Source organism: Stenotrophomonas ginsengisoli, from assembly GCF_001431485.1.
GTDB lineage: Bacteria > Pseudomonadota > Gammaproteobacteria > Xanthomonadales > Xanthomonadaceae > Stenotrophomonas > Stenotrophomonas ginsengisoli.
Window position 1 is genome coordinate 56,371 of sequence record NZ_LDJM01000011.1, and the last position, 56,711, is coordinate 113,081.

49 protein-coding genes and 1 CRISPR repeat array (1 of these 50 running past the window's edge) are annotated in these 56,711 nt (G+C 65.3%); of the genes, 30 read left to right on the forward strand and 19 right to left on the reverse strand.

Annotated elements, in window-relative coordinates; translation table 11 throughout:
• The first annotated feature begins 30 nt into the window (after nt 1–30).
• The 12 genes from mreC to ABB30_RS04360 all read left to right on the forward strand — a co-directional run bounded on the left by mreC (nt 31) and on the right by ABB30_RS04360 (nt 12,476).
• A complete protein-coding gene (gene mreC / locus ABB30_RS04305) occupies nt 31–1,146 on the forward strand; it encodes a rod shape-determining protein MreC (protein WP_425477374.1) in 1,116 nt (371 codons plus the stop codon).
• Complete coding sequence (mreD, locus tag ABB30_RS04310; RefSeq protein WP_057637083.1) at nt 1,143–1,628, forward strand: rod shape-determining protein MreD; 486 nt, start codon at nt 1,143–1,145, stop codon at nt 1,626–1,628. Before mreC ends, mreD begins: the two co-directional genes overlap by 4 nt.
• Complete coding sequence (mrdA, locus tag ABB30_RS04315; protein ID WP_057637084.1) at nt 1,625–3,787, forward strand: penicillin-binding protein 2; 2,163 nt, start codon at nt 1,625–1,627, stop codon at nt 3,785–3,787. Before mreD ends, mrdA begins: the two co-directional genes overlap by 4 nt.
• On the forward strand, nt 3,784–4,890 hold the full coding sequence (gene rodA, locus ABB30_RS04320) for a rod shape-determining protein RodA (RefSeq protein ID WP_057637085.1): 1,107 nt from the start codon (nt 3,784–3,786) through the stop codon (nt 4,888–4,890). Before mrdA ends, rodA begins: the two co-directional genes overlap by 4 nt.
• A 312-nt stretch (nt 4,891–5,202) precedes the next feature.
• The gene (gene mltB, locus ABB30_RS04325; RefSeq protein WP_057637086.1) at nt 5,203–6,339 is read left to right on the forward strand and encodes a lytic murein transglycosylase B; all 1,137 of its coding nucleotides are present in this window, start codon (nt 5,203–5,205) and stop codon (nt 6,337–6,339) included.
• Nucleotides 6,336–7,436 carry a septal ring lytic transglycosylase RlpA family protein gene (locus tag ABB30_RS04330; protein ID WP_057637087.1) on the forward strand — a complete coding sequence of 367 codons (1,101 nt, stop codon included), beginning with the start codon at nt 6,336–6,338 and terminating at the stop codon, nt 7,434–7,436. Before mltB ends, ABB30_RS04330 begins: the two co-directional genes overlap by 4 nt.
• A gap of 97 nt (nt 7,437–7,533) precedes the next feature.
• On the forward strand, nt 7,534–8,736 hold the full coding sequence (locus ABB30_RS04335; RefSeq protein ID WP_057637088.1) for a D-alanyl-D-alanine carboxypeptidase family protein: 1,203 nt from the start codon (nt 7,534–7,536) through the stop codon (nt 8,734–8,736).
• Nucleotides 8,737–8,884: 148 nt separating this feature from the next.
• Nucleotides 8,885–9,910: a methionine ABC transporter ATP-binding protein gene (locus ABB30_RS04340; RefSeq protein WP_425477376.1), complete on the forward strand. Its 1,026-nt coding sequence runs from the start codon at nt 8,885–8,887 to the stop codon at nt 9,908–9,910.
• A gap of 2 nt (nt 9,911–9,912) precedes the next feature.
• Nucleotides 9,913–10,608: a methionine ABC transporter permease gene (locus ABB30_RS04345; RefSeq protein WP_057637089.1), complete on the forward strand. Its 696-nt coding sequence runs from the start codon at nt 9,913–9,915 to the stop codon at nt 10,606–10,608.
• 48 nt (nt 10,609–10,656) lie between these two features.
• Complete coding sequence (locus ABB30_RS04350; RefSeq protein WP_057637090.1) at nt 10,657–11,451, forward strand: MetQ/NlpA family ABC transporter substrate-binding protein; 795 nt, start codon at nt 10,657–10,659, stop codon at nt 11,449–11,451.
• 10 nt (nt 11,452–11,461) lie between these two features.
• Nucleotides 11,462–12,013 (forward strand): hypothetical protein, encoded by a 552-nt coding sequence (locus ABB30_RS04355; protein ID WP_057637091.1) that lies wholly within the window; start codon nt 11,462–11,464, stop codon nt 12,011–12,013.
• A 145-nt stretch (nt 12,014–12,158) separates the two neighbouring features.
• Nucleotides 12,159–12,476: a DMT family transporter gene (locus ABB30_RS04360; RefSeq protein ID WP_057637181.1), complete on the forward strand. Its 318-nt coding sequence runs from the start codon at nt 12,159–12,161 to the stop codon at nt 12,474–12,476.
• Between the two features lie 59 nt (nt 12,477–12,535).
• Here the strand turns inward: ABB30_RS04360 and ABB30_RS04365 are convergent, their stop codons facing one another.
• Nucleotides 12,536–13,162 carry an OmpW/AlkL family protein gene (locus ABB30_RS04365; RefSeq protein WP_057637092.1) on the reverse strand — a complete coding sequence of 209 codons (627 nt, stop codon included), beginning with the start codon at nt 13,160–13,162 and terminating at the stop codon, nt 12,536–12,538.
• Between the two features lie 223 nt (nt 13,163–13,385).
• Here ABB30_RS04365 and ABB30_RS04370 point away from each other — a divergent pair, with 223 nt between their 5' ends.
• From ABB30_RS04370 to lpdA, 4 genes are all read left to right on the forward strand, one after another.
• Entirely contained in the window at nt 13,386–13,925 is a 540-nt protein-coding gene (locus ABB30_RS04370) for a DNA-deoxyinosine glycosylase (RefSeq protein ID WP_057637093.1), read from the forward strand.
• A gap of 116 nt (nt 13,926–14,041) precedes the next feature.
• Nucleotides 14,042–15,418: a dihydrolipoyllysine-residue acetyltransferase gene (locus ABB30_RS04375; RefSeq protein WP_057637094.1), complete on the forward strand. Its 1,377-nt coding sequence runs from the start codon at nt 14,042–14,044 to the stop codon at nt 15,416–15,418.
• Complete coding sequence (locus tag ABB30_RS04380) at nt 15,415–16,059, forward strand: hypothetical protein (RefSeq protein ID WP_057637095.1); 645 nt, start codon at nt 15,415–15,417, stop codon at nt 16,057–16,059. Before ABB30_RS04375 ends, ABB30_RS04380 begins: the two co-directional genes overlap by 4 nt.
• Before the next feature lie 15 nt (nt 16,060–16,074).
• Nucleotides 16,075–17,901 carry a dihydrolipoyl dehydrogenase gene (gene lpdA, locus ABB30_RS04385; RefSeq protein WP_057637096.1) on the forward strand — a complete coding sequence of 609 codons (1,827 nt, stop codon included), beginning with the start codon at nt 16,075–16,077 and terminating at the stop codon, nt 17,899–17,901.
• Between the two features lie 72 nt (nt 17,902–17,973).
• Here the strand turns inward: lpdA and ABB30_RS04390 are convergent, their stop codons facing one another.
• Both ABB30_RS04390 and ABB30_RS04395 read right to left on the reverse strand, forming a co-directional pair.
• Nucleotides 17,974–18,186 carry a DUF2061 domain-containing protein gene (locus tag ABB30_RS04390; RefSeq protein ID WP_057637097.1) on the reverse strand — a complete coding sequence of 71 codons (213 nt, stop codon included), beginning with the start codon at nt 18,184–18,186 and terminating at the stop codon, nt 17,974–17,976.
• 120 nt (nt 18,187–18,306) lie between these two features.
• Nucleotides 18,307–19,116 (reverse strand): hypothetical protein, encoded by an 810-nt coding sequence (locus ABB30_RS04395; RefSeq protein WP_152980568.1) that lies wholly within the window; start codon nt 19,114–19,116, stop codon nt 18,307–18,309.
• A gap of 291 nt (nt 19,117–19,407) precedes the next feature.
• Between ABB30_RS04395 and ABB30_RS04400 the strand changes: the two genes are divergently transcribed.
• The 10 genes from ABB30_RS04400 (at nt 19,408) to ABB30_RS04445 (ending at nt 28,041) form a co-directional block, all read left to right on the forward strand.
• Nucleotides 19,408–19,773 (forward strand): hypothetical protein, encoded by a 366-nt coding sequence (locus ABB30_RS04400; RefSeq protein ID WP_083489683.1) that lies wholly within the window; start codon nt 19,408–19,410, stop codon nt 19,771–19,773.
• A gap of 26 nt (nt 19,774–19,799) precedes the next feature.
• The gene (atpB, locus tag ABB30_RS04405; RefSeq protein ID WP_057637098.1) at nt 19,800–20,597 is read left to right on the forward strand and encodes a F0F1 ATP synthase subunit A; all 798 of its coding nucleotides are present in this window, start codon (nt 19,800–19,802) and stop codon (nt 20,595–20,597) included.
• A 75-nt stretch (nt 20,598–20,672) separates the two neighbouring features.
• A complete protein-coding gene (atpE, locus tag ABB30_RS04410; RefSeq protein WP_057637099.1) occupies nt 20,673–20,975 on the forward strand; it encodes a F0F1 ATP synthase subunit C in 303 nt (100 codons plus the stop codon).
• Between the two features lie 117 nt (nt 20,976–21,092).
• Nucleotides 21,093–21,563 (forward strand): F0F1 ATP synthase subunit B, encoded by a 471-nt coding sequence (locus ABB30_RS04415; RefSeq protein WP_057637100.1) that lies wholly within the window; start codon nt 21,093–21,095, stop codon nt 21,561–21,563.
• Nucleotides 21,564–21,566: 3 nt separating this feature from the next.
• A complete protein-coding gene (locus ABB30_RS04420) occupies nt 21,567–22,094 on the forward strand; it encodes a F0F1 ATP synthase subunit delta (RefSeq protein WP_057637101.1) in 528 nt (175 codons plus the stop codon).
• 45 nt (nt 22,095–22,139) lie between these two features.
• Nucleotides 22,140–23,687 (forward strand): F0F1 ATP synthase subunit alpha, encoded by a 1,548-nt coding sequence (gene atpA / locus ABB30_RS04425; protein WP_057637102.1) that lies wholly within the window; start codon nt 22,140–22,142, stop codon nt 23,685–23,687.
• Nucleotides 23,688–23,760: 73 nt separating this feature from the next.
• The gene (gene atpG / locus ABB30_RS04430; RefSeq protein WP_057637103.1) at nt 23,761–24,624 is read left to right on the forward strand and encodes a F0F1 ATP synthase subunit gamma; all 864 of its coding nucleotides are present in this window, start codon (nt 23,761–23,763) and stop codon (nt 24,622–24,624) included.
• A gap of 43 nt (nt 24,625–24,667) precedes the next feature.
• Nucleotides 24,668–26,074: a F0F1 ATP synthase subunit beta gene (gene atpD / locus ABB30_RS04435; protein WP_057637104.1), complete on the forward strand. Its 1,407-nt coding sequence runs from the start codon at nt 24,668–24,670 to the stop codon at nt 26,072–26,074.
• Between the two features lie 83 nt (nt 26,075–26,157).
• Nucleotides 26,158–26,580: a F0F1 ATP synthase subunit epsilon gene (locus tag ABB30_RS04440; protein ID WP_057637105.1), complete on the forward strand. Its 423-nt coding sequence runs from the start codon at nt 26,158–26,160 to the stop codon at nt 26,578–26,580.
• Nucleotides 26,581–26,856: 276 nt separating this feature from the next.
• Complete coding sequence (locus ABB30_RS04445) at nt 26,857–28,041, forward strand: MFS transporter (protein WP_057637106.1); 1,185 nt, start codon at nt 26,857–26,859, stop codon at nt 28,039–28,041.
• A 9-nt stretch (nt 28,042–28,050) separates the two neighbouring features.
• Here ABB30_RS04445 and ABB30_RS04450 read toward each other — a convergent pair whose 3' ends face one another.
• Nucleotides 28,051–28,452: a GtrA family protein gene (locus ABB30_RS04450; RefSeq protein WP_057637107.1), complete on the reverse strand. Its 402-nt coding sequence runs from the start codon at nt 28,450–28,452 to the stop codon at nt 28,051–28,053.
• A 78-nt stretch (nt 28,453–28,530) separates the two neighbouring features.
• Between ABB30_RS04450 and glmU the strand changes: the two genes are divergently transcribed.
• Entirely contained in the window at nt 28,531–29,898 is a 1,368-nt protein-coding gene (glmU, locus tag ABB30_RS04455) for a bifunctional UDP-N-acetylglucosamine diphosphorylase/glucosamine-1-phosphate N-acetyltransferase GlmU (protein ID WP_057637108.1), read from the forward strand.
• Between the two features lie 201 nt (nt 29,899–30,099).
• Nucleotides 30,100–31,932 carry a glutamine--fructose-6-phosphate transaminase (isomerizing) gene (gene glmS, locus ABB30_RS04460; protein ID WP_057637109.1) on the forward strand — a complete coding sequence of 611 codons (1,833 nt, stop codon included), beginning with the start codon at nt 30,100–30,102 and terminating at the stop codon, nt 31,930–31,932.
• A 129-nt stretch (nt 31,933–32,061) separates the two neighbouring features.
• Nucleotides 32,062–37,603: direct repeats of the CRISPR family, unit length 32 nt; unit sequence GTTTCAATCCACGCGCCCGCGTGGGGCGCGAC.
• Between the two features lie 175 nt (nt 37,604–37,778).
• Here glmS and cas2 read toward each other — a convergent pair.
• The 15 genes from cas2 to ABB30_RS04535 form a co-directional block, all read right to left on the reverse strand.
• Nucleotides 37,779–38,069 (reverse strand): CRISPR-associated endonuclease Cas2, encoded by a 291-nt coding sequence (gene cas2 / locus ABB30_RS04465; protein ID WP_057637110.1) that lies wholly within the window; start codon nt 38,067–38,069, stop codon nt 37,779–37,781.
• A gap of 15 nt (nt 38,070–38,084) precedes the next feature.
• The gene (gene cas1c / locus ABB30_RS15645; RefSeq protein ID WP_083489684.1) at nt 38,085–39,119 is read right to left on the reverse strand and encodes a type I-C CRISPR-associated endonuclease Cas1c; all 1,035 of its coding nucleotides are present in this window, start codon (nt 39,117–39,119) and stop codon (nt 38,085–38,087) included.
• Between the two features lies 1 nt (nt 39,120).
• Entirely contained in the window at nt 39,121–39,753 is a 633-nt protein-coding gene (gene cas4, locus ABB30_RS04475) for a CRISPR-associated protein Cas4 (protein WP_057637112.1), read from the reverse strand.
• A gap of 19 nt (nt 39,754–39,772) precedes the next feature.
• Entirely contained in the window at nt 39,773–40,639 is an 867-nt protein-coding gene (gene cas7c / locus ABB30_RS04480; protein ID WP_057637113.1) for a type I-C CRISPR-associated protein Cas7/Csd2, read from the reverse strand.
• A complete protein-coding gene (gene cas8c / locus ABB30_RS04485; RefSeq protein ID WP_057637114.1) occupies nt 40,636–42,465 on the reverse strand; it encodes a type I-C CRISPR-associated protein Cas8c/Csd1 in 1,830 nt (609 codons plus the stop codon). Before cas8c ends, cas7c begins: the two co-directional genes overlap by 4 nt.
• Nucleotides 42,462–43,139, reverse strand: a complete 678-nt coding sequence (gene cas5c / locus ABB30_RS04490; protein WP_057637115.1) for a type I-C CRISPR-associated protein Cas5c — start codon at nt 43,137–43,139, stop codon at nt 42,462–42,464. Before cas5c ends, cas8c begins: the two co-directional genes overlap by 4 nt.
• 86 nt (nt 43,140–43,225) lie before the next feature.
• Nucleotides 43,226–45,475, reverse strand: coding sequence for a CRISPR-associated endonuclease Cas3'' (locus ABB30_RS04495; RefSeq protein ID WP_057637116.1), 2,250 nt, complete (start codon nt 45,473–45,475; stop codon nt 43,226–43,228).
• 151 nt (nt 45,476–45,626) lie between these two features.
• A complete protein-coding gene (locus ABB30_RS04500) occupies nt 45,627–46,952 on the reverse strand; it encodes a sensor histidine kinase (RefSeq protein ID WP_057637117.1) in 1,326 nt (441 codons plus the stop codon).
• A complete protein-coding gene (locus ABB30_RS04505) occupies nt 46,949–48,289 on the reverse strand; it encodes a sigma-54-dependent transcriptional regulator (protein ID WP_057637118.1) in 1,341 nt (446 codons plus the stop codon). Before ABB30_RS04505 ends, ABB30_RS04500 begins: the two co-directional genes overlap by 4 nt.
• Complete coding sequence (locus ABB30_RS04510) at nt 48,289–48,840, reverse strand: nuclear transport factor 2 family protein (protein WP_083489685.1); 552 nt, start codon at nt 48,838–48,840, stop codon at nt 48,289–48,291. The genes ABB30_RS04505 and ABB30_RS04510 overlap by 1 nt, the downstream gene beginning before the upstream one ends.
• A gap of 8 nt (nt 48,841–48,848) precedes the next feature.
• Nucleotides 48,849–50,072, reverse strand: a complete 1,224-nt coding sequence (locus ABB30_RS04515; RefSeq protein ID WP_057637119.1) for an ABC transporter permease — start codon at nt 50,070–50,072, stop codon at nt 48,849–48,851.
• A gap of 366 nt (nt 50,073–50,438) precedes the next feature.
• Nucleotides 50,439–51,743 carry an ABC transporter permease gene (locus ABB30_RS04520; RefSeq protein WP_057637120.1) on the reverse strand — a complete coding sequence of 435 codons (1,305 nt, stop codon included), beginning with the start codon at nt 51,741–51,743 and terminating at the stop codon, nt 50,439–50,441.
• 13 nt (nt 51,744–51,756) lie between these two features.
• Nucleotides 51,757–52,464 carry an ABC transporter ATP-binding protein gene (locus tag ABB30_RS04525; RefSeq protein ID WP_057637121.1) on the reverse strand — a complete coding sequence of 236 codons (708 nt, stop codon included), beginning with the start codon at nt 52,462–52,464 and terminating at the stop codon, nt 51,757–51,759.
• 35 nt (nt 52,465–52,499) lie between these two features.
• The gene (locus ABB30_RS04530) at nt 52,500–53,768 is read right to left on the reverse strand and encodes an efflux RND transporter periplasmic adaptor subunit (RefSeq protein ID WP_057637122.1); all 1,269 of its coding nucleotides are present in this window, start codon (nt 53,766–53,768) and stop codon (nt 52,500–52,502) included.
• Between the two features lie 162 nt (nt 53,769–53,930).
• Complete coding sequence (locus ABB30_RS04535; RefSeq protein ID WP_057637123.1) at nt 53,931–54,323, reverse strand: OsmC family protein; 393 nt, start codon at nt 54,321–54,323, stop codon at nt 53,931–53,933.
• Between the two features lie 101 nt (nt 54,324–54,424).
• Here ABB30_RS04535 and ABB30_RS04540 point away from each other — a divergent pair, with 101 nt between their 5' ends.
• A complete protein-coding gene (locus ABB30_RS04540; protein ID WP_057637184.1) occupies nt 54,425–55,420 on the forward strand; it encodes a ligase-associated DNA damage response exonuclease in 996 nt (331 codons plus the stop codon).
• Nucleotides 55,417–56,711: the 5' portion of an ATP-dependent DNA ligase gene (locus tag ABB30_RS04545; protein WP_057637124.1), read on the forward strand. Its footprint extends 313 nt past the window's final position; 1,295 of the gene's 1,608 nt are visible here — the first part of the coding sequence; it begins with the start codon at nt 55,417–55,419; its stop codon lies off the right edge, out of view. Before ABB30_RS04540 ends, ABB30_RS04545 begins: the two co-directional genes overlap by 4 nt.

The window sequence follows — 56,711 nt, forward strand, 5'->3', positions numbered from 1 at the left end:
GACACTGTGCCGACTTACGCCGGAGCCCAAGTGACCTCACGCCCGACCGACGTCGGCGCGATCGTGCGCCTGTTGGTGTTGGTCGTCGTGGCCGTGTGCCTGGTGGTGCTGGACAGCCAGGGCGGCTGGCTGAGCCAGCTGCGCGCGCGGGCCAATGTGCTGGTGCAGCCGGTGTGGGCCCTGGTCGGCCTGCCCAGCCAGGTCATGGGCAGTGTCGGTGAGCGGATGAGCAGCCAGGCCAGCCTGGTCGAACAGAACCAGCGTCTGCGTGCCGAATTGTTGGTGGCCAATGCCCGCCTGGCCCGCCTGCGTGCTGCCGCCGTGGACAACACCCGTCTGCGCGAGCGCCTGGGCGTGGCCGAGCGCAATGGTCTGGATGTGCAGCTGGTGCCGATCCTGGATGTGGATCTGGATCCGGTGCGCCAGCGCCTGGTGCTGGCAGCCGGCAGCCGCCACGGTGTGCATGTGGGGCAGGCGGTGATTGATGCCGGTGGTCTGGTCGGCCAGGTGATCGAGGTCACCGCGGTGCAGTCGGTGGTGTTGCTGCTGACCGACCCGGATCACGCCATCCCGGTGACCGTGGCACGCAACGGGGTACGGCTGATCGCCTATGGCCGTGGTGCGCGGCTGGAGCTGCGCGACATCCCCTTGAGTGCGGAAGTGGAGGTGGGCGATGAAATCGTCACCTCCGCGCTGGGTGGGCGCTTCCCGCCCGGTTTCCCGGTCGGCAAGGTCACCACCCTGCGCCCGGATGACAGCCATGCCTTCCTGATCGGTGAACTGACCCCGGCAGCCAAGCTGGACCGTGGCCAGGACGTGCTGCTGCTGCGCAGCCTGCCGATGTTGCCCGAAGGGCAGACCGCCCTGGACCTGTCGGTGCAGTCGGAATCTGATGCCCCTACCACCGCTGGCCAGGAGCCGGTCGTGCCGCATCTGCGCCCGCGTGATCCGGCCGTGCCGGCAGCCACGCCGTCGGCTTCGACCGCAGCCCCGGCCCCGACTGACCCGGTCAGTGACGCACCCGCTACCACCCCGGCCGTGCCGGCACCGGCTGAATCGATGCAAGCACAACCACAACCATCACCGGCAGCGGTTGATCCGGCCGCGGCGGCAACCGGTGAACGCCCTGCGGGAGAGCAGCCATGAGCCGCTGGCGTGGCCGTGCCTGGGTGGTGCCACTGTGCGTGGTGGTCGCGCTGCTGCTGGGCATAGTCCCCTTGCCGCCGGCTGTGCAGTTGCTGCGGCCGTTCTGGCTGGCCCTGATCGTGGCTTACATGGTGATCGAGCTGCCTGCCCGCATCGGTATCGGCAGGGCTTTCGCGCTCGGTCTGGTGGCCGACATGCTGTATGGCTCGCTGCTGGGCGAGCATGCCCTGCGTCTGGTCCTGCTGACCTTCGTGCTGCAGCACTTCCGTGCCCGCATGCGTTTTTTCCCGTTGTTGCAGCAGGCCATGATCATCGGCCTGCTGTTGCTGGCCGACCGCGCCCTGACCGCCCTGCTGCACCTGGTGTTGGGGCAGTCGCTGCAGCCTGCGCTGTGGTGGTGTGCGCCGCTGGTGGGGGTGGCGCTGTGGCCGCTGCTGTTCGTGCTGCTTGACCGTATCGGCCAGGGGCGGCGCGGGCGATGAGTCTGGGACGGCGCCGGCAACAGAAAAACCCCCATGCCGAGGCCGAGCAGTTCCGTCGCCGGGCCGCGATCGGCTTTGCCGGCGTGTTGCTGGCCCTGGGTGGGCTGGGGGGCTGGTATTTCAAGCTGCAGGTGATCGATCACGACACCTATGCCACCCGCTCCGAATCCAACCGGATCAAGCCGCGTCCGGTGGTGCCGGGCCGGGGCATGGTGTATGACCGCAACGGCCGCCTGCTGGCCGAGAACGTGCCGGCCTTCCGCGTGGACATCACCCCGGACAAGGTCGCCGACATGGCGGCCACCCTGGACGGGCTGCGCGGCATCTTTGCCCTGACCGACGAGGATGTGGAGCGCTTCGAGCAATCGCGCAAGGCGCGCCGGCGCTTTTTGCCGGTGACCCTGAAGCTGCGCGTCAGCGAAGAGGAAATGGCGCGCTTTGCCGTGGATCGCTGGAAGTATCCGGGGGTGGAGCTGGAGCCCTACCTGACCCGGCGCTATCCCTATGGCGAACTGTTTGCCCATGTCATCGGCTATGTCGGCCGCGTCGATGACCGCGACCTGGAAGTGCTGGGGGAGGGCAATGCGGCGCTGACCCACATCGGCAAGTCCGGGCTGGAGCGTTACTACGAGCAGCAGCTGCGTGGCCGGGTCGGTTACGAGCAGGTCGAGACCAATGTGCAGGGTCGGGCCATCCGTACCGTGGGCCGGGTGCCGGCGCGCTCGGGCAGCGACCTGCGCCTGTCCATCGATGCCCAGCTGCAGCAGGCCATGGTCACCGCCTTTGGTGAGTTCGAGGGTTCGGCCGTGGCCATGGACCCGCGCACCGGCGAGATCCTGGCCATGGTCAGCCTGCCGGCCTATGACCCGAACCTGTTCGTCAACGGCATCTCGCACAGCGACTTCCGCGCCCTCAACGACAACCCGTCGCGGCCGCAGTTCAACCGCCTGGTCCTGGGTGGGGTGGCGCCGGGCTCGACCCTGAAGCCGCTGATCGCCCTGGCCGGGCTGGATGCCGGCGTGCGCCGGCCCGAGGACAAAGTGCTGTCCACCGGCATGTTCTACCTGCCCGGGGTCAGCCGTGGCTGGGGTGATGCCAGCCGTGGCGGCCACGGCTGGACCGACCTGCGCAAGTCAATCGCGCAGTCGGTCAATACCTATTACTACCGCCTGGCCCTGGACCTGGGCATCGAGCGCTTTGACCAGTACATGACCCATTACGGCTTCGGCCAGCCCACCGGCATCGACCTGACCGGCGAGATCGCCGGCATCCTGCCGTCGCCGGCCAACAAGGCGTCCAGCCGCAAGGAACGCTGGTACCCGGGCGATACGGTCAATGCCGCGATCGGCCAGGGCGACTGGAAGGTGACCCCCTTGCAGTTGGTGCATGCGGTTGGCGGCCTGGCCGATGGCCAGCTGCGCCGGCCCCATCTGGCCGTGGCCAGCCGCGAGGGCTTTGATGCGCCGTGGCTGCCGTTGGCACAGCCGGCAGCGGCCCCGATCAGCCCGAGTGCAGACAACCTGCAGGCGGTGCGCGAGGGCATGATGGCCACCATGCAGCCCGGCGGCAGTGGTTGGCGCGTGGCCGCCGGTGCTCCCTACACCATGGCCGGCAAGACCGGCACCGCACAGGTGGTCAGCCGCCGCGGCACCGCCGCGGTGGATCCGCGCAGCCTGCCCATGCATCTGCGCCATCGCGCCCTGTTTGTCGGCTTTGCCCCGGCCGAGAACCCGCAGATTGCGGTGGCCATCGCGGTGGAAGGTGGCGGTTACGGTGGCTCCTCGGCCGCCCCGATCGCACGCAAGCTGTTTGATGCCTGGTTGCTGGGCAAGCTGCCCGAAGGCATGCAGCCGCTGGACAGCGGGCGCGGCCTGACCGCGCTGGCCCAGCGCACCCTGGAGGCGAGCAAGGACAGCCTGCCGCACGCCCTGGTGCAGGCGGCCAACCGTGCCGCGCTGGCCGCGGCCGATGCGCCGGTGCAGGTCGGCCTGCCGCCGTTTGAAGGCGCCGCGCTGCCCGCCACGCTACCGGCTCCGGCTCCGGCTCCGGCTCCAGCTCCAGCTCCAGCTCCAGCTTCAGCTTCAGCTTCAGCTTCGGCCATGACCCCGGCTGCCGCGCCGAAACCGGCGTCGGCCACTGGCCAGCAGGTGCGTCGATGAAGGCCATGCTGCGTTGGCTGGGCGACCTGGCCTACCGTTTCAACCGGACCCTGGACCTGCCCCTGCTCGGTGCCCTGATCGCTCTGATGCTGATCGGCCTGCTGGTGCTGGACAGTGCCGGCGGCATGGGCCTGGTGGCGGCCCAGGGCGCACGCTGCGTGGTCGGCCTGGCGGCACTGTGGGCGATCTCGCGCATCCCGATCCTGCGCATCCGCGAGCTGACCCCGCTGATCTATGCGTTGTCGATGCTGCCGTTGCTGGCGGTGTTCGTGATCGGCACCGGCAAATACGGGCGGCAGTGGCTCAACCTGGGGGTGGTCTACCTGCAGCCTGCCGAACTGCTCAAGGTGTGCCTGCCGATGATGGTGGCCTGGTATCTGAACCGGATGCCGTTGCCGCCGCGGGTGCCGGTGGTGCTGGTGGCCGGGGCCATCATCGGCCTGCCGGTGGGCCTGGTGATGCTGCAGCCGGACTTCGGTACCGCGGTACTGATTGCCGCTTCCGGCGTCTTCGTGCTGCTCTTGGCCGGCCTGCCGTGGTGGTGGGTCGGGGTGGGCGTGGGCGGCGTGCTGGCGGCTGCGCCGGTAGCCTGGTTCTGGTTCCTGCGGCCCTACCAGAAGGACCGGATCATGATGTTCCTGGACCCGGAGAGCGATGCCCTGGGGGCGGGTTGGAACATCATCCAGTCCAAGATCGCGATCGGTTCCGGTGGCTGGACCGGGCAGGGCTGGGGCCAGGGCAGCCAGGCCCACCTGAATTTCATCCCCGAGCAGACCACCGACTTTGCCTTCTCCGTGCTCAGCGAGGAGTTCGGCTGGCTCGGTGTGGCCACCGTGCTGGCCCTGTACCTGTTCGTGGTCGGGCGCTGCCTGTGGATCGCCCTGCAGTGCAAGGACGGCTACTCGCGGCTGCTGTGCGGGGCCACCGGGCTGGCCTTGTTCGTGTACGTGCTGGTCAATGGCGGGATGATCTCCGGCCTGCTGCCGGTGGTGGGGGTACCGATGCCGTTGATCAGTTATGGCGGCACCTCGGCGGTGTCCTTGCTGGTGAGTTTTGGCCTGGTGATGGCGGCCCAGGCACACCGGCCGGTCAACTACTCCTGATTTTGTGGTGGACAAACGCCTTTCCTTGATCAAAATCAAATCAAAAGCCGTTGTGCGCGTGCACAATGGCGCCCGCACAGCAGCAGCGTGATCACGTTGGTTTGCGATGCGATCCGGGTGCAGCGCGACAACGCGCGCTCCGGAGGTCGACGTGGAAAGCGTGGGGAGACGCGATCCGGTGGGTGTCGGCCCGGGTTGCCGGTTGCGTCCGCTGGGGATGGGGGGCGCAGCCGGTGATCCTTTGTTGTCCGGATGCAGCGGCAGCTGACTGGGGAGTAGGCGGCCGTGCCTGTGGCTGCTAACCTGCCGGACATGAAATTTCGAGCCTTGGCCTGTCTGGCGTCCCTGTCCCTGGTTGCTTGCGCAACCGGCGAGCAACACGCCCCCGCACCGATGACCAGCGCTGCGGCGCCGGCACCGGCCACGAATACCGCACCGGCCGAAGCCGCGCCGGAAAATGCGTCGCAGGCACCTGCCGAAGACTGGGCACACCTGAGTCAGGAGCAGCAGGTCGCGCGCTTTGTCAGCCAAGCCGCTGCCGCGCACGGGCTGGATCCGGCGGCATTGCGTGCCAGCCTGGCCCAGGCACAGACCAAGCCGGCCATCATCACCGCGATGTCGCGTCCGGCCGAACGGGTCAAGCCGTGGCATGAGTACCGGCCGATGTTCATCAGCCAGGCCCGTATCGATGGTGGCCGCCAGTTCCTGGCCGACAACCGTCAGGCCCTGGCCCAGGTCGAGCAGCAGACCGGGGTGCCGGCGCAGATCATCGTGGCCATCATCGGGGTGGAAACCAGCTACGGCCGCAACACCGGCAGCCACCGCGTGCTCGATGCGCTGTACACCCTGGCTTTCAACTACCCGCGCAGTGGCGACCCGGCCAAGCTGGACCGCGAAATCCGCCGCGCCGCCTTCTTCCGTGACGAGCTGGCCAAGCTGTTCGTGCTGGCCCGTGACGAGCAGCTGGACGTGACTGCCCTGCAGGGCAGCTATGCCGGCGCCATGGGCATGGGCCAGTTCATGCCCTCCAGTTACCTGGACTACGCCGTGGACGGCGATGGTGATGGCCGCCGCAACCTGTTCACCAGCCGCGCCGACGTGTTTGCCTCGGTGGCCAACTACTTCGTCAAGAAGGGCGGCTGGCAGCGCGGCGGCCTGGTCGCCGTGCCGGCCACCCTGGCCAGCGGCCACGAGGAATTCAACCCGGAAGACTGGACCCCGCGCTGGAGCCAGGGCGAACTGGCGCAGCGCGGCTACACCGCGGCGGTGCCGGTGCCGGCCGCTGCCACGGCCACCCCGGTCAGCCTGGAAGGGGCCGCCGGCAAGCAGTACTGGCTGGGTTACCAGAACTACTACGCCATCACCCGCTACAACATCTCCAAGATGTATGCGATGGCGGTGTTCCAGCTGTCCGAGGCCATCGCCGGCCGTGAGTTGCCGCCGGCATGAAGGTCTCGCGCTGGCTTCTCGGCCTGACCGTGCTGGCCCTGGCGGCCTGCAGCAGCAGCCCGTCGCGACAGGCGGGCGGCAGCACGTCTGGCAGCACCCAGGCCGGCAGTGGTGGCACCCTGGTCGGTTCGCGCGATGGCTGCCCGGAGGGCTCGCCCTACGCGGCCGCGGCCGAGGATCCGAACACGCGCGGCAACTACACCGCCGGTGGCCTGTACCGCCCGGGCGTGCGTGACACCACGCCGGACTACATCCCCAATGTGGCCTGCATTCCCGAGCCGGTGGTCACCCGTGAGCCGCGTTCGGCAGTGGGCAACCGTACCCCGTACACCGTGCTGGGCCGGCAGTACCACGTGCTGGAGGACAACAAGGCCGGCAAGTACGAGGAAACCGGCATCGCCTCCTACTACGGGGCCAAGTTCCACGGCCGCCTGACCTCCAACCGCGAGGTGTATGACATGTACACCTTCAGCGCGGCGCACAAGTCCCTGCCGCTGCCCAGTTTTGCCGAGGTCACCAACCTGGAGAACGGGCAGAGCGTGGTGGTGCGCGTCAATGACCGTGGCCCGTTCCACGAAGGCCGGGTGATCGACCTCAGCTACGCCGCCGCGGTCAAGCTGGGCATCACCCAGCGCGGCACCGGCCAGGTGCGGGTCCGCGCCCTGACCCCGGGCCAGGAACGCAGTCGCAGCAGCCGTCGCCAGCTGGCGGCGGCGACGCCGGCGCCGGTTGCTACCACCAGTGCCAGCACTGCGCTGGCTGCTGCGGCCACCACCACCGCGCTGGCCGCTGCGGCGCCTGCGGTGCTCAGCGCGCCCTTGCCGCCCAGCAGTGGCGGGCAGGGCATGACCGTGGCGGGCAATGCCGGTGCGGCCTTGCTCCAGGTGGCCAGTTTCGCCAGTCGTGACAATGCCGAGCGTGCCCTGCAGCAACTGCTGCTGGCCGGTATTTCCGGTGGCCGCCTGCAGGACGTGGTCGCCGATGGCCGCACCCTGTGGCGCCTGCGCGTGGCCGCCGATGACCCGGCCGTGGTGCCCCAGCTGGTGCAGCGCATTGCCGCACTCGGGCTGGGCCAGCCGCGCGTGGTGACCGACTGAATCGTCGCTGTCATGGTGCTGGCCGGGCGCGCATGTCCGCCTCGCCGGCCTACAATGGTTTGATCTCCCTTTCACGCTCCCGCAGGGTCGCTGTCCGATGAAATTCCGCTTTGCTGTTGCTGCCACCGTTGCGCTGACCACCGGCCTGGTGTTCGCCCAGACTCCGTCGCCCAGGCCTGCCGCAGCAGCACCGGCTGCCCCGGCGGCCGTACAGATCCCCGCCGCACCGGCACCGACCACGGCCACCGCCTGGTTGGTCATGGACCATGCCACCGGCCAGGTCCTGGCCGGCGAGAACATCCACACCCCACTGCCGCCGGCTTCGATCACCAAGGTCATGACCTCCTACGTGATCGCCGCCGAAGTGGCCGCCGGCAAGATCAGCCTGGATGACCAGGTGATGATGAGCGAGCGGGCTTGGCGCGAAGGCGGTGCCGGTACCGACGGCAGCTACTCCGGCTTCCCGGTCAACCAGACCGCCCAGCTGGAGGAAATGGAAAAGGGCATGGCGATCCAGTCCGGCAACGATGCCGCCATCGCCCTGGCCGAACACGTGGCCGGCAGCCAGGAAGCCTTTGCCGAGCTGATGAACAGCTACGCGGCCAAGATCGGCATGAAGGACAGCCACTTCGTCAACGCCCATGGCCTGACCGCCGACGGCCACCAGGCCAGCGCCTACGACCTGGCCCTGCTCGGCCGTGCGCTGGTCAATGACCACCCGGAAACCTACGCCTACAACAAGATCAAGGAATTCACCGTCGGCAGCATCCGCCAGCACAACCGCAACCTGCTGCTGTGGCGTGATCCGAGCGTGGACGGGATCAAGACCGGTCACACCTCGGCCGCCGGCTACTGCCTGCTGTCCTCGGCCCAGCGCGGTGACCAGCGCCTGATCGTGGTGCTGCTGGGCGGCGCTTCGGAAAAGCAGCGTGCCGATGACTCGCTGGCCCTGCTCAACTGGGGTTTCCGTTTCCATGAAACCCACAAGCTGTACGAGCCGGGCACCGCCATCAGCACCCAGAAGGTGTGGAAGGGCAAGGCCGCCGAGCTGCAGCTGGGCGTGGCTGCGCCGTTGCTGGTCAGCGTGCCGCGCGGCCGCTATGACGAACTGAAGGCGGTGATGGACGTGCCGCGTGAGCTGGTGGCCCCGTTCGCTGCCGGCCAGGCCGTCGGCTCGGTGAAGGTCAGCCTGGATGGCAAGGTCGTGGCCGAAGCACCGCTGGTGGCGGTGGCTGCGGTGGAAGAGGCCGGCTTCTTCAAGCGCCTGTGGCACAGCCTGCTGATGTGGTGGAACGCCTGATCGCGGCGTTGTCCCCGGCATGAACGACATGGGCCAGCATTCGCTGGCCCATGCTTTATGCGCCGATATAAGCAAAAAGCATGAGCATGGCCTGCCACAGGTGAGCGTTGGCGGCCCGGCGCTGGTAGGCTGCATGCCCCCGCGTTGTATGGCACCGCTTCCTGCCGTGATCGAATTTCGTCAGATTCACAAGTCTTACCCGGTTGCCGGCCGCGCCGTGCAGGCTCTGGCCCCGCTGGACCTGTCCGTGGCTGCCGGCGAGGTGTTCGGCATCATCGGCCATTCCGGTGCCGGCAAATCGACCCTGATCCGGCTGATCAACGGCCTGGAAATGCCCACCGGTGGCGAGCTGATCGTCGATGGCCAGTCGCTGACCGGCCTGTATGCCGATGGCCTGCGCACGCTGCGCCAGCGCATCGGCATGATCTTCCAGCATTTCAACCTGCTCTCCAGCCGCACCGTGGCCGGCAATGTCGCCTTCCCGCTGGAGCTGGCCGGGCAGCCGCGTGCGCAGATCGATGCGCGGGTGGCCGAACTGCTGGCCACCGTCGGCCTGGCCGAACATGCCGACAAGTACCCGGCGCAGCTGTCCGGTGGGCAGAAGCAGCGTGTGGGTATTGCCCGCGCCCTGGCCACGCGGCCGTCGATCCTGCTGTGTGACGAGGCCACCAGTGCGCTGGACCCACAGACCACGGCCGCGGTGCTGGCGCTGCTGGCCCGGATCAACCGCGAGCTGGGCCTGACCATCGTGCTGATCACCCACGAGATGGATGTGATCCGCCGCGTGTGTGACCGCGTGGCGGTGCTTGATGCCGGCAAGGTGGTGGAAACCGGTGCGGTGGCCGATGTGTTCCTGCACCCGCAGCATCCCACCACCAAGCGCTTTGTCAGCGAATACGAACACAGCGACGAGGACAGCCTGCTGGCCGATCTGGCCGCAGCCGGTGGCCGGGTGGTGCGCCTGACCTTTGTCGGCAGCGATACCTACCAGCCGCTGCTGGGCCGCATCGCCCGCGAGACCGGGGTGGACTACAGCATCCTGTCCGGGCGCATCGACCGCATCCGCGATACCCCCTATGGGCAGTTGATGGTCGCCCTGACCGGCGGCGATACCGAGGCGGCACTGGCGGCCTTTGCCGCCGCCGGCGTGGATGTACAGCAGGTGCAGGCATGAACATGAGTACACAGATTGCCGCGGCGGACGGCTTTTTCCGCCACCTTGATGCCGGCAAGTGGGCCGACATCGGCCAGGCCTGCATCGACACCCTGCTGATGCTGGCCGGCTCGCTGCCGCTGACCATCGCCATCGGCCTGCCGCTGGGCGTGGCCCTGTTTTTGTTCGGCAGCCCGCAGCTGGGCCGTCGGCCGTGGCTTTACGGCGTGCTGGCGCTGGTGGTCAACCTGCTGCGCTCGGTGCCTTTCATCATCCTGATGATCGTGCTGATCCCGGTCACCCTGATGCTGATGGGCACCTCGCTGGGCGTGCGCGGGGCGATCCTGCCGCTGGTGATCGGGGCGGCGCCGTTTTATGCGCGGCTGGTGGAGACCGCTTTGCGCGAGGTCGACCGCGGCGTGGTCGAGGCTGCCCTGGCCATGGGCGCCAACCGCTGGCAACTGGTGACCCGGGTACTGTTGCCCGAAGCCCGCCCGGGCCTGATTGCCGGGGCCACGGTGACCGTGGTTGCCCTGGTCGGCTTCACTGCGATGGGCGGTGCGATCGGCTCCGGTGGCCTGGGCGACCTGGCCTTCCGCGATGGCTACCAGCGCTCGCACACCGATGTGGCCCTGGTCACCGTGGTGGCCCTGCTGGTGCTGGTGCAGTTGCTGCAGATGTTCGGCGACTGGCTGGTGGCGCGCTACACACGCAAGTAAGCCGTCTACACTGGACGGCGACTCCCCCTATTTGAACAGGATGCATCGATGATCAAGTTGTTGGCCCTTCCGTTGCTGGCCGCAAGCCTGGCCCTGACTGCCTGCGGCAAGCCTGCCGCCCAGGGCGACAAGCTGGTGGTGGCGGCTACCGCCGTGCCGCATGCCGAGATCCTGGAAGTGGTCAAGCCGATCCTGGCCGGGCAGGGCGTGGACCTGGACGTGCGCGTGTTCAACGACTACGTCCAGCCCAACGACCAGCTGGTGCAGGGCCAGGTCGATGTGAACTATTTCCAGACCGAGCCCTATCTGAACGCCTACAACAAGGACCGCGGCACCGCCCTGGTCACCGTGACCGGCGTGCACATCGAGCCGTTCGGCGCCTATTCGCGCAAGTACGCCTCGCTGGATGCGCTGCCCACCGGTGCCGATGTGGTCATCCCCAATGACCCGTCCAACAACTCGCGCGCGCTGATCCTGCTGCACAGCGCCGGGGTGATCACCCTGGCCGATCCGTCCAATGCGCTGTCCACCCAGCGCGACATCACCGCCAACCCGAAGCAGCTGAAGTTCCGCGAGCTGGATTCGGCGATGCTGCCGCGCGTGCTGGACCAGGTCGACCTGGCCCTGATCAATACCAACTACGCCCTGGATGCCGGCCTGAAGCCGACCGAGGATGCGCTGGCGATCGAGTCTGCCGAGTCCCCGTACGTGAACTTCCTGGTCTCGCGCATGGACAACCGTGACGATGCGCGGGTGCAGAAGCTGGCCGCCGCGCTGACCAGCGAGCCGGTCAAGGCCTTCATCCAGGACAAGTACGCCGGCGCGGTGCTGCCGGCCTTCTGAGCCCTGACCCATGCCCTTGCTGCTGGCCCTGCCGCTGTCCATGGCCCTGATGCTGGTGCTGATGGTGGCGCTGTGGCCGCTGGCTTTCTACCTGCGCCTGCGCCGCGGGGTGGCGCCGCGGCGGCTGCAGCGCTGGCCATTGCGCCTGCAGCTGGCCGGCTGTCTGGCATCGGCGGCGTTGTTGCTGCTGATGGCCTGGGTTGCCGGGCACTGGTGGCCCGGTGCCCTGGTCCATGCCAGTGGCGGGCTGGCCATCGGTATCGTGCTGGGCCTGCTGGCGCGTCTGCCGGCCACGGTGCGCTCCGGCCCGGCCGGGGTGTTCGTCACTCCCAGCCGCGGGTTTGTCTGGGGCCTGCTGGCGGTGGTGCTGCTGCGTCTGGGGGCGGGCCTGTGGCAAAGCCTGCAGGTGATGCTGGGCGGCGCCGTCTGGCCGGCAACGGGATGGATGAGCCATGCCGGCCTGCTCGGCCTGGCCGCGCTGCTGGTTGGCAGCGCGCTGGGCAATGTGTGCTGGATGGGCTACGAGCTGGCCCGCCACCAGCGGCTGCAGGGGCATCGCTGAGGTCTGGGTGACAGGGCATTCATCCTGCGTCTGCGAGGATGTGCCGCACTTGCCTGCCATGGCGCAGGCATCACGGGGACGACCCCGCCCAGCTTGGGAATTCACTGCCGGGACGGCCCGGGCCTATCGCAAGGAGGGCCCGTTGATGGCCTGGATCTATCTGTTGCTCGCTGGCCTGCTGGAAGTGGTGTGGGCCTATTCGATGAAGCTGTCCGAAGGTTTCAGCAAGCCGGTACCGGCTGCGATCACCGTGGTCACCATGATCGGCAGCTTCGTGTTGCTGGCCATGGCCATGCGCTCGCTGCCGCTGGGCACGGCCTACACGATCTGGACCGGTATTGGTGCGGTGGGTGCCTTCATCCTGGGCATTGTCGCCTTGGGCGAGCCGGTGACCCCGATGCGCATCGCCGCGGCGGTACTGATTGTCAGCGGGCTGGTGCTGATGAAGCTCTCCGCGGCCTGATACAGCAAAAACCGGCCCCTGACGGGGCCGGTTTTTTATGCGTGCAGCGGCGGCAGGGATCAGAAGCGTGCGCCGATGCCCAGGCCCACCACCCACGGGTCGAGCTTGAGCTCGTCACCGGTGCGCTGGCCGGCCACGGTCAGCTCCGGGCGGGCGTGCAGGTAACGCGCATCGGCCCGCACGAACCAGGTCGGGTTGATGTTCATGTCCACACCGACGGTGCCGATCGCGCCCTTGGCCGTATCCACGCCCACGTGCAGGCCATCCACAGCGGCCACGTCCTCGTTGCTGAAGTTGGACTCGTAATAGCCCACGCCGACGAACGGACGGAAGGTGTTGTCGGCCTGGCCGAAGTGGTACTGGGCGCTCAGGGCCAGCGGCTGCTGTTCGATCGTGCCCAGCTTGGCACCGGCCGGGCTGTTGACACGGTGGCTGAACTTGTCCGCAGCACCCCACAGCTCCACGGCCACGTTGTCATTGACGTACCAGCTGGCACTCAGGGTCGGGGCCGGGCTGCCGTCGATGTCACCCACGCCGGCGCCAGCATCGCCCTTGGGCTGCAGCTGGGCCACGCCGCCGACCACGGCAAAGCGCTTGCCCGAGGCGGTATCGGTGCTGTCCTGGGCAAAGGCCGGGGCGGCAATCAGGGTGGCAGTGGTCAATGCCAGAGCAGAAATGATGCGCATGGTGGATCTCCTTCTTCGTACCGGATGCATTGGCTGTCATCCTTGCGGGGCCGGCGATGTGCCGGGCTTGTCGCAAGACCGGGCCATGCTTGGCGCTGCACGATGAACGGTTGCCGACATTTCACGTTCAACCACGGCTCATTCAGTTCAATCGGCGTGAAGGCCCCTGTTTCGGCAATTTTTCGCGCAGTGAGGTTCATTGGTGTCACAGGAGTGTGATGACATGCCGGTTCTCAACGGCTTTGATGCGCAGGTTTGTGCACGCACCCGGGTGCTGGTGCTGGGCTCGATGCCCGGCGATGCCTCGCTGCTGGCCGGGCAGTACTACGCCCATCCGCGCAACCGTTTCTGGCCCTTGATGCAGGCGCTGTGCGGGGTGGATGCCGGGCTGGTTTACCCGCAACGTGTGCAGGCCTTGCTGGCCGCTGGGGTGGGCTTGTGGGATGTGCTGGCCGCCTGCCAGCGCCCCGGCAGCCTGGATGCATCGATCCGCCGTGGCAGTGAGATCGTGGTGGATTTGCCGGGGTTGCTGCCCCATTGCCCGCAGTTGCAGCTGATTGCCTGCAACGGCAAGGCCGCCGCCACCCTGTATGCGCGGCACCTGTCCGGGCCGGTGCAGCAGCTGCGCCCGGACCTGCCATGGCTGGCGCTGCCGTCCACCAGCCCGGCCAATGCGGCCTTTTCCCTGTCCCGCCTGCAGCAGCAATGGCAGCCGCTGCGTGCCGCCCTGGAGGGGCAGGGTGGCGGTGGCACGGGCGGCTGAATGCTGCAGGTGCACATAAATAGTGTGCACACCTGCCCGTTTGAACGGTTGGCACCGCTGCGCGTGGGCACCACAATAAGGGGTTCATTAATACATCTATGTACTTGGAGTAGCCCATGGCGCAAATCAAGCAAGCACTTGTCCCGGACATCGGTGACTACAGCGATGTTCCTGTGATCGAAGTGCTGGTGGCCGTGGGCGATACCGTGGCCAAGGACCAGGGTCTGGTGACCCTGGAATCGGACAAGGCCACCCTGGAAGTGCCCTCGGCCTTTGCCGGCATCGTGCGCGAGATCAATGTCAAGCTCGGCGACAACCTGTCTGAAGGTGCGCTGGTGGCGATGATCGAAGTGGCCGAGGACGCGGCTGCACCGGCAGCGCCGGCTCCCGCTCCTGCACCGGCTGCAGCTGCGCCGGCCCCGGCGGTGGTGCGCAATGATCCGGTGGTCGAGCCGGTGGCCGTGGCCGCCGAGCCGGACCGTCTGGCCGCCCGCGAGATCGCCGCCGCTGCGTTGCCGGCCGGTGAGCCGAGCAGCCCGCCGGTGGCCTTCAATGCCGATGCCGTGCTGCCGGCCAAGGTGCCGTATGCGACCCCGGCAGTGCGCGTGTTTGCCCGCGAGCTGGGCGTGGACCTGATGCAGGTCAGCGGCAGCGAGAAGGGCGGGCGCATCACCAAGGCTGACGTGCAGAAGTTCGTCAAGGGCGCCCTGGCCGGTGGCGTGGGCAGCAGCCCGGCCGCTGCCGGTGGCAATGGCCTGAACCTGCTGCCGTGGCCGAAGGTCGACTTCGCCAAGTTCGGTGAGGTGCAGACCCAGCCGCTGAGCCGCATCCAGAAGATTTCCGGTGCCAACCTGGCCCGCAACTGGGCCATGATTCCGCATGTCACCCAGTTCGACCAGGCCGACATCACCGAGCTGGAAGCCCTGCGGGTGAAGTTGAACAAGGAAAACGAGAAGGCCGGCATCAAGCTGACCATGCTTGCCTTCCTGATCAAGGCCAGTGCCGCGGCGCTGAAGCAGTTCCCGCAGTTCAATGCCTCCCTCGATGGCAGTGGCGAGAACCTGGTGCTGAAGAACTATTTCCACATCGGTTTTGCCGCTGACACCCCCAATGGGCTGGTGGTGCCGGTGATCCGCGACGTGGACAAGAAGGGCGTGCTGCAGATTGCCCAGGAAACCTCCGAGCTGGCCAAGAAGGCCCGCGACGGCAAGCTCGGCCCGGCCGACATGCAGGGCGGTTGCTTCTCGATCTCCTCGCTGGGCGGCATCGGTGGCACGGCCTTCACCCCGATCATCAACGCGCCGGAAGTGGCGATCCTGGGTGTGTCCAAGTCCTCGATGCAGCCGGTCTGGAATGGCAGCAGCTTCGAGCCTGCGCTGACCCTGCCGCTGTCGCTGAGCTATGACCACCGGGTGATCGACGGTGCCGCGGCCGCGCGCTTCACCACCTACCTGTCCACTGTGTTGGCCGACATGCGCCGGGTGCTGCTGTGAGTTCCATTGCCAAGATTGCTAGCGGCCTGCTGTTGACCGTCCTGCCGGCACTGCCGGCGCTGGCCTGCAGCGTGAACATGGGCGCCGGCTGGCCGGCGGCCACCGGCAACTACGGCGAAGGTGCGGCCAACCTGCTCGGTGGCGTGCACGAACAGGGCATTGCCTGGTTGTCGCTGCCGCGCCGTGGCGAGGAAAGCCAGCTGGTGCTGGCCCCCGATGCCGATGGCCAGTGGTGGGTGAGTCGTGCCCGCGCTGACCGCCGCATCTACCACACCAGCAACAACTACAACCATTTCGGCGTCGAGCTGCGTCTGGACCAGGAGCCGAAGATCGAACGTGCGCCGATCCCCAGCGAGCTGGCCCTGCGTCTGGTGGACCGTTGGCAGCGGGCATTGGATGGTGCCGGCCTGGCCGCGCAGGCCCCGCTGATGGAAGACGAGGATGTGCTGTCCATCCAGATTGCCGGCCAGCGCGTCAGCGGTCGTGCCCCCAGTTGTGGCGCCCTGCCGCGTCTGCTGGGCCAGCGCGCCCTGCTCGAAGAGCTGGCCGGCAGCAAGGAAAAGAAGCACGAAAAGCGCTACGAAGCGATCAGCGAAGCGCTGGACAAGTACGACGAACGCGTTGCCAAGGGCAAGGTCTGAGGCAGGGAGAAAGGCATGGCAACTGTTGAAATCAAGGTCCCGGACATCGGTGACTACAACGACGTTCCGGTGATCGAGATCCTGGTCGCGGTGGGTGACACCGTGGCCAAGGACCAGGGCCTGGTGACCCTGGAATCGGACAAGGCCACCCTGGAGGTGCCGTCTTCGGCGGCCGGCGTGGTCAAGGCCCTGCGGGTCAAGCTCGGCGACAGCCTGAGCCAGGGCGACGTGGTGCTGGAACTGGAAGCCGCTGAGAGCGCCGATGCTGCTCCGGCTCCGGCTCCGGCTCCGGCTCCGGCTCCGGCTCCGGCTCCGGCTCCGGCTCCGGCCAGCAAGCCGCCGGTGACGCCGTCACACCGCGCCCCGGACCCGGCCGTGGCGGCCAAGGCCTTGCCGCCCAGCGGGCGCCAGGCCGACATCAGCTGCCGCATGGTGGTGCTGGGCGCCGGCCCGGGTGGTTACACCGCCGCCTTTCGTTCGGCCGACTTGGGGATGGATACGGTGCTGGTGGAGCGCTATGACAGCCTGGGCGGCGTCTGCCTCAATGTCGGCTGCATTCCGTCCAAGGCCCTGCTGCATGCGGCCGAGATCATCGACCACGCCGCCCATGCCAGCGAGCTGGGCATCGATTACGGCGCACCGACGATCAACATCGACACCCTGCGTGGCTACAAGCAGAAGGTCGTCGGCCAGTTGACCAAGGGTCTGGCCGGCATGGCCAAGCAGCGCAAGGTGCGCACCGTGCATGGCGTGGCCCGCTTTGCTTCGGCCAACGAGCTGGAAATCACCGCTGCCGATGGCAGCAGCCAGCTGCTGCGTTTCGAGCAGTGCATCATCGCCGCCGGTTCGCAGGCGGTGAAGCTGCCCAACTTCCCGTGGGACGACAAGCGGGTGATGGATTCCACCGATGCGTTGGAGCTGGCCGAGGTGCCGGGTTCGCTGCTGGTGGTGGGCGGCGGCATCATCGGCCTGGAGATGGCCACCGTGTACAGCGCCCTGGGCGCCAAGGTGACCGTGGTCGAGTTCATGGACCAGCTGATGCCGGGCGCCGACAAGGACCTGGTCAAGCCGCTGGCCGACCGTCTGGCCAAGCAGGGCATCACCGTGCACCTGAAGACCAAGGCGGCCGGCGTCAGTGCCGATGCCAAGGGCATCACGGTGAGCTTCGAGGCCGCCAATGAAGGTGAGCAGCCGGCCATGGCCAGCGGCACCTTCGACCGCGTGCTGGTCGCCGTGGGCCGCTCGGCCAACGGCAGCAAGATTGCCGCCGACAAGGCCGGGGTCAACGTCACCGAGCGTGGCTTCATCCCGGTGGACCGGCAGATGCGCACCAATGTGCCGCACATCTTTGCCATCGGTGACATCGTCGGCAACCCGATGCTGGCCCACAAGGCCACCCACGAGGGCAAGCTGGCCGCCGAAGTGGCCTTTGGCGAGAAGAAGGAATGGGTGGCACGGGTGATCCCGTCGGTGGCCTACACCAACCCGGAAATCGCCTGGGTCGGCGTCACCGAGACCGAGGCCAAGGCCAAGGGCTTGAAGGTGGGCGTGGCCAAGTTCCCGTGGGCGGCCAGTGGTCGTGCCATTGGCATCGGCCGCACCGAAGGCTTCACCAAGCTGATCTTCGATGAGCAGACCGAGCGGGTGATCGGTGGCGCCATCGTCGGCCCGCATGCCGGCGAGCTGCTGGCCGAGATTGGCCTGGCCATCGAGATGGGCGCCGAAGCCGGCGACATCGGCCACACCATCCACGCCCACCCGACCCTGAGTGAGTCGGTGGCGATGGCCGCGGAAATCTTCGAAGGCACGATCACCGATCTGTACCTGCCCAAGAAGAAGTAAGCAAAAAAGCCCGGCAATGCCGGGCTTTTTTTTGCTCTCGACCCCGATCGGGGCTGCCTGATCGAAGGGGCATCAGCAGATGATGGAGCTGCGACGCGCCGCAGTTTCATCCGGGCCGGCCTGGCGGCGCTGCCAGAATTTTTCGTGGAAGTAGAACACCACGGTGTTGCACAGGGGCTCGACCAGGGCCAGGGCGCCGCCGATGCGCCAGTCACCACTCAGGGCCCACCCGACCACGAAGGCGACGGTGAAGTGCAGGCAGGCAAAGCTGAGGGTCTTGCGCATGGGATCAAGGCAGTGAAAGCGGAAAGGGCTACTCTGCGCCGATCGGTGTTTTCAATCCAATCGAAAATGAACCGGTCAATCAATAGTTTTTGACTATCAATTGGCCGGGTAGGGCGGTTGTCAGAAGGCCAGGGTGATACCGGCCACCGGGCCCTTGAACTCCTGCTTCAGGCCGATCACGCCATCGCTGCCGGACTGGTCCACATCCAGGCGGAACCAGTCATAGCCGGCGAACAGGCCGAAATTGTCGGTGAAGCGGTACTCCACGATCGCGTTGGCGCGCGACAGGTCACCGTCGTAATCGTCGAAGTTGCCCCAGCGCGTGTTGAGGTACTGGCCCTGCAGGTTGACCAGCCAGCGTTCGCCGGGCTGGAAGGTCAGGCGGGCGCCAACCACCGGGGCGATGCCGTCGGCCTGCTCGTCGAGGAAGCGGCCGCTGTACAGCTCGCCGATGTCGGCATAGCCATCGGCGCTGACCTTGGCATATTCGGCGCCAAGCTGCAGGCCCAGCTCGAAACGCTCGCTGTCGATCACGGCATAGTCGTAGACCAGGCTGGCGACCTGGTATTTGAGCTCGGCCTTGACGAAGCTGCCGGCCGGCACCACCACATCGTCAAAGCTCACCGTCTCATCCAGGGTCTCACGGCGGTCCTTGCCATAACGGAAGTAATCAAAGATCAGGCGTTGCCGGTCACTGATGCGGAACACGCCGTCCACGCGCGGCTCCCATTGTTTGCCGCCGAGGCTGAAATCCTCGTTGAAGGACAGCGGCCGGCCATCGACCACGGTACTGCCACGCAGGGTATTGTCGGCATCCAGGTTGATTGCGCCCAGGCGCAGGGTGAAGCGGTCATCCTCGTCGGCGGCCTGGACGGTACCGGTGGCGGCCAGCAGGGCCAGGGCAATCAGGTTCAGCGGGGTAGTGCGCATCGATGCTTCCTGTCTATCGAACAGGTGGTCTACCTTGTGGCAGCAAAGGCGCAGGCAATGTGAAGGCAGGGCGCGCAAACAGGCCCCGGACAGGCTTAATTTGCCTGATTTTTGCCCTATCTTGTCTAGCTTTATTGGCAAAAACTCTTTTTATTCAAGTGCTTGCCTGTATTTGGTGGTGCATACGTGGCGGTTGTCTGACAAAATGCCGACTTGCTATACTCTCGCGGCTCGACGGGTAGGGCGTTGCTTCCTACCTGGCCCCCTCCCTTGATACCTGGCTGGATTGACATGCTGAACTCCGTTGATGCGGGTCGGCGGCTGATGTTGCGTGCGGCGGTTTACCCGCTGGCTGCAATTGTTGCTCTGGCCTTGATATTCCTGCTGATCAGCAAGCTCCACGCCGTTGCGGTGTTGGCTTCCGGTCTGGCAGTGGTGGCCGGGGGCTGGCTTGCCGCACGTATCGCCCTGAACGGCGGTGCGCAGGCTGCAGCCTCGGCTGTAGGCCGGCTGGTGGCGGCCATGGCGTTGAAATGGGTTCTGGTGATCGGCGTTCTGGCCATTGGCATCATCCAGTTCCGTTTTCCCCCGATGGCGCTGCTGGCTGGCATTGCTGTCGGGATGATGTTCCAGGTTCTGGCTCTGGCCAGACGTTGATCGCACACTAATAAGGTTCCGGACACATGGCGGGCGAGGCTCTAACTCCAACCACGTACATCCAGCATCACTTGCAGAATCTGACCGCTCCGGTCGGTGAGGGCGGTGGTTTCTGGACGCTGCACGTTGATACCTTCCTGACCGCCGTGGTCATGGGCTTGATCATGGTGTTTGCCTTCTGGATGGCAACCCGCAAGGCGACTGCCGGCGTGCCGGGCAAGTGGCAGGCATTTGTTGAAATCTGCCTGGAGTTTGTCGACAAGCAGGCCAAGGACACCTATCACGGCAAGAGCAAGCTGGTGACGCCGATCGCGATCACCATCTTCTTCTGGATCCTGCTGATGAACCTGCTGAAGATGATTCCGGCAGACTTCTTCGCCATTCCGCTGGGCTGGGTCGGCGTCCATTACTGGAAGCCGGTGCCGACCGCCGACGTCAATGCCACCCTGGGCATGTCGATCAGCGTGTTCTTCCTGATGATTTTCTTCGCCCTCAAGTCCAAGGGCATCGGCGGTCTGGTCCATGAGTTCCTGACTGCCCCGTTCGGCAAGTGGATGCTGCCGTTCAACCTGATTTTGAACATCGTCGAATGGCTGTCCAAGCCGGTTTCGTTGGCGATGCGACTGTTCGGCAACATGTTCGGCGGCGAAATCGTCTTCCTGCTGATCTGGGTGCTGGGCGGTGCTGGTCTGTTCGGCGCCATCGCCGGCGGTGCATTCGGCCTTGGCTGGATGCTGTTCCACCTGCTGGTGATCCCGTTGCAGGCTTTCATTTTCATGATGCTGACCATCGTGTATCTGAGCCTGTCCGAAGACAGCCACTAACGTTTCACCGCTGCAATCAGTTTCACCTTCATCCGTTTCATCATCCTTTAGTTAATTAAGTTCCTGGAGAAAACCATGTACTTCGCCGTCCTGACCAATCTCGCCCAGATTCAGAGCTCCACCGCCCTTGCCGTTGGCATCATGATCGGCCTGGCCGCGCTGGGCGCCGGTCTGGGTCTGGCCATCATGGCTGGTAAGTTCCTGGAGTCGGCCGCTCGCCAGCCGGAACTGATCCCGGTCCTGCAGGTCCGCATGTTCATCACCGCCGGCCTGATCGACGCCGCGTTCATTATCTCGGTCGCTGTCGGCCTGCTGCTGGCCTTCGCCAACCCGCTGTCCGCTGCCCTGCTGGCCGAAGCCGCCAAGCTGGCTGGCTGATAGCCGGTTGAAGTGAGACGGCCGGACGCCTGTTTACAGGTGTCCGGTCGCGGATGAAGGCCCGGACGCGCCGCTTTGCGCGGCGCGCCCACCTTGAACCAGCGATTGAGCGAACCCATGAATATCAATTTCACCCTGTTTGCACAGGCTCTGGCCTTCGCGGGCCTGATCTGGATCATCGCCACGATGATTTGGCCGCCGTTGTTGAATGCGATCGAAGAGCGTCAGCAGAAGATCGCTGAAGGCCTGGCCGCCGCCGACAACAGCCGCAAGGCGTTGGCTGATGCCGAAGACAAGGTCAATGAAGCACTGAAGGAAGCCCGCACCAAGGCCAACGAGATCATCGATCAGGCCAACGTGCGTGCCAACCAGATCATCGAGTCGGCCAAGAACGACGCCATTGCCGAAGCTACCCGTCAAAAGGAGCTGGCCCTGGCTGAAATCGACGCGTCCGCCAACCGTGCACGTGAAGCGCTGCGTACCCAGGTTTCGACCCTGGCCGTGGCCGGTGCCGAGAAGTTGCTGCGTAAGGAAATCGATGCCAACGCCCACAAGGCGCTGCTCGACGAACTGGCTTCGGAGATTTAAACGATGAGCCAGGCCCTCACGCTTGCCCGTCCGTACGCCCGCGCCGCGTTTGCGATCGCCCGTGAGGCAGGCTCCTTCGCGTCGTGGTCCGACGCGTTGGCCTTCTCCGCCCGAGTCGCCAATGACCCGGGCGTGGCCGCCCTGCTGGGCAACCCCAACCTGGGGCGTGCTGAAGCAGTTTCCCTGTTGATGCCCGATTCGGCTGCCGCCGAGTTCGGCCGCTTCCTGGAACTGCTGGCTGACGCCCGTCGCCTGTCGACCCTGCCGGAAATCTCCGGGCTGTTCGAAGCGCTGCGCGCTGAAGAAGAGAAGGTAGTCAAGGCGCGTGTGACCTCGGCTGCCGAACTGTCGGCCGACGAGATCGAAAAGCTTGCTGCCTCCCTGCGCAAGCGCTTCGGCCGCGAGGTCGAGATCACCACCGCAGTTGATGCGTCGTTGATCGGCGGTGCCGTCATCGATGCTGGCGAAGTGGTGATTGATGGCTCCCTGAAGGGCAAGCTGTCGCGCCTGCAGACTGCGCTCGCCCACTGAATTCATTTGAACGTCCGGCCTGATCGCCGGCACTAGGACTTGACGATGGCTACCACGCTCAACCCCTCCGAAATCAGCGAACTGATCAAGAACCGCATCGAGAAGGTCGCCCTGTCCGCAGAATCGCGCAACGAAGGCACCGTTACCTCGGTGTCCGACGGCATCGTGCGCATCTACGGCCTGGCTGACGTGATGCAGGGCGAAATGATCGAACTGCCGAACAACACCTTCGCACTGGCTCTGAACCTGGAGCGCGACTCGGTCGGCGCCGTGGTTTTGGGTGAGTACCAGCACCTGCGCGAAGGCGACGTGGCCAAGACCACCGGTCGCATCCTGGAAGTTCCGGTGGGTCCGGAAATGCTGGGTCGCGTCGTCAACGCCCTGGGCGAGCCGATCGACGGCAAGGGCCCGCTGGGCACCTCGCTGACCGCTCCTGTCGAGCGCGTTGCTCCGGGCGTGATCTGGCGCAAGTCGGTCGACCAGCCGGTGCAGACCGGTTACAAGTCGGTCGACTCCATGATTCCGATCGGCCGCGGCCAGCGCGAGCTGATCATCGGTGACCGTCAGACCGGCAAGACCGCGATGGCCATCGATGCGGTGATCAACCAGAAGAGCACCGGCATCAAGTGCGTGTACGTGGCGATCGGTCAGAAGGCTTCGACCATCTCCAACATCGTGCGCAAGCTGGAAGAAAACGGCGCCCTGGCCCACACCGTGGTGGTGGCTGCGACCGCTTCTGAATCGGCTGCCATGCAGTACATCAGCGCCTACGCCGGCTGCACCATGGGTGAGTACTTCATGGACCGCGGTCAGGACGCCCTGATCGTGTACGACGATCTGTCCAAGCAGGCTGTTGCCTACCGCCAGATCTCGCTGCTGCTCAAGCGCCCGCCGGGCCGTGAAGCCTACCCGGGTGACGTGTTCTACCTGCACTCCCGTCTGCTGGAACGTGCAGCCCGCGTCTCGGAAGAGTACGTGGAGAAGTTCACCAACGGTGAAGTGAAGGGCCAGACCGGCTCGCTGACCGCTTTGCCGATCATCGAAACCCAGGCCGGCGACGTCTCCGCCTTCGTTCCGACCAACGTGATCTCGATCACCGACGGCCAGATCTTCCTGGAAACCGACCTGTTCAACGCCGGCATCCGCCCGGCCGTGAACGCCGGTATCTCGGTGTCGCGCGTTGGTGGCTCGGCCCAGACCAAGATCATCAAGAAGCTGTCCGGCGGCATCCGTATCTCGCTGGCCCAGTACCGTGAGCTGGCTGCGTTCGCGCAGTTCGCCTCGGACCTGGACGAAGCGACCCGCAAGCAGCTGGAGCGCGGCCAGCGCGTCACCGAGCTGATGAAGCAGAAGCAGTACGCACCGATGTCCATCGCCGACCAGGCGCTGTCCATCTATGCTGTCAACGAAGGCTTCCTGGACGACGTGCCGGTGAGCAAGGTGCTGGCTTTCGAAGCCGGCCTGCACGCCCACTTCGCCAACACCCAGGGCGAGCTGGTCAGCAAGGTCAACGCCACCGGTGGCTGGAACGACGAGATCGAGGCTGCCTTCAAGAAGGGCATTGCCGAGTTCAAGACCACCGGCAGCTGGTAATCGCACCAGCACTTCCCGGAAGGGCTGGCCAGAGCTGGCCAGCCCCACACCCAGTTAGCAAAGCGAGCGACAAATGGCAGGCGGACGCGAAATCAAAACCAAGATCAAGAGTGTGCAGAACACCCGCAAGGTGACGCGCGCACTCGAAATGGTCTCGGCCTCCAAGATCCGCAAGGCGCAGGATCGGATGAAGACCTCGCGTCCGTACGCGCAGGCGATGAAGCAGGTTGTCGGTCACCTGGCCCAGGCCAGTACCGATTACCAGCATCCGTTCCTGGTGGAGCGTGAGCAGGTCAAGCGCGTGGGTTACATCGTGATCTCTTCCGATCGCGGTCTGGCCGGCGGCTTGAACAACAACCTGTTCCGCAAGACCGTTGCGGAAATGAAGGAATGGCAGGACAAGGGTGCCGAGATTGACGTGGTGACCATCGGTACGAAGGCGAGCGTCTTCTTCCGTCGTGTCAACGTCAACATGGCAGCCAGCGTGACCAACATCGGTGATCAGCCGAAGCTGGAAACGCTGATCGGCGTGATCAAGGTCATGCTCGACGCCTTCACCGAAGGCAAGGTCGACCGCGTGTACCTGGTCTACAACAACTTCGTCAACACGATGGTCCAGAAGGCCACCTTCGATCAGCTGCTGCCGTTGGCCGCTGCTGACACCAAGGTTGCCGAGCACGATTGGGACTACCTGTACGAACCCGATGCTGCGACCGTGCTGGAGCACGTGATCACGCGTTACATCGAGTCGTTGGTTTACCAGGCAGTGCTGGAAAACGTGGCCTCCGAGCATGCAGCACGCATGGTGGCGATGAAGTCAGCGAGCGACAACGCCAACAAGCTGATTGGCAGCCTGCAGCTGGTCTACAACAAGGCCCGTCAGGCAGCGATCACCCAGGAAATTTCCGAAATCGTCGGCGGCGCGGCTGCGGTTTAACCCGCCGCGCGCAGTCACACGCACACATTTAGAGGATGCAGCAATGAGTCAGGGCAAGATCGTTCAGATCATCGGCGCCGTCGTCGACGTCGAATTCCCGCGCAGCGACGTGCCGAAGGTGTACGACGCACTGAAGGTGGAAAACACCGCCATCACCCTGGAAGTTCAGCAGCAGCTGGGCGACGGCATCGTCCGCGCCATTGCGCTGGGCTCCACCGACGGCCTGAAGCGTGGCCTGGTTGCCGTGAACACCAACCGCGCCATCTCGGTGCCGGTCGGTCCGGGCACCCTGGGTCGCATCATGGACGTGCTGGGCAACCCGATCGACGAAGCCGGCCCGGTTGACCAGGCTGCTTCGTGGGAAATCCACCGCGCTGCCCCGTCGTACGAAGACCAGTCTTCGGCCAACGAACTGCTGGAAACCGGCATCAAGGTCATCGACCTGATGTGCCCGTTCGCCAAGGGCGGCAAGGTCGGCCTGTTCGGCGGCGCCGGCGTGGGCAAGACCGTCAACATGATGGAACTGATCAACAACATCGCCAAGGCACACTCGGGTCTGTCCGTGTTCGCCGGCGTGGGTGAGCGTACCCGTGAGGGCAACGACTTCTACCACGAAATGAAGGACTCCAACGTCCTTGACAAGGTGGCGATGGTGTACGGCCAGATGAACGAGCCGCCGGGCAACCGTCTGCGCGTTGCACTGACCGGCCTGACCATGGCCGAGTACTTCCGTGACGAGAAGGACGCCAACGGCAAGGGCAAGGACGTTCTGCTGTTCGTTGACAACATCTACCGCTACACCCTGGCCGGTACCGAAGTGTCCGCGCTGTTGGGCCGTATGCCGTCGGCCGTGGGTTACCAGCCGACCCTGGCCGAGGAAATGGGCGTTCTGCAGGAACGCATCACCTCGACCAAGACCGGTTCGATCACCTCGATCCAGGCCGTTTACGTGCCGGCCGATGACTTGACCGACCCGTCGCCGGCGACCACCTTCGCCCACCTGGACGCCACCGTCGTGCTGTCGCGCAACATCGCCTCGCTGGGTATCTACCCGGCCGTCGATCCGCTCGACTCGACCTCGCGCCAGCTGGATCCGCTGGTGATCGGCAACGAACACTACGACACCGCCCGCGGCGTCCAGGCCACCTTGCAGAAGTACAAGGAGCTGAAGGACATCATCGCCATCCTGGGCATGGACGAACTGTCCGAAGAAGACAAGCAGGCCGTGTCGCGCGCCCGCAAGATCGAGCGCTTCTTCTCCCAGCCGTTCCACGTGGCAGAAGTGTTCACCGGCTCGCCGGGCAAGTACGTCTCGCTGAAGGACACCATCCGTGGCTTCAAGGGCATCCTGGCCGGTGAGTACGATCACCTGCCGGAACAGGCCTTCTACATGGTCGGTGGCATCGAAGAAGCGGTCGAAAAGGCCAAGAAGATGGCTGAAAAGGCCTAAGAGCACCGTAGGGTGGGCGCAAGCCCACCCCCACGGGATCCTGCGGTGGGCGCAGGCCCACCCAATCAGGCGAAGAGAGTTTCATGAGCACGATCCGTTGCGACATCGTCAGTGCCGAGCAGGAAATCTTCAGTGGTCAGGCGACCCTGGTGGTGGCCACCGGCGAACTGGGCGAACTGGGCATCGCGCCCAAGCATGCCCCGCTGATCACCCGTCTGAAGCCGGGCAAGGTGGTGGTGACCACCGAATCCGGTGAACAGCTGGATTTCGCCATCTCCGGCGGCATTCTGGAAGTGCAGCCGCAGGTCGTGACCGTGCTGGCTGACACCGCCATCCGTGCCGGCGACATCGATGAAGCCGCTGTGCGCAAGGCCAAGGAAGAAGCCGAGCGCGTGCTGGCTGGCCGTGGCGAAGCCATGGACCTGGCCGAAGCACAGCAGAAGCTGGCCGAAGTCACTGCACAGCTGCAGGCGCTGGAGCGTCTGCGCCGCAACCTCAAGCACTGATCGTGCTGGCAGGTGGCTGACGAAAACGCCGGCGCAAGCCGGCGTTTTTTGTTGTTCCTTGTGCGGACTGCAGATTGTGCTGCGATTGCCCGCTGTCATGGTTGCCAGGGCCTGGGCCACTGTTGCCGCCATCGCTGGCGCGCTCGACACAAGGGCGGTACAGCCGCCATCGGCCACACTGTGACGCTGTCACGGCCTGCTGTCGGTTGGGCCTGCGCGTTGCCATGCAACCTGCTGCCCGCAGCCATGCGGCCGTTGTTTCCAAGGGATTGTTGAATGTCTTCCGAGCGTACTTCCTCCCAGCCACTGCCGTGGCTGGGCCTGCTGGCCATTGTGGTGATCGCGCTGAACCTGCGCCCGATCCTGGCGGCAACCGGTCCCTTGCTGGAGACCATCCAGGCCAGTACCGGGCTGAGCGACCAGCAAGCCGGCCTGATGACGACCCTGCCGATCTTCGTGATGGGCCTGTGCGCCCTGCTGGCCGGCCCGTTGCAGCGCTGGCTGGGTGGACGCTGGGGCATCAGCCTGGGTGCACTGGTGATCGCCGCGGCATGTGTGGGGCGCTGGCTGTGGCCCAGCGCCGGCAGCCTGATTGCCACCGCGGTACTGAGCGGGCTGGGCATCGCCCTGGTCCAGGCCTTGATGCCCAGCGTGATCAAGGACCAGTTCGGCAACCGCGCCGGCATGCTGATGGGCCTGTACTCGACCGGCATCATGGGCGGTGCCGCGTTTGCGGCGGCCTTGACTCCCAGTGTGGCCGAACACCTGGGTTGGTCGGCGGCACAGGCCCTGTGGGCGCTGCCGGCAATGGCTGCCGCACTGTTGTGGTGGTGGCAGTGCCAACCCCGCCAGGCAAGCGTCTCGGCTGTGGTGCACGCGGCTGACCCAGTGTCGGTCTGGCGCAGTGCCCGCGCCTGGTTGCTGATGTTGTTCTTCGGTATCGGTACCGGTGCCTACACCCTGGTGCTGGCCTGGTTGGCACCGTATTACATGCAGCTGGGCTGGAGCGCGACCCAGAGCGGGCTGCTGCTGGCCGGGATCAGTGTCGGCGAGGTCTGCGCCGGCCTGCTGGTATCGCTGTTCATTGGCCGTTTCCCGGACCGTCGCCCGCTGTTGTTGCTCGTCCTGGCCTTGATTGCGCTGGCCTTGCTGGGCCTGTTGCTGATGCCGCTGAGCGGGGTGGTGCCGATCACCGCGCTGCTCTCGTTGGGCATCGGTGCATTGTTCCCGCTGTCGCTGATCATCACCCTGGATCACGCCCGCTCGCCGCAGCATGCCGGCGCCCTGCTCGGTTTTGTCCAGGGCGGCGGCTACATGCTGTCCAGCGTGATGCCGTTGATTGCCGGCTTGCTGCGCAGCGGTGATGCCGGTCTGGAGCTGGCCTGGGCGATCATGATCGCCGGCTGCGTGGTGCTGGCGCTGATGGCCTGGCGCTTTCGCCCGCAGGCCGGGCAGGGCTGAGTGCCGGCTTCAGCGCGGATGATGGTCGCGGTAGATCCAGTGCCGCGCGGCAATGAAGCCGGCAGCGGCAAAGCCGATGTCCACCAGTGGCTTGCACAGCCAGCTGGCATGCAGGCCCAGGTAGTGGTCTATGCCCTCCAGCAGCAGCGCACTGAGGACCGTGGCCAGCAGCCAGAAGGTAATGAAGCGGCGCAGGCTGGTGCGGTGCAGGCGGTGTCCGCCCGCGCCGTGGGCAAAGGTGTAACGGCCATTGAGCGCGTAGCCGATGGCGGCGCCGCTGAGCCGCCCGGCCACCGTGGCCAGGCCGACCTGCAGCCCCAGGTGGCTGCTGCCGATCATCACCGCGGTATCGATCAGCCACTGCAGGGCACCGATGCCGGTATAGGCCAGCAGTTGGCGGGGAAGGTTCACTGTGTGCTCCGTACGTGCCCGCATGCGCTTGCGGGCAGGGGGTAGAATGGCTGCTTGCCAACCTGTCCGTAAAGTCCCATGAGCCCATCGTTGCACGTGATCATCCTCGCCGCCGGCGAGGGCAAGCGCATGAAGTCCTCGCTGCCCAAGGTGCTGCAGCCGGTGGCCGGGGTGCCGATGCTTGGCCATGCCATCACCGCAGCCCGCGGTCTGGCTCCGGCGGCGATCCATGTGGTGTATGGCCACGGTGGCGAGCAGGTGCGGGCGGCATTTGCCGGGCAGACTGATTTGCGCTGGAGCGAACAGAGAGAGCGTCTGGGGACTGGCCATGCGGTGGCCCAGGCCATGCCGCAGGTGCCTGATGATGCCCGTGTGCTGGTGCTGTATGGCGATGTGCCGCTGATCCGTACCCAGACCCTGCAGGCATTGTTGGCGGCCGATGGCACGCTGGCGGTGCTGGCCGCCGAGCTCAATGATCCGTCCGGTTACGGCCGCATCGTGCGCAGCGCCGAGGGCAAGGTGGCCGCCATCGTCGAGCAGAAGGATGCCGACGATGCACAGCGTCAGATCCGCACCGTCAACACCGGCATCATTGCGGCCGATGCCGCCGACCTGCGCCGCTGGCTGGGGGGCTTGTCCAACCGCAATGCCCAGGGCGAGTACTACCTGACCGACGTGTTCGCCGCCGCTGCCGCCGAATATGCGCCGGCCGAGCTGGTGCTGGTGGACGATGCCCAGGAAACCGAAGGCGCCAATGACCCGTGGCAGCTGAGCCAGCTCGAGCGCGCGTTCCAGCTGCGTGCGGTGCGCCAGCTGTGTGTGGATGGCGCGCGGGTGCTGGATCCGGCCCGTGTCGACATCCGTGGCACGGTGCGCGTGGGTCGTGACGTCCAGGTGGATGTCAACGTGGTGTTTGAAGGTGAGGTCGAGCTGGGTGATGGTGTCCAGGTCGGCCCGTTCTGCCGCCTCAAGGATGTACGCCTGGCCGCCGGCACCATCGTGCGTGCGCACTGCGACCTGGAAGGTGCGGTGACCGAAGGGGCGGTGCAGATCGGCCCGTTCGCCCGCCTGCGCCAGGGCACGGTGCTGGCCGATGGCGTGCATATCGGCAATTTCGTGGAAACCAAGAACACGGTGATGGGGCAGGGCAGCAAGGCCAACCACCTGACCTACCTGGGCGATGCCCGTATCGGCAGCAAGAGCAATATCGGCGCCGGCACCATCACCTGCAACTATGACGGGGTCAACAAGTCGATCACCCAGATCGGCGACAACGCCTTTGTCGGCTCCAATTCCTCGCTGGTGGCACCGGTGTGCATTGGCGACGGCGCCACCATCGGTGCCGGCTCGGTGATCTCCAGGCCGGCCGCCGAAGGCAAGCTGACGGTTGCGCGTGCGCGCCAGACCACCATTGACGGTTGGCAGCGCCCGCTCAAGAAATCCTGAGTTGTCTCCGGCGCACGGCGTGCTGCCGCCTGGGCGGCGGTGCGCCTGCGCGTATTGCGGGCTGACTGGCGGCTGTCTGCATGAGCCACGAGCCGTGGCCGGCTGGCCAGTACTGACCTGCACGGTTCGCTGGGCGCCGTACATCCAATTATCGCTGCGGCTGGCTAGAATGGTCGCTTCAGTAACTGGATGAACTTCCCTATGTGCGGAATTGTCGGTGCGATTGCCGGTCGCGATGTGGTCCCGGTCCTGGTCGAGGGCCTGAAGCGTCTGGAATACCGCGGCTATGACTCCTCGGGCATCGCAGTGCTCAATGGCGTGGAAGTGCGCCGTGTCCGTCGTATCGGCCGTGTGGCGGAAATGGAGGCCGCGGCCCTGGAGAAGGGTGTGGCCGGCCAGCTCGGCATCGGCCATACCCGTTGGGCCACCCACGGTGGAGTCACCGAGGCCAATGCCCACCCGCACATCAGCCAGGGCGTCAGCCTGGTCCACAACGGCATCATCGAAAACCACGAAGAGCAGCGCGAGCGCCTGCGTGGTCTGGGCTATGTGTTCGAGTCGCAGACCGACACCGAGGTCATCGCCCACCTGATCCACCACCACCTGTCCCATGGCAGTGCCGATGTGCTGGCCGCGCTGCAGGCGGCGGTCAAGGAGCTGACCGGTGCCTATGCGCTGGCAGTGATCAGTGCCGCCGAGCCGGAGCGTCTGGTCGTGGCCCGCATGGGCTGCCCGCTGCTGGTGGGTCTGGGCGAGGGCGAGAATTTCGTGGCCTCGGACGTGTCGGCCATCATCCAGGCCACCCGTCGGGTGATCTTCCTGGAAGAGGGCGATACCGCCGAACTGACCCGTGATGGGGTGCAGGTGTTTGGTGAGGACAATGCGCCGGTGCAACGCGAGCAGCACCTGTCCGATGTGTCGCTGGCCTCGCTGGAGCTGGGTCCTTACCGCCACTTCATGCAGAAGGAAATCCACGAGCAGCCGCGTGCCCTGGCCGACACCATCGATGCGGTGATCAATGCCGGCAGTTTCGATGCCAGCCTGTTTGGCGCCAACGCCGAGGCTGTGCTGAGCGGCATCACCGGGATCAAGATCCTGGCCTGCGGCACCAGCTACTACGCCGGCTCCACCGCCAAGTACTGGATCGAGTCCATTGCCGGCCTGCCGTGCGATGTGGAAATTGCCAGCGAGTACCGTTACCGCCAGGCCTTCGCTGACCCGCGTCATCTGGTGGTGACCATCTCCCAGTCCGGTGAAACCCTGGACACGATGGAGGCGCTCAAGTACGCCAAGTCGCTGGGCCACACCCACACCCTGTCCATCTGCAATGTGCAGGAAAGTGCTATCCCGCGCGCCAGCGAGTTGGTCTGCTACACCCGTGCCGGTGCCGAGATCGGCGTGGCCTCGACCAAGGCCTTCACCACCCAGCTGGCGGCCCTGTTCCAGCTCACCGTGGTGCTGGGCAAGCTGCATGGCAAGGTCAACGCCGAACAGGAAGTCGACTACCTGGAGCAGCTGCGCCAGCTGCCGGGCAGCGTGCAGCACGCGCTGAACCTGGAGCCGCAGATCGCCGCCTGGGCCGAGCGCTTTGCGACCAAGGCCAATGCCCTGTTCCTGGGCCGTGGCCTGCATTACCCGATCGCCCTGGAAGGTGCGCTCAAGCTCAAGGAAATCACCTACATCCACGCCGAGGCCTACCCGGCCGGCGAGCTCAAGCACGGCCCCCTGGCCCTGGTGGACGAGGCGATGCCGGTGGTGGTGATCGCTCCCAACGACAGCCTGCTGGAGAAGGTCAAATCCAACATGCAGGAAGTGCGTGCGCGTGGTGGCGAGCTGTTCGTGTTCGCCGACCAGGACAGCAATTTCAGCGCCTCCGAAGGCGTGCATGTGATCCGCACCCCGCGCAATGTCGGCGTGCTCAGCCCGATCGTGCACACCATTCCGGTGCAGATGCTGGCTTACCACGCGGCCCTGGCCCGTGGCACCGACGTGGACAAGCCGCGCAACCTGGCCAAGAGCGTGACGGTGGAATAAGCCCTCCCCCGTTTATGCGGTGCAACGCTGTAATCAACGACGCCGGCAAAGGCCGGCGTTGTTGTTTCTTGCGGCTGGCCGCGAGGCTCATGCCCAACGATTGGTGAGTTCCCTTACCCAGTGATAACGGTGTCAAGTTGCGCGCCCGCGTGGGGCGCGACTTAGCGCGTGAGCAGGCCGACCGCATCGCCATGCAGTTTCAATCCACGCGCCCGCGTGGGGCGCGACCGGTCGAGCAGTACAGCACCAGCACCCGGCAGAAGTTTCAATCCACGCGCCCGCGTGGGGCGCGACTGCGTGGGATTGAGGGTAACCATGTTGCGCTGGTCGTTTCAATCCACGCGCCCGCGTGGGGCGCGACACTCAGACACCTATGAGCTGACTGCCTGGCTGCAGTTTCAATCCACGCGCCCGCGTGGGGCGCGACCCGCCGCGCGCCTGGGTGGTCAAAATGCTGAATCGTGTTTCAATCCACGCGCCCGCGTGGGGCGCGACTTCCGCAGAAGTCCATCAGCGGCAAGGCCGGCAAGTGTTTCAATCCACGCGCCCGCGTGGGGCGCGACACCACGCGCTGGCGCGTCACGTCGCAGGTAATGAAGTTTCAATCCACGCGCCCGCGTGGGGCGCGCCCCTTCATGTCAGGCTGGCCGGCCGATGAGGTAGCGGTTTCAATCCACGCGCCCGCGTGGGGCGCGACTCTCCTCAGCCGAGCGGTCACCGCTCCACCACGGGTTTCAATCCACGCGCCCGCGTGGGGCGCGACCAAACCGGGAGAAGTCCCTTCTGTCGCACATCTGGTTTCAATCCACGCGCCCGCGTGGGGCGCGACAGCGACTCAGGACGTCGTTCCACACCAGGAAATCGTTTCAATCCACGCGCCCGCGTGGGGCGCGACAAGGCGGCAAACGTCGTCCTGCAATCGGATACCGGTTTCAATCCACGCGCCCGCGTGGGGCGCGACCGCGCCATGCTCGGTGATGATCGTGGTGGTGCTCAGTTTCAATCCACGCGCCCGCGTGGGGCGCGACCGGGCGCCAGCGTCCAGTAGGAACTCCTCGCCCTGTTTCAATCCACGCGCCCGCGTGGGGCGCGACATGCGCGGCAGCTTCCCGCAGCAGGGCGTGGTCAAGTTTCAATCCACGCGCCCGCGTGGGGCGCGACGCGCAGCTGTCCGATAGGCAACTTGGCGTCGAAGTTTCAATCCACGCGCCCGCGTGGGGCGCGACCACTGCAGCGCCTGCATCACCGCCGGCGGGTAGCAGTTTCAATCCACGCGCCCGCGTGGGGCGCGACACCGAGGCGCAGGCGCTTGATGCGCGCAAGTTCATGTTTCAATCCACGCGCCCGCGTGGGGCGCGACCATGGCCGTGCGCATCGGCGCCCGTCGCACCTATGTTTCAATCCACGCGCCCGCGTGGGGCGCGACCTCAGGCGCGCCTGAACATCGCCACCACGGTGGAGTTTCAATCCACGCGCCCGCGTGGGGCGCGACAAGCCGCGAAGAAGGCCGCCGAGGACGCCGAACTGGTTTCAATCCACGCGCCCGCGTGGGGCGCGACCAAAACCATCGACAACATGCCGTGCGGATACCAGGTTTCAATCCACGCGCCCGCGTGGGGCACGACGGCCTACGCGGCGCAATGCTTGGGGCTTAAATAATGTTTCAATCCACGCGCCCGCGTGGGGCGCGACTTGCTGCAGCCATCAGGGTGTCCTCATATATAAGTTTCAATCCACGCGCCCGCGTGGGGCGCGACTCAAGGGCCTGCTGCGCGATGGCATCGGCTACAAGTTTCAATCCACGCGCCCGCGTGGGGCGCGACTCCCCGAGCTTCCGGTGCTGTCGTTTGGCGATGAGCTGTTTCAATCCACGCGCCCGCGTGGGGCGCGACAGCCAAAGCCAAAGCGGATGCGGCCGCATATATTGTTTCAATCCACGCGCCCGCGTGGGGCGCGACAGGTCAGGTAGATTGGCTTGGGCAGCAGTGCAGTTTCAATCCACGCGCCCGCGTGGGGCGCGACGTTCGCAGCTGCGGCCTGTTCCCAAGCCGCAACGATGTTTCAATCCACGCGCCCGCGTGGGGCGCGACTCAGCCGATCGGCCTTGTCGGCCGGCGCGTGGCGGTTTCAATCCACGCGCCCGCGTGGGGCGCGACACATGAGCATCGTCAACAGCGAAGGCCAGTTCGAGTTTCAATCCACGCGCCCGCGTGGGGCGCGACCCGGCACCTTGGCTGCCGCACTGGGCCTGTCGGTCGTTTCAATCCACGCGCCCGCGTGGGGCGCGACGCCGGGGCGCTGCGCAGATTGTGGCGGGATTGCCAGTTTCAATCCACGCGCCCGCGTGGGGCGCGACCTGACGGTGTGACCGTGGGTCGCTTCGCAGTCCTGTTTCAATCCACGCGCCCGCGTGGGGCGCGACTCGACGGGAGCTGCGTGCTCGCACAGTACCGGCATGTTTCAATCCACGCGCCCGCGTGGGGCGCGACCTGGCTATCAATCCAAGTCTGCCCGCCATCCAGAGTTTCAATCCACGCGCCCGCGTGGGGCGCGACGATGACCGCAGCAGACGTTGCTATCATCCTGCGAGTTTCAATCCACGCGCCCGCGTGGGGCGCGACGGGCCTAGCCCGCCAGATCGGGCCAGAAACGATGTTTCAATCCACGCGCCCGCGTGGGGCGCGACGCCAGATCTGGCCGAGGTAGGTGTCCGCCCACTCGTTTCAATCCACGCGCCCGCGTGGGGCGCGACCGGTGGTGCCGTGGTAAACCAGCTCGAGGGTCAGGTTTCAATCCACGCGCCCGCGTGGGGCGCGACGGCTGGACGAAGTTCGGCTCGAGTATCGGAATAAGCGTTTCAATCCACGCGCCCGCGTGGGGCGCGACCCACCGCCTCACCGCTTCGGTGCGCGCTGGTGTTGGTTTCAATCCACGCGCCCGCGTGGGGCGCGACCATCAGACCCAGGTTGCGGTTGTCGCGATACAGGTTGTTTCAATCCACGCGCCCGCGTGGGGCGCGACGCTGTGGTGGCTAACTGGCAGGCGGAGTCCTCCCTGTTTCAATCCACGCGCCCGCGTGGGGCGCGACATGGCGGCGCGGTCGCGCGTAGATGGGCCATACATGTTTCAATCCACGCGCCCGCGTGGGGCGCGACGCCAAGCCGGCAGAATTACAGGCAAGCTCTTTTAAGTTTCAATCCACGCGCCCGCGTGGGGCGCGACCGGCACAGCCGGGCGCGTGGTTGATGTTTCACGGGTTTCAATCCACGCGCCCGCGTGGGGCGCGACTTCAGCACGGAACGCCAGGGCGGCGCGGTATGGATGTTTCAATCCACGCGCCCGCGTGGGGCGCGACCTTATCGCGCCCTCCTCGCTGATCGGGTGGTCATAGTTTCAATCCACGCGCCCGCGTGGGGCGCGACTGCCAGGCTTGAGCTGCCGCATCACCATGCCAGCGTTTCAATCCACGCGCCCGCGTGGGGCGCGACCTGGGGTGCCGGTGATGGCGTCGGCCACTGCGAAGTTTCAATCCACGCGCCCGCGTGGGGCGCGACCTTGGTCATGCGTCTATGTCTCGGCTTACTGCAGTTTCAATCCACGCGCCCGCGTGGGGCGCGACGCGCACCGGGCTGCCGTATTTCCGCGTGCGCAAGGTTTCAATCCACGCGCCCGCGTGGGGCGCGACGGCCGGCAGACAACAGCGAGGACTGGGCAGCCGTGTTTCAATCCACGCGCCCGCGTGGGGCGCGACGCGTGATCGGCAGGGTCTTCAGCTCTTCGGTGCAGTTTCAATCCACGCGCCCGCGTGGGGCGCGACCACCGGCACGATCATCAGCGGCACGGTCACGCTGTTTCAATCCACGCGCCCGCGTGGGGCGCGACCATATTCCCCGTAGAGCTTCATGTACTCATCGAAGTTTCAATCCACGCGCCCGCGTGGGGCGCGACCGTCGGCATCCATGTAGGCCTTGGCCACGTCGTGGTTTCAATCCACGCGCCCGCGTGGGGCGCGACTAGAGCAGGCCCTTACCCTGGAGCGACACTATGAGTTTCAATCCACGCGCCCGCGTGGGGCGCGACCATGTCAGGCCGTCATCAGTCGAAGGGTGATAGAGTTTCAATCCACGCGCCCGCGTGGGGCGCGACGCGCTGGCCAAGCGCATGGGGATCACGGCAGCAGTTTCAATCCACGCGCCCGCGTGGGGCGCGACCTTGCAATCCACCTTGGCCTGACGTGCGTTGGCCATGTTTCAATCCACGCGCCCGCGTGGGGCGCGACACACCACAAACGACCTACGGGCAAACAGGAAAAGCGTTTCAATCCACGCGCCCGCGTGGGGCGCGACCCAGCGGCTGGGACAAGGACGGCGGGTATGCGCTGTTTCAATCCACGCGCCCGCGTGGGGCGCGACGGCTATATGACGGCGTACGTGGGGGGCCTGGCATGTTTCAATCCACGCGCCCGCGTGGGGCGCGACCTGGCGCAACGTTTGTGGCGTGTGCACTTGGAAACGGTTTCAATCCACGCGCCCGCGTGGGGCGCGACGGCCCAGGAACAGGTTGCGGGCCTGATCGTCAAAGTTTCAATCCACGCGCCCGCGTGGGGCGCGACCTGCAGCAGCGCTTGGCCATTTACAACCATGGTCTTGTTTCAATCCACGCGCCCGCGTGGGGCGCGACGACCGAGGCCGGCATTTCGGTGGACGGCTTCCAGTTTCAATCCACGCGCCCGCGTGGGGCGCGACTCTGGAACGAACCCACCGTCAGCGTCATGGACTGGTTTCAATCCACGCGCCCGCGTGGGGCGCGACCTACATGCTCCAGCAGCTCAACGGCCAGTTGCTGGTTTCAATCCACGCGCCCGCGTGGGGCGCGACCATGGCTTGCCTTATCTGTGTCGCAGCATTGGGCCGTTTCAATCCACGCGCCCGCGTGGGGCGCGACTGAAAGAGCAAGGCAATTGCGGCCTGTATGTCGATGTTTCAATCCACGCGCCCGCGTGGGGCGCGACTTGGCGGCCAGGGCGGCACCACCGTCAGCATCCAGTTTCAATCCACGCGCCCGCGTGGGGCGCGACGACACATGACCGCATACGCGGGGGGCCTGGCATGTTTCAATCCACGCGCCCGCGTGGGGCGCGACTCCACCACCGCATCGCGGCCCACGGCCTCGAACAGGTTTCAATCCACGCGCCCGCGTGGGGCGCGACATAGATTTCCGTGGCGCACTGCTGCACCAGGGACGTTTCAATCCACGCGCCCGCGTGGGGCGCGACTCCATCGGCGGTAACCTGGGCTGGCCCCTGGTGGTTTCAATCCACGCGCCCGCGTGGGGCGCGACTGCATGTGCGGGCCTCAGGTAGCGGTGGAACTGTAGTTTCAATCCACGCGCCCGCGTGGGGCGCGACTCGCCGCATCGGTGGCAAACGCCGCATCGAACGGGTTTCAATCCACGCGCCCGCGTGGGGCGCGACTGTGATCTTCCTGCGCGCCTTGCGACGAGCATGGTTTCAATCCACGCGCCCGCGTGGGGCGCGACCGGTTGTAGATGGCCGAGTCGGTCATCTCCAGCGAGTTTCAATCCACGCGCCCGCGTGGGGCGCGACGCAGAGCACAATCGCAACGGTCGGCAATGCCCAAGTTTCAATCCACGCGCCCGCGTGGGGCGCGACTCCATGAAGATAACTGCTTGGTACTGTTGAGCCAATCAGCTGAATTTCGCGAATGCGACCGTGCCGCGTGGAAGCCACAGGCCTACATGGCGGGAAGGGACAACTTTCGATTTGAAATCAATCTGTTGGAAAAGTGCGAACCTCCCGCAAAGACGGCGGTCGCTTGGGGTTCGCGTCAGAAGATGAGGGGGCCTTTCATGTCGAGGACAGGCTTGGCGCCGATGTGTTCGACATGGCCTTCCCAACGGGACCCAAGCTGATAGAACCGCAGGCTGTCTACCGTAGGATCAATCAAGTCGCACAAACGTTGGCGCAATTCGACCCACTGGGCGGGATCGACCTCGATCTCGAACACGGAGTATTGCACGCGCTGGCCCAGATCCCGGCATGCCTTTGCCACCTGGCGAAGACGCTTGCTGCCGCCGGCAGATGACGTGCTGACGTCGTAGGTGACCAGAACCATCATGGTGCAGTCTCCAGGTCATTTCCACAGGAATGGTGGATATCCATCAAGATCGCCGCGCAAATGGCGGGCCAACAGCTGTGCCTGGACAAATGGAAGCAGGCCGATGTCGACCTTCTCACCAAGGAAAGGATGCTGCATTTGCTCACGCTTCCTCTCCTGGTAGGCAACCAGAACGGTCTTGCGTGCATCGTCCTTCAGTTGGACTGCGCCGTTTTCGAAGTGTGTGAAGTCTTTTTCGTTCAACTGGCGACGGTTGATCAGTGACAACGCCAGGCGCTCTCCCAGTAGTGGGCGAAACTCTTCAACCAGATCCAGAGCCAGACTTGGTCGGCCAGGACGGTCGCGGTGCAGGAAGCCGACTGCTGGGTCGAGGCCAACACTCTCCAGTGCTGATCGGCAATCGTGTGTCAGCAGGGTGTAGAGGAAGGAAAGCAGCGCATTGAAGGCGTCAAGCGGTGGTCTGCGGCTTCTTCCAGAAAAGCGCAATGTCGGTGAATCCACCAGGATCAGTTGATCGAAAACGCCAAAATAGGCTTGCGCAGCTTCTCCCTCCAGACCTCGTAGCGTATCGAGATCCGTTTCGGTCATGATGCGGTGGGGAATGCGCTTGAGTCTTTTCAGGCTATGTTGAAAAGCGTCAGTGTTTCCTATTTTTCCACTGTGGTCACGCCAGCCGCGAGCAAGCACGGCATGCTGGTTGTGGATCTTGCCGATCAGCACGTTGCGGACGATGGCACCGCAACGGCTCATGTCATCAGTGGCACGATACTGAGCACGCCGCAACAGCACGTTGCCTGAAACCGGCCCTTCTACTCGTGCAAGAAAGCGACCTTGTGGCGTCAGATAGCTGATGCAGATGCCCTGCTCGGAGCAGAAGCCAAGCAGTTGCGGTGAAATGCTTGAACGGCCGATGCAGACCAGGCCTTCAAGCATGTGCGCGGGGACTCTTGCCCGTTCCTGGCGGTCCACCTCCATCACGATGTTGGCACCCTCCTTGCGCAACCAGGCACCTTCGGTGGTGACATAGAGTGTGTTGAGTTGACGTCGCATCTCACTCCTCCTGCAGTTGCTGGTACAGCCAGGCTTGGACACCGGGTTGTCCAAGGAGGCGTGGTTGGCAGATGTCGATCAACGAGCAGGCATCGCAACGATGCGATTCATAACGGGCCGTGGGTGTCTGGCCTGAGGCAAGCATCGCCCTGGTGGCAAGGATTGTTTCATGCGTCAGCTGGCGCAGTGTCGTGTCGAATTGGACATCCTTGCGGCGTCGGGTTTTTCCGTAGAACAATGCGCCAGAAGGTACAGGCTGTCCCAGCATTGCCTCCAGGCACATGGCTTGTGCACAGAGTTGGACCTCGTCGGCACGGTGGGACTTTGGGCGACCACGCTTGTACTCGACAGGAAAGGCCCGTTCCTCATCGCCTTGACCTTCACGTAGGAACTCAACGACATCCGCCTTGCCGGTCACCCCCAATCTCTCGCAGAGCAAGGGCATGGCGGTGATGGTGCGCACGCCCCGGCGCTTTTCCGACTGCGGCATATCGGCTCGCTGGTGCAGCAGACGGCCTTCGGCCGTCTGCCGGTTCTCAGCCCACTGTTGTTCGATATGGATGAGCGCACATTGACGTGGGCAATAAAGGTAGTGCTGGAGGGAGGAAATCGGAATCAGATCCACATCATCCATGGCACCACTCGCTGTTTGATCAGAAGAGCTCGGTGACCGACACACCAGCAGGAAGGTTGTTGTCGATCTGTACGACATAGTCGGAGAATCTGCGTGCAGGACCATTGTCGAGGCCATCTGCACGGCTCACTTTTACCTTGTCGAACAAGACATGCGCCGGTGCGTTGCCCATCGGATTGTCGTGCTTGAACACGATGAGCTTGCGTGCGGACATTTCGCCACGGGCCGCTGAATGGTCGTGTTCGAACAGGTTGGTCAGCGCCCGCCAAAGCAGCTGCAGGTCATCCTCGGAAAAGCCGGTGCGTTCGGCCAGCTTGGCTGAAACGAACCCATGCATGCGGTACAGACCGTAGGGGAGGATGTGCTTGCGACCCATCGTGCGCTCCTTCTCCACGTCCTTTTCGTTGGTCACGGCCACACGGGTAATGGCCACTTCCATTGGCAGGACCGGCTCGATCGATGTGGCAAAAGCCAGCTGTACCGGGCCGCGTACCTGGCCGGCATTGACTTCGGTGGTCATCACCGCGCCGAAGGTGCGCACATCGAAGAAGTTCGTGCACATCCAGGCAGTGAGTTCCCGTGCCTTGGCTTCCTCCTTGGGCAGCTTCTTGGCTTCCGGTTCCACCTTGATCGCCTGGTAGGCCAGCTTGTGCTGGTTGTTGAGGACAGAACGTTCCTGCATGTAGATCGCGTAGCCTGGTGCGTCCTCCTTTTCCAGTGCCACGTAGTTGCGGATCTTGCGCTTGATCGCCACATCGGTGACCAGACCCTTGTTTGTTTCCGGGTCAAGGCGGGGGAGGTTGCCTGCATCCGGGTCGCCGTTCGGATTGCCATTGGTGACATCGAACAGGTAGACGAATTCGTAGCGGTGGGCGATGGCACTCATGCAGCTTCTCCTTCGGATTCAGACGGGTCGGTTTGTTCGGCGTTGCTTTCTGAGGTTGGGGCAAAGCGCGACTGGGTCTGGTGGTAGTAGCCGATGGCAAACCTGCCCTGTTCCTCGATCGGAAGGCTTCGTGGGAACTGGGCAGGCAATGCATCGATGATCAGACCGATTTCTTTTTCAATGTTCACGGCATGACCTGGCCTGTCCTTGCGCAGTTTTCCCAGATGATTTTGTGCATTGCGCAGCAGCACCGGGAAAATGCTGGCCGGTGTTGCCGAGGCAGCGCCGTAGTAGCGGTCACGGATGGTGGCATTGACCTGCGAGCCGAGAGCAGCACGTTGCAGGTTTTCCAACGAAGAGAACAGCCGTCCCAGCAGGTAGCCGGGATCGGTATTGCCTGTATCAAGACTCACGGGTGGTCCCTCCTTTGTCGATGTTGGGTCTTGCTTCCTTGCCAGGCGCGCATCGCGGGCCAGCACGGCCTTGCACAGCGCCACACGCAGTGGCCGGATCTGGCCATCGGCGCGGAAGCGCATGACGATGTTTCCAAGCAGACTGCGGGGATAGCGGGTGCCGGCAAGGACGGCGCGGGCCAGTTCGCCAGCGAGCAAGGGTGAAATGTCCTCTGCCTTGGGTTTGCCCTTTTCGCCATACACCGGGGCCGTCTGCAGTGCCAGGAACTGAGGTGACGGCGGCCGGTTCCAGGGCAAGGGGGTCAGCTGAAGGTCGTGGTAGTGATCGCACAGGCGCTGGGCGAACCGGCCCAGTGATGCGGTTTCCCAGAACCGGATCGACAGGCGTGAAGCATTGGGTGCAATGCCAAGGATGAAAATGGCGGTGTCGTCATCAAGGCGCGCATCCAGTTCCCGCAGTGGCCGTAACTTGCGCACATGTTCCAGCGCATCACCAAGCCGACGGGTGGCCTGCATGTCATCCAGGCCTTCAGCAGTGCCGAGGAAAAGCGCAACGAAATCCTCGGCAGCGGTCGCATTCTTTCCCTGAGCCCAGAACACCACCGTGGTATCACCCAGCTGCAGGCGTTGCCGGTTGTCATCACTGCGGCGCAACAGGTGGTTGAGTGCGGTGGTGTAGGCAAAGGCCGCCTGTTCGGAGACCGGGGCATTCCCTCCTTGGCTTTTTCCATAGGAAGAAAAGGCATCCAGGTTGAACGAAACTATGGACGCCCCGGAACTCTGTGCGCCATTCACGCCCTTGATGGCCGGATGCAGGCGTGCAAGGGGTGCCTGCTGTCCGGTAACAAGACACATTCCTTGATTTTCGGAAGTGCCAGTTGTTTGTTGCTGCTGCCAGACATCACGTGCGACTGGACGCTCATGCAGGAAGTGTTGCTCGCCTGTCAGACGGAATACGACGTTGGCATCCTGGATGGCATCGCTATGGCGGGAAAAAAGCACGCTGTCTGTGAAGTTTTCCGGTGTCCACTTGTCCAGGAATGACAACAGTGCCTGCAGTCCGGCGTCTTCAAAGCCCTTCAGCGCGTCGCGATGCAAGGCCTTGAAGGCTTCATGCTCCTGCGCGGATCGCTTGCTGCTGGCGCTCACACCCAGGACATAGCTGGTCTTGTCCCAGAGGAAATTGGATTTGATGCCGGCTGTCCGTTTTTCAGGCTGGGGAACATCGAGCGCTCGTGGCAGCGGCTTCTTTCCTGAGACATCACGCAGGTCGATCACATCGACCACGTCACCGGACCCATCCAGCTCGATGCAGAAGCTGATCTTCTCCTGGCTGTAACCGGGCCGGGCGATGCCGGAGTCTTCCTCATCGCTCAGGCGCTGGTAGTAGTCGAACAGGGCGGAAAGAATCATTGCCTGACCTCCCCACTGGAAAACGGCGGTACGGTGATCAGGCCATCGACCATCTGTGCCCGGAAGAAACGTGGGGTCATGCCGGCGGCGAAGTCGATGTCGTGCAGCATCCAGCCAAGATCGCGTTCTCCTGCCAGTGCCGGATCGGGTGGTGGTGCTTGATGCCCCCCCTCTTCGACCAGAGCGAAGTTGGCAGGAAACTCGCGTGTTCCCAGGCACGGCATATGGAAGCACTGCCCGCGACGCGCCCGACGGTTGAAGATGTCCAGATGCTTGCCGATGCTGTCGTCCGTGCCGGCCTTGTCGCTCAGCTCGAAATGCGCGGTGATGACGTATCCCACATCACGCAGCACCGTGGCAGCACGTTGTTGACGGTCATCCTCCACACAGGTCACCACGCCATCAACGCGGCCGGCCTTGATGGCCTTGCTGACAGTTGTGGCGGACAGTTTTCCACCCACCTCGTTCCTGCGGATCGATTCGAACCGAATGGGGTTCAAGACCTGGATGCTGTCCACCACCCAGCGGATTGCCGGTTTCCAGTGGATGGCTTCCAGGATGCCCCGTGCGGCCGACGGCGTGATGACATCGTAGGAAACGCGCTCGACTTTCATTTCGGGCCGAGTGAAAAGCGCCCGTTCACCCCATACGTGGAGTTTTATGCCGTAAGCCATGCATCCTCCAAGAATTTCGTTCCAGAAGATTATTGATGTGTCCTCGTCTCACAGGATGAGACGGGATCTACTTCGGTCCTTGCCAATCACCAGACGTTGGATTCTGCATCCCTCACGTGTGGATCTTCCCAGTGCAAACCGAATCGCGGGTCGTACAGCCGTGCGTTGACCAGACGGACAAACTGTTCCCCGTAACGCTCCGGTGCCACCGGTTCGATGGCACCGGCTTGCCAGAGTGCCTGGTAGGCCTGTTCGGGAACCTGTACCAGGAAAGTCTGCAGTTTCCTGGCGGCTGCAGAAACAGGCTTGCCATCCCGCAGGTCCTTGAGCGCTTCATCAGCAGCAGGATCTTCCTTTCCCGGGCTATCGGAAAAAGGATCGTAGGGAACGATCACCGGCCGCATGCGGGTCTCGATCATGCGAAAACGGGCTGCCAGTGATTCCAGCGGCAAATCCTCGATGCCGACGCCCTTGAAAAGGGCCAGGACATCGTCACCAAGCCTGCCATCCTTGCGCCAGTAGATTTCCTGGAAATAGGCCTTTATGGCCTCAAGTGCCAGCAGGTCATCACGATGCCGGCGTTCGATGGCCCGGAAGGCGCCGGCAAACTGCTCCAATTCGCGGGGGGGCTTCCAGTCGGGACTGGCAAAGACCAGTACCTGGCTGTCCTGTGCTGGACGCTCTCCATTACGGTTGCACCGGCCGGCTGCCTGGGCGATGGAATCCAGCCCGGCCTCGGCACGCAACACGGTGGGAAAGGACACATCGACACCGGCTTCCACCAGGCTTGTCGAGACCAGTCGGCACGGCTCTCCATCCCGCAGGTGTGAGCGCACTTTGTCCAGCACCCTGCTGCGATGGCGGGCATGCATCAGGGTGGTCAAGTGGAGAGCACCGGGCAGGTCTGCAATGGACTGGAACAAGGTGCGTGCATGCTGCCTGTTGTTGACGATGCACAAGGCCTGCTCGCTTGCATGCAATTTCTTCGTGAGCGCTGCATCGTCCAGTTCGCCGGCATGACGCACGCTAACGCGCCTGAGCTGTTCGTACAGATGCCGGGGATCGGGAGCCAGCTCCCGGACGTTCTCCAGCCCATCCGGGAAACCATCCACCTTGCCCAGTGCCGGCTGGGTGGCGGTGCACAGCACAAGGCTGGCACGGTAATTGAGTGCCAACTCATCGATCAGCTGTACGCACGGACGCAACAGCGGCAAGGGCAGTGTCTGTGCCTCGTCCAGGATCACCACGCTGGCAGCGATGTTGTGCAGCTTGCGGCAACGCGAAGGACGGTCGGCGGCCAGACTTTCGAAGAACTGCACGGACGTAGTGACGACTACCGGCGCATCCCAGTTCTCCATGGCACGCTCACGCTTCTCGCGGGCCTGCGGCTGACTGTTCGGGTCGTCGACGTAGGCGCTGTGGTGCTCCAGTACAGCCTCCTGTCCATACTCACCGAAGGCGGAGCGGAACACCGCGGCGGTCTGTTCGATGATGCTGGTGAACGGCACCACATAGATCACCCGGCGCAAGCCATGGGCCAGCGCATGGTCCAGCGCAAAGGCCAGCGAGGCCAGGGTTTTGCCGCCACCAGTAGGCACGGTCAGGGTGAACAACCCGGGAGCATCAGCCGCTTGTGCCCTGACATGGGTGAGGATGCGGGCTCGTAGCGGGTTGATGCCGCCTTCTTTTGGCAGGCTGGCAAGATGGGCATCCAGCCTGTCGCGGAGAACCTGGAGCGATGGCCCCGTGTTTTCGTCTCGTGGTCCGCGGCCTTCCACATGGCGATAGAAATTTTCGGTGTCGATGTAGTCGGCATCGACCAAGCACGAAAAGATCATTCGCGCCAGTAGCGAAAACTGGAAACCCACACGCGGCCGCAGTGGTTTGAACCCAGTGGGTAATTCAAGCTTTCCCGGTAGCGGGATTTCGTTTTCCCAGTCGGGAAGCAATTTGGGGAGACATGCCTCCCGATATTCTTCAGACAGCCGCTCGCTCAGCGGTGTACGTTCGTGGCCATGCTGGCCATTGGCCAACCCGGCATGGTGGCCGGCGATCGCGTAGGCGATCAGTGTGCCCGGTGGGCCGTAGCGTGCCTTGGCGATTCGAGCTCCCCATGTGGCATGGTCAACCCTGTGAAAGTCTCCAGACAATCGTCTCTGGAACTCATGGGTGTATTTGCCGAGGTCGTGGAGGCGTCCTGTTGCTTCTGCCAGAGCACTTGCTCCAAACATCGCGGCATTGGCTGATGCTCGGTTTCCAGTCGCAAGCAGATGTGAGGCCAGTGGCTGCCAGTCTTGCTTGTCAAGGCGCCCGGTCGAGTGAGCGTAGAAAGACATTTTCCATACCCATATTCCTTCCCTGAAAGTCGACCATACCTTTTTTGCAGCGGTATATCCAAGAATTTGATGGTTGCGTTTTTTGATGAGGGTAACGCGGGTGATTCGTTCCAATCCGTGGTCAATAAAGATCTGCAGGATTTTTTGATAATCAACTTCCCTGCAGCGGCAACATCAGGGTTACGCACAGGCCGCCTTCGGCGCGGTTGGCCAGCGCGATGCGGCCACCGTGGGCCTCGGCGATTTCCCGGGTCAGGGCCAGGCCCAGGCCGGTGCCGTCGCGCTTGGTCGAATAGAACGGCAGCAGGGCGTTGTGCAGCACCGCCTCGTTCATGCCGCTGCCGTCATCGCTGATGGCGATGCGTACCCAGTCCTGCTGGCGGCTGACCTCCACGCTGACCTGCACGTGCTTGCCGTTGCCGGCTTCATGGGCGTTCTTGACCAGGTTGAGCAGAGCCTGGGACAGCTGGGCCGGATCGGCACGCGAGCTCAGCTCTGGGTCCACGGTCAGGTGTTCGAACGGCATCTGCAGGCGCAGGTTTTCCAGGAAGCTGGCCCAGTGGATGGTCTGCAGCTGCGGCGCCGGCAGCTTGGCAAAGCGTGCATAGCCACGGATGAAGCCTTCCAGGTGGCGCGCACGTTCCTCGATGATGCCCAGCACCTCGGGCAGGCGCTCGGCCTTGCCACGGCGGACCAGCTCGGCACCGGAGTGTGCCAGCGAGGCGATCGGGGCCAGGGCGTTGTTGAGTTCATGGCTGATCACCCGGATCACCTTCTTCCAGGTGTGCACTTCCTGCCGGCGCAGCTCGTTGGTGAGCAGGCGGATCAGGGTCAGCTCGTGGGCGCGGCCGTTGATCTGGAAGCGTCGCCGCGACAGGTGGTAGATCTGCTCGTCATCCTCGTCGGGCACCGCAAACAGGCTGTCGCCGCTGCGGGCCAGGGCATCGTGCAGGGCCACCGGCAGGGTGGCCAGCAGGGCATCGATGCGCTGCCCTTCCAGTTTCCAGCCACCGTGCAGCAGCTTGCGCGCGGCCAGGTTGGAAAACACCACGCGGTCGGCGCCATCGCCACCGGGGCTGGTCAACAGCATGGCCACCGGGGTGTTCTGGATCATGGTGTCCAGCAACAGCTCCCGCTGCACCAGGTCCTGGCGCTGGTCACGCAGGACCTGCCCCAGGGCCATGTGGGCACGGGCCAGTTCGCCGATTTCATCATCGCCGTTCCAGTGCACGCTGACATTGAATTCGCCGTCGCAGTAGCTGGCAGTCAGGCCGGCCAGGGCGCGCATCAGCGAGCGCAGTGGCGCGGTGGCGTGGTGCACGGCCAGCCACAGCAGCACCGCCATCACCAAGGCGGTCGGAATCGCCCAGGCCGGCTGCAGCCAGCGCTCGCCCAGCCACACCGCGGCGGCCACCAGCAGGGCCAGGGCCGGGAGCAGGCGCAGGCACAGCTGCCAGGTCAGGGAGCGGGCACTCATGGCCGGGGGATGCCGAAGCGGTCCATGCGCCGGTACAGCGCCTGCCGGCTCAGGCCCAGTTCGCTGGCCGCCTGGCTGATCACCCCGCCAGCGTTGTGCAGGGCCTGCTCGATGCGTCGTTGGTCCGGTTCCTCGCCGTTGTGCACCGGTGCCGGCGCAGTGCTGCGCGGCAGGGCCAGGTCGGCCGCGCTGATCAACGGCGCGCTGGCCAGCAGGCAGGCGCGGGCGATCACATTGCGCAGCTCGCGCACGTTGCCCGGCCAGGGGTAATGGCGCAACGCACTGATCGCGTCCTCGCCGAGCTGGTGCGCCTGATCGAGGAAATGACGTGCCAGCGGCAGGATGTCCGCCGGGCGCTCGGCCAGTGGCGGCAAGGCCAGTTCCACCGTGTTGAGACGGTAGTACAGGTCCTCGCGGAAACGCCCATCGGCAATCATCGCCGGCAGGTCGGCATTGGTGGCGCTGACCACACGCACATGCACCTGGCGCTCGCGGTTGGAGCCCAGTCGGGTGAAACGGCCGGTTTCCAGCACCCGCAGCAGCTTCATCTGCCCGGCCAGCGGCAGGTTGCCGATCTCGTCCAGGAACAGGGTGCCGCCGTCGGCGGCCTCGAACTTGCCCTCGCGGGCCTTGCTTGCCCCGGTATAGGCGCCGGCCTCGGCACCGAACAGCTCGGCCTCGATCAGCTCGCCGGGCAGGGCGCCGCAATTGAGTGTGATCAGTGGCCCGCGGCGTTGCGCACTGTTGGCGTGGACGATGCTGGCGATGCCTTCCTTGCCGGCGCCGTTGGGGCCGGTGACCAGCACCGGCAGGTCCGAGCGCGCCACCTGGCAGGCCATCTGCACCACGCGCAGGCTGGCCGGGTCATGCAGCACCATCGTGCCCAGCTCATAGCGTTCGGCCAGCTGCTGGCGTGCGCGCTGCTCGTGGTGCTGGCGGCGGGCCAGCTCGTTGCGGGTTTCGGCCAGCTCCAGCAGGTTGTTCACCGTGGTCAGCAGGCGCGCGTCATCCCAGGGCTTGGCCAGGTAGTCGGCGGCGCCGGCCTTGACCAGGTTCACCGCTGCGTCCAGATGGGTCCAGGCGGTGAGCAGGATCACCGGCAGGTCCGGATGGGCCTGGCGGATCTGCGCGAACAGTTGCTCGCCTTCCACCCCGGAGGTGGTGTCGGCGCTGAAGTTCATGTCCTGGATGACCAGGTCGAAGCGGGAGCTGGCCAGCAGGGCCAGACCCTGCTCCGGGGTGCTGGCACTGACACTGTGCAGGTGCTGCAGTTCCAGCAGCACTTCCAGGGCCATGGCCACCGCGGCGTTGTCATCGATGATCAGGATCCGGGGCATCACGACTCAGTGGCAGCAACAGGCAGGTGGGAAGGATGATCGCAGCCGGCAGGCGGCTTGTCTGCTGCGGCCGGCAGATTGGGGCGGTGGCCGTAGCTGAGCACGCGGGTGATCTGCCACTGGCTGCCGCGCTGCTGCCAGACCATCACGAACTCGGCCAGGCCATCGCAGTGCTGCCCCTCCATGTCGCAGAAGCGGTGCTGGCCCTGGGTGATGGCACCGAAATCCTTCACCGCATGCACCTGCAGGGTGCCGGGCACCAGTTGCCGGGTGTAACGGCCGCAGGCGTGCCTGGCGGTGTTGTCGAGCATGGCGCGGCGGTCCTGGGTGACCCCGCCGGTGTCGTGGTAGAACTCGACCTGGGGGTCGAAATGCGCGGCATGCAGGGCCAGTTGGGCTGGATCGGCGCAGCGGTTGAAGCTGTCAAACACCGCCTGGTCCAGCGTGGCCATGACCGTTTCCAGCGGCGCCGGCCCGGCGCTGCTGGCGCTGGCCGGCAGGGCCAGTGCCGGCAGCAGGGTGGCGACAATACGCAGCAGGGCAGTACGCATGTTCGTCCTCAATTGCTGCGGGTGGCCACGGCCGGGGCAATCGCTGCGGCCTTGCGTGCCGGCCAGTACACCGCGACCTGGCCGAGCAGCCACAGCACCAGGGCGCCGGCAGGCAGGTAGGCCAGCGGCAGGCGCGGCAGCTCGTAGGTGCGCATCAGCCAGTGGTTCAGTGCGTAGGCCAGCAGCATCCCAAGCACGATGCCGATACCGGTGAGCAGGAAGTTCTCGGTCAGGAAATAGCGCAGGATCTGCCCGCGGGTGGCGCCCAGGGCGCGACGGATGCCGATCTGCTTGGTCCGCTGGCCGACCCAGAAGCTGGCCAGGCCGACGATGCCCAGCGCGGTGACCAGCAACAGCAGCACGCTGACCATCAGCAGCATGCCGATCATGTCGCGGTCATTGGCAAAGTAGTTGGCACGGCCTTCGGCATAGGTGAGCTGGCGCCATACCAGACGGTTGGGATCGTTGCCCTCCAGCACGGCCAGTGCCTGCTTGAGCACTTCATCGCGACGTGCCGGGTCGCCGACCCGGATCAGGTAGCGGCCGCCGTTGTTGAAGTTCATGCGGATCGGCAGCAGCACCGAAAAGGTCCGGTTGTTGCCCATCAGGTTCGGCCGCAGCAGGGTGTCCACCACACCGACGATGGTCAGCGGGATGTCGGCCATGTACACCGTCTTGCCCACGGCCTGGCCATCGGGGAACAGCTTGCCTGCCAGCGCGCTGGTGATGATCAGCGGGCTGCGCAGGGCGCTGAGGTCCTTCTCTTCTTCCAGCAGGCGGCTGCTCTTGTACTCGTCGGCGTTGAAGTCGCGGCCGGCCACCAGTTGCAGGCCCATCGTCTTGAGGGTGTCCTCGCCGATCATGTACTGGGCCGCGCTCTGCACCGCCGCGTCGGCGTCGGTGCTGGTGGCCACACCGGTGTTCCACGAGCCACGCTGGAACGGCAGCTGGTTGGTGATGGCCACGCTCTGCACCCCGGCGATCGCGCGCAGCGAGGCCAGGTCCTGGGCGGTGCGGGCATCGGCGTTGTCCTGCTTGCCGATACCGCTCAGGGCAATCTCGATCAGCTGGTTGTCATCCAGGCCACTGGCCAGGTTGAGGGTGTCCATGCGCTGGGACACGATGAACAAGGCATTGCAGATGATCGCGCAGCTCAGCGCGATCTCCAGCACGATCAACGCGGCGGCAGTCTTGTGCCGGCTCAGCGTGGACAGGATGGGGCGGATTTCCATGGGGCTCTCCGAAAGCGTGAAACGAATGAATGGAAATGAGGAGCAAGGAACAAGGAACGAGGAACGAGGAACGAGGAACGAGGAACGAGGAACGAGAGGCAGCGGGATATCGAGTGAGTCAGGACGGTGGATTTGTGTTGCTTTCAACACGTTGCTCTGTGCGCGTTGCTCGCTTCATTGGCTCTTGAACGGGACGGCAAGGGGCACCTGCAGCGCAGATCTGCCGACAATCAAGCCGGCCGGCAGTGCAGCGCCTTGACTCTTTCCTCGTTGCTCGGCACTCGTTTCTTGCTTGATTGTTTTTTGAACGGTCAGCAGTGCAGCGCTTGAGACTCTTTGCTCGTTGCTGCGCACTCGTTGCTCGCTTCATTGGCTCTTGAGCTGGATGGCCGGGGTCACCTGCATCGCCCGCCAGGCAGGAATCAGCCCGGCCAGCAGGCTGGCCAGCAGGGCCAGGGCAAAGGTGAGCAGCAGCATGCTGCCGTCCAGATGGGCCAGGGAGGCGTACTCGGCCGGGCGCTGGCGCACCGCCCACAGTCCCAGCTGGGCCAGCAGCAGGCCGAGCAGGCCGCCGGCCAGGCCGATGCTGCCCGCTTCCACCAGGCACTGCAGGAAGATGTCGCGGCGGCTGGCGCCCAGGGCGCGGCGCACACCGATCTCGCCACTGCGGCGCAGGAACTTGGCCAGCAGCAGGCCAACGGTGTTGACCAGGCACACCAGCAAAAAGCCGAAGGCCAGCCAGACCTGCAGGCGCACATCGCCGGGCACCGCATTGATGTAGTCCAGCAGCTGCATGACATTGCGCAGGCGGGTATTGGCCGGGCGTTCGAAGCGGCCGGCGGCGCGCTGCTGTTCGGAGTAGTTGTCCAGATAGGTCTTGTAGGCCGGGGCATCGGCGGCCGCATCCAGCTCGACCCAGTACTGGATCCAGGCGCAGGGCACGTTCAAGGCCATCGGGTCGTTGACGATCTCGCGGCCGAAGCAGTTCATGTTGCCGTTGCGCGGCAGCTTGGCGTCCAGTGCCGTGGTGTAGGGCAGCATCACCTCTTCGGTATGGTCGAACTTGCCCACGAACGGGTCATAGAACAGCGGTGAGGGCTGCCACTGGTCCAGCACGCCGACCACGCGCAGGGAATGGCCTTCCACCAGGATGTCCTTGCCCACGCTGTTGCTGCCGTTGAACACCTTGTCATTGAGCTGGCGGCTGATCACCGCCACCCGGGCGCGGCCCTGGTCATCCCCGGCGCTCCAGCCCTGGCCATACAGGAAGGGCGTATCGAACATCGGGAAGAAGTCCGTGCTGGTGTAACGCATGCCGATGTTGAAGGGCTTGAGCACTGCACTGGCCGGGTCGATGATGCCGCTGCCGCCGGTCATCAGGGCCTGGCGCTTGCCCTTGGCCTGGGCCAGCAGGGTTTCGGCGTCAAAGCGGGTGAGCTGGGATTCCGGCTCCTGCCCGGGCTGGTAACCATCGCGCACGCCGGCATCCACCTGCACGTAGAACAGGCGCTCGCTCTTGTGCGGGATCGGGTCGCCGGAGAGCACCTTGAACACGGTCAGGGTGGTCATCGCCGCGCCGATGCCCAGGGCAATGGCCAGCACCATCAGTGCGGTGAGCATCTTGTTGCGGCCGAAGCTGCGCAGGGCCAGCTTGAGGTAATAGCTGAACATGTCCGTTTCCTGCTCAGGCCGGGAGGGAGGTGGTGCGCACCAGGGACGGCTCGCGCACCAGATCGGTGGCCTGACCGTCGACGATGTGCACGTTGCGCTGGGCGCGTGCGGCCAGCTCCGGGTCATGGGTGACCATCACGATGGTGGTGCCGGCGGCATTGATCTGCTCCAGCAGTTCCATCACTCCGCGGGCCATGGCGGTATCCAGGTTGCCGGTCGGTTCGTCGGCCAGCAGCAGGCGCGGGCTGCCGGCCAGGGCGCGGGCGATGGCCGCACGCTGCTGCTGGCCACCGGACAGCTCGGCCGGGTAGTGCTTCATGCGCGAGCCCAGGCCGACATCGCTCAAGGCCTTCTCGATGCGCTGCTTGCGCTCGGCGGCGGCCATGCCGCGATAGCGCAGCGGCACATCGACGTTGTCAAACAGGTTCAGGTCCGGAATCAGGTTGAAGCCCTGGAAGATGAAGCCGATCTTCTGGTTGCGCAGGCGCGAGCGGGCGTCATCACCGAGGTGGCTGACATCCTGGCCATCGAGCAGGTACTGGCCGGAGGTGAAGGTTTCCAGCAGGCCGGCGATGTTGAGGAAGGTGGTCTTGCCCGAGCCGGAGGGGCCGGTGACGGCAACGAACTCGCCCTCGCGGACCTGCAGGTCGAGCGAGCGCAGGGCATGGGTCTGGACCTGCTCGGTACGGAAGACCTTGGAGACGGCGTGCATCTGGAGCATGAGGATGTTCCTGTAGGAAGAGGGGCGTGGTGGCATCAATGGATGGCGACGCGTTCGGCGTCGTTGAACTGTTCGGTACCGGAGACCACCACGCGGTCACCGGGTTGCAGGCCGGAAAGTACTTCGACTTCGCCCAGGCTGCTGACCCCGAGCTGGACCGGCCGGCGCACGGCGGTGCGGCCTTCCATCACCCAGGCGTGGCGGCCGCCGGACTGTTCGACAAACGGCCCGCGCTCCAGCTTGATCACCCCCTTGCGGGTATCGAGCAGGATGCGTGCACTCATGCGCTGGCTCTGGCGCAGGCCGGGCGGTTGTTCGGCGGTAAAGCGCAGGCGTGCGGTGACCTCGCCATTGACCACTTCCGGCGATACCGCGGCGATCTCGGCCTGGAAGGGCTGGCCGTTGCCGCTGGTCAGCTGGGCCGGAATGCCGATGGACAGGTCGCGGGCGAAGCTTTCCGGCACCCGCACCTCCACCTCGAAACGGCTCAGGTCCACCACCCCGAGTACCGGCGCATTGGCCTGGACCTGGGTGTGCTGGCTGACCTGGACCTGGCCGACCTGGCCATCGAACGGTGCGCGCAGGGTGAGCAGGTCGACCTGGCGCTGCACCTCGGCCACCACTGCGCGCTGGCGCTGGGCCAGCTGGTGCGCATTGCTGGCATCCAGGCTGGCGGCTTGGGACTGAAGGCGGGCATCGGTGCCGGCATGCTGCAGGTTGATCTCGGCCTTGCGCAGGTCGTCCTGGGCCTTGGCCAGGTTGACCTGGGGCACCGCGCCACCGTCAAAGCCGCGCTGGTTGCGTTCCAGTTCGCGGGCGGCCGACTGGCGTTCCAGGCTGGCCTGGTCGGTGAGCTTGCCGGCACTGGCGCGGGCCAGGCGGGCATCGAGTTCGGCGCGGTTGGCCTGGGCTTGCAGCCCGGCCAGGGTGGATTGCTCCTGGACCAGGCGGCTGCGCAGTTCCGGGCTGTCGATCACCGCCAGCTCCTGGCCCTTGCTGACCACATCGCCGGCCACCACCTTCAGCTCCACGGTGCCGGCGGAAATGGCATACAGCACCGGGCTGTTGGCCGCGATCACCCGGCCATCGGCAGCGATGTCACGCACCAGGTCGCCCTGGCTGACGGTGGCGATGCGCACCCGCGCGCTGTCCACCGAGGCGCTGCTGTCCAGCCAGCTCAGGGCCATCCAGGCGATGCCGGCAATCACCACCACGGCCGCGCCGGCGGGCAGCAGCCAGCGCTTGAGGCGGTGATGGGGTGGCGGGGTAACAACCTGGTCCTGGGCAGCGGTATCGCGGATCATGGGCATCGACGGTGATGGCGGATGCCCAATCAAAAGCACGTAGCGTGCCAACTTTTGTTCCCTTGAATATCAAGGAGATAGCGCAATGTGGTGGCGGCGCCGGGTGTCCGCGGACAGTGCGCGGACACTGCCCGGACAGTGTCCGGGCGTGCAGCGCGGCAATCAGCCGCGCGAGGAGGTGATGGCCGCGCCCTGCTTCATCACCAGGGTCACCGGGGTGCGCTCGACCACGTCCAGCAGGCGCGCCCACTGGGCATCATCGAGCGGGCCATCGGCATGCAGGGTGCGGTGCACCTGGAAGTTGCCGTCGGCATCGCGCGAGGACTCCAGCTCGGCGTGGAACCGGCCCAGCTCCCAGCCCTTCTTCTGCGCGTACATGCGCAGGGTAATGGCCGTGCACGAGGCCAGCGCGGCCAGATACAGCTCGAACGGAGCCATGCCGGCATTGCCACCGCCCAGGGCCGGTGGCTCGTCACTGGTCAGTTGATGGCCGCTGGCGCTGCTGACGCTGTGGGCGAAATCGGTGCCGGTGGAGGTGATGCGGACCTTGGCCATGGCGGGCTCCTTGGGAAGAAACGGCAGGGTAACCCGGCTTTCACCGCGATGCCTCACGCTGCTGGGTAGGGTCAAGAACCCCGTTGCTGCTGCCAGTGCCGATGAGCGAATTGATCGTGCAAAGCCCGCAAGGCCTGTACTGCCCGGCCGGTGATTTCCATATCGACCCGTGGCAGCCGGTGCCACGGGCGGTGATCACCCATGGCCATGGTGACCATGCCCGCAGCGGCATGGGCTGCTACCACGTGGTCGATGCCGGCCTGCCGATCCTGCAATGGCGGCTGGGCGGGCAGGATTACCGCGTGCATCGGCACGGCGAGCGTTTCACCCTCGGCCGGGCGCAGGTGTCATTGCATCCGGCCGGGCATGTGCTTGGCTCCACCCAGGTGCGGGTGGAGGTGGATGGCCAGGTCTGGGTCGCCAGCGGTGACTACAAGCGCCAGTTCGATCCGACCTGTGCGCCGTTCGAGGTGGTGCCCTGCGACACCTTCATCACCGAGGCCACCTTCGCCCTGCCGGTGTACCGCTGGCCGCCGATGGCCCAGGTGATTGCCGAGCTGGTGGCCTGGCGTGCCGAATGCGCGGCGCGCGGCGAGGTGGCCCTGCTGTACTGCTATGCACTGGGCAAGGCGCAGCGGGTGCTGGCCGAGCTGCTGGCCCATGGCCGGCAGACGGTCTACCTGCATGGTGCGGTGGATGCCGGGGTGCAGGTGTACCGCGCCGCCGGGATCGACATGGTGCCGACCCAGCGCCTGTCCGAACTGCCGTCCACGGCCGATCTGGCCGGGCAGCTGGTGATCGCCCCGCCATCGGCGGCCGGCAGCAGCTGGACCCGCCGCTTCAAGCAGGTGCAGCAGGGCTTTGCCTCGGGCTGGATGCGCGTGCGTGGCAACCGCCGCCGGCGCAACTACGATCGCGGCTTCCAGATTTCCGACCATGCCGATTGGCCGGACCTGTTGCGTACCATCGAGCAGACCGGGGCCAGGCGGGTCATCGCCACCCACGGCAACATCGAGGCCATGGTGCGTTGGCTCAATGCGCAGGGGATCCAGGCCGCCGGGTTTGCCACCCATTACGGTGACGAGGAGCAGGCGTGAGGGCCTTCGCTGCGCTGTATGCGCGTCTGGATGCCAGTACCGCCACCAACGACAAGCGGGCCGCGCTGGTCGACTACTTCGCCGCCGCGCCGGCTGCGGATGCCGCCTGGGCGGTGTGGCTGCTGTCCGGCGGCAAGGTCGGTGGCGCGCGGGCGCGGATTGCCGCATCCGGCGAGTTGCGGCGTTGGGTCAGCCAGGCCAGCGGCCTGCCGGACTGGCTGGTGGAGGACAGCTACAGCCATGTCGGCGACCTGGCCGAAACCCTGAGCCTGCTGCTGGACGAGCCGAGCGCGCCGGCCCCGCCGCTCGGCCTGGCTGCGTGGATCGAAGGCGAACTGCTGCCGCTGGCCAATGCGGCCGAGCAAGAGCGGCGCCAGCGCGTGCTCACCGCCTGGCAACAGCTGGGCGGCACCGAACGGTTGGTGTTCAACAAGCTGCTCACCGGTGCGTTGCGCATCGGCGTGTCGGCCGGCCTGGTGCAACAGGCCCTGGCCCAGGTCAGCGGGGTGCCCATAGCCCTGCTGGCCCAGCGCCTGCTCGGCAGCTGGGCGCCATCGGTCGCTTTCTACCGTGCGTTGCTGGATCCGGCGCCGCAGCCCGCTGATCGCGCCCAGCCGTATCCGTTCTTTCTGGCCTCGCCACTGGAACAGCCGGTCGCCGCGCTGGGCCCGCTGCAGGACTGGCTGCTGGAATGGAAGTGGGATGGCATCCGCGTGCAGCTGATCCGGCGTGGCAGTGACATTGCCCTGTGGTCGCGCGGCGAGGAGCGGCTGGATGGACGCTTCCCGGAGATCGAAGCGGTGCTGGCCCGGCTGCCCGGCGATGCGGTGATCGATGGCGAGCTGCTGGCCTGGGCCGATGGGGCGGACCAACCGTCGCCGTTCACCGCGCTGCAGACCCGCATCCAGCGCCGCAAACCCGGGCCCAAGGTGCTCGCCGCCACCCCGGTACGGGTGCTGGCCTATGACCTGCTCGAGCAGGATGGGCAGGACCTGCGTGACAGGCCGCTGCAGCAGCGCCGGCAGCAGTTGGTCGCGTTGCTGGATGCACTGGGCGATACCCGCTTGCAGGTTTCCACTGCCATCACCGTGGAAAGCTGGGAGCAGGCCGCTGCGCTGCGCGCCGGATCGCGCGCGCGTGGGGTGGAAGGGCTGATGCTCAAGCAGCGCAGCTCGCCGTATCTGCACGGGCGCAAGCGCGGCAGCTGGTGGAAGTGGAAGATCGACCCGCTCACCATCGATGCGGTACTGGTGTATGCCCAGGCCGGGCATGGCCGGCGCAGCACCCTGTA

What these genes read in the sequence shown, in the direction of transcription:
- ABB30_RS04335 (WP_057637088.1), top strand. Translation starts at nt 7,534, where the DNA reads ATGAAATTCCGCTTTGCTGTTGCTGCCACCGTTGCGCTGACCACCGGC.
- ABB30_RS04505 (WP_057637118.1), bottom strand. Translation starts at nt 48,289, where the DNA reads ATGCCCCGGATCCTGATCATCGATGACAACGCCGCGGTGGCCATGGCC.
- glmS (WP_057637109.1), top strand. Translation starts at nt 30,100, where the DNA reads ATGTGCGGAATTGTCGGTGCGATTGCCGGTCGCGATGTGGTCCCGGTC.
- atpA (WP_057637102.1), top strand. Translation starts at nt 22,140, where the DNA reads ATGGCTACCACGCTCAACCCCTCCGAAATCAGCGAACTGATCAAGAAC.
- cas7c (WP_057637113.1), bottom strand. Translation starts at nt 40,639, where the DNA reads ATGAGTGCCATCGCCCACCGCTACGAATTCGTCTACCTGTTCGATGTC.
- ABB30_RS04350 (WP_057637090.1), top strand. Translation starts at nt 10,657, where the DNA reads ATGATCAAGTTGTTGGCCCTTCCGTTGCTGGCCGCAAGCCTGGCCCTG.
- atpD (WP_057637104.1), top strand. Translation starts at nt 24,668, where the DNA reads ATGAGTCAGGGCAAGATCGTTCAGATCATCGGCGCCGTCGTCGACGTC.
- rodA (WP_057637085.1), top strand. Translation starts at nt 3,784, where the DNA reads ATGAAGGCCATGCTGCGTTGGCTGGGCGACCTGGCCTACCGTTTCAAC.
- ABB30_RS04395 (WP_152980568.1), bottom strand. Translation starts at nt 19,116, where the DNA reads ATGCGCACTACCCCGCTGAACCTGATTGCCCTGGCCCTGCTGGCCGCC.
- ABB30_RS04340 (WP_425477376.1), top strand. Translation starts at nt 8,885, where the DNA reads ATGGCACCGCTTCCTGCCGTGATCGAATTTCGTCAGATTCACAAGTCT.
- ABB30_RS04495 (WP_057637116.1), bottom strand. Translation starts at nt 45,475, where the DNA reads ATGTCTTTCTACGCTCACTCGACCGGGCGCCTTGACAAGCAAGACTGG.
- ABB30_RS04500 (WP_057637117.1), bottom strand. Translation starts at nt 46,952, where the DNA reads ATGAGTGCCCGCTCCCTGACCTGGCAGCTGTGCCTGCGCCTGCTCCCG.
- ABB30_RS04520 (WP_057637120.1), bottom strand. Translation starts at nt 51,743, where the DNA reads ATGTTCAGCTATTACCTCAAGCTGGCCCTGCGCAGCTTCGGCCGCAAC.
- mrdA (WP_057637084.1), top strand. Translation starts at nt 1,625, where the DNA reads ATGAGTCTGGGACGGCGCCGGCAACAGAAAAACCCCCATGCCGAGGCC.
- cas5c (WP_057637115.1), bottom strand. Translation starts at nt 43,139, where the DNA reads ATGGCTTACGGCATAAAACTCCACGTATGGGGTGAACGGGCGCTTTTC.
- ABB30_RS04540 (WP_057637184.1), top strand. Translation starts at nt 54,425, where the DNA reads ATGAGCGAATTGATCGTGCAAAGCCCGCAAGGCCTGTACTGCCCGGCC.
- ABB30_RS04415 (WP_057637100.1), top strand. Translation starts at nt 21,093, where the DNA reads ATGAATATCAATTTCACCCTGTTTGCACAGGCTCTGGCCTTCGCGGGC.
- ABB30_RS04345 (WP_057637089.1), top strand. Translation starts at nt 9,913, where the DNA reads ATGAGTACACAGATTGCCGCGGCGGACGGCTTTTTCCGCCACCTTGAT.
- cas1c (WP_083489684.1), bottom strand. Translation starts at nt 39,119, where the DNA reads ATGCGACGTCAACTCAACACACTCTATGTCACCACCGAAGGTGCCTGG.
- glmU (WP_057637108.1), top strand. Translation starts at nt 28,531, where the DNA reads ATGAGCCCATCGTTGCACGTGATCATCCTCGCCGCCGGCGAGGGCAAG.
- ABB30_RS04445 (WP_057637106.1), top strand. Translation starts at nt 26,857, where the DNA reads ATGTCTTCCGAGCGTACTTCCTCCCAGCCACTGCCGTGGCTGGGCCTG.
- ABB30_RS04365 (WP_057637092.1), bottom strand. Translation starts at nt 13,162, where the DNA reads ATGCGCATCATTTCTGCTCTGGCATTGACCACTGCCACCCTGATTGCC.
- ABB30_RS04525 (WP_057637121.1), bottom strand. Translation starts at nt 52,464, where the DNA reads ATGCTCCAGATGCACGCCGTCTCCAAGGTCTTCCGTACCGAGCAGGTC.
- ABB30_RS04420 (WP_057637101.1), top strand. Translation starts at nt 21,567, where the DNA reads ATGAGCCAGGCCCTCACGCTTGCCCGTCCGTACGCCCGCGCCGCGTTT.
- ABB30_RS04355 (WP_057637091.1), top strand. Translation starts at nt 11,462, where the DNA reads ATGCCCTTGCTGCTGGCCCTGCCGCTGTCCATGGCCCTGATGCTGGTG.
- ABB30_RS04370 (WP_057637093.1), top strand. Translation starts at nt 13,386, where the DNA reads ATGCCGGTTCTCAACGGCTTTGATGCGCAGGTTTGTGCACGCACCCGG.
- ABB30_RS04330 (WP_057637087.1), top strand. Translation starts at nt 6,336, where the DNA reads ATGAAGGTCTCGCGCTGGCTTCTCGGCCTGACCGTGCTGGCCCTGGCG.
- ABB30_RS04390 (WP_057637097.1), bottom strand. Translation starts at nt 18,186, where the DNA reads ATGCGCAAGACCCTCAGCTTTGCCTGCCTGCACTTCACCGTCGCCTTC.
- cas2 (WP_057637110.1), bottom strand. Translation starts at nt 38,069, where the DNA reads ATGATGGTTCTGGTCACCTACGACGTCAGCACGTCATCTGCCGGCGGC.
- ABB30_RS04515 (WP_057637119.1), bottom strand. Translation starts at nt 50,072, where the DNA reads ATGGAAATCCGCCCCATCCTGTCCACGCTGAGCCGGCACAAGACTGCC.
- ABB30_RS04400 (WP_083489683.1), top strand. Translation starts at nt 19,408, where the DNA reads ATGCTGAACTCCGTTGATGCGGGTCGGCGGCTGATGTTGCGTGCGGCG.
- ABB30_RS04530 (WP_057637122.1), bottom strand. Translation starts at nt 53,768, where the DNA reads ATGATCCGCGATACCGCTGCCCAGGACCAGGTTGTTACCCCGCCACCC.
- atpG (WP_057637103.1), top strand. Translation starts at nt 23,761, where the DNA reads ATGGCAGGCGGACGCGAAATCAAAACCAAGATCAAGAGTGTGCAGAAC.
- atpB (WP_057637098.1), top strand. Translation starts at nt 19,800, where the DNA reads ATGGCGGGCGAGGCTCTAACTCCAACCACGTACATCCAGCATCACTTG.
- ABB30_RS04510 (WP_083489685.1), bottom strand. Translation starts at nt 48,840, where the DNA reads ATGCGTACTGCCCTGCTGCGTATTGTCGCCACCCTGCTGCCGGCACTG.
- ABB30_RS04535 (WP_057637123.1), bottom strand. Translation starts at nt 54,323, where the DNA reads ATGGCCAAGGTCCGCATCACCTCCACCGGCACCGATTTCGCCCACAGC.
- cas8c (WP_057637114.1), bottom strand. Translation starts at nt 42,465, where the DNA reads ATGATTCTTTCCGCCCTGTTCGACTACTACCAGCGCCTGAGCGATGAG.
- atpE (WP_057637099.1), top strand. Translation starts at nt 20,673, where the DNA reads ATGTACTTCGCCGTCCTGACCAATCTCGCCCAGATTCAGAGCTCCACC.
- cas4 (WP_057637112.1), bottom strand. Translation starts at nt 39,753, where the DNA reads ATGGATGATGTGGATCTGATTCCGATTTCCTCCCTCCAGCACTACCTT.
- ABB30_RS04360 (WP_057637181.1), top strand. Translation starts at nt 12,159, where the DNA reads ATGGCCTGGATCTATCTGTTGCTCGCTGGCCTGCTGGAAGTGGTGTGG.
- ABB30_RS04375 (WP_057637094.1), top strand. Translation starts at nt 14,042, where the DNA reads ATGGCGCAAATCAAGCAAGCACTTGTCCCGGACATCGGTGACTACAGC.
- mreD (WP_057637083.1), top strand. Translation starts at nt 1,143, where the DNA reads ATGAGCCGCTGGCGTGGCCGTGCCTGGGTGGTGCCACTGTGCGTGGTG.
- lpdA (WP_057637096.1), top strand. Translation starts at nt 16,075, where the DNA reads ATGGCAACTGTTGAAATCAAGGTCCCGGACATCGGTGACTACAACGAC.
- mltB (WP_057637086.1), top strand. Translation starts at nt 5,203, where the DNA reads ATGAAATTTCGAGCCTTGGCCTGTCTGGCGTCCCTGTCCCTGGTTGCT.
- ABB30_RS04440 (WP_057637105.1), top strand. Translation starts at nt 26,158, where the DNA reads ATGAGCACGATCCGTTGCGACATCGTCAGTGCCGAGCAGGAAATCTTC.